The organism is Methanoregula sp., assembly GCF_041645475.1.
Lineage (GTDB): Archaea > Halobacteriota > Methanomicrobia > Methanomicrobiales > Methanospirillaceae > Methanoregula.
This window is the reverse complement of record NZ_JBAZQA010000001.1, coordinates 1-57,671: the sequence shown is the minus strand read 5'-3', so window position 1 is coordinate 57,671 and position 57,671 is coordinate 1. Positions and strand designations below refer to the sequence as shown.

The window sequence follows — 57,671 nt, the reverse complement described above, 5'->3', positions numbered from 1 at the left end:
AACTGTGTTTCACTCTCGGGAAGCCGGTTCAAATTCTCATACCGTTGGGGTGTAAATTCGAGATGCGGGGAGAAGTCCCGGCAGAGTACGTGATAACGCCGGTCCCCATTCCGGAAATCACCTGGAGACTGATCAAACCCGGCTGGATCAATATCATCAGTATGAGGAATTACTACCTGGATGAAAAGAACCTGAAGTCAGATGTCAGGGCGATGTTCAAGAATTTCCTTCTCCGACTCCGGCTGGATGAATTTAAGAACTGGCTCCCGGCCGTATTCGATGCAGATGAAGCACATGTTATCCTGGGCAATCTCCGAATCGATGCATCAGCCGATGGCAAGCAGACCGGGCAGGATGTAGCTAACATCCTGAAGGAATGCAGATCAAAGGGTCTCCGCTGGCTGATCATCTCTCAGGGATATTACGATATCCAGGGAACCGCCCGGGAAAATACCCCGTGTTATGTGGTGAGCCGGGGGACTGTGGTAGACCGGCGGGACAATCCGAAACTCAATTACCTGTCAGGATTCGCCCGGTCGTGTGAATCAAAACACGGCTGGATTGTTTTACCGAATGGTGATCATTACGGGAAGACCAGCCCGATCCCATTCCCCTATTTTGAACCGATGAAAACCCGGATCATCTACCGGGGGTTTGTAGATGAAGAGAAAGACATGGCAGACGATTCAGAAATGTTAAGAGGCGATCCGGGTGTGTTCGCCTCGCAGATGTTTGAACCTGAGCACTCCCCGGCGATACCCTCACGGTATGCAGTTTATGATGGGGTGAATCAATGAAGACCAGAATACAGGTATCAATATTCGTTCTGATCATCGCCCTTATTTTACCCGTATCGGCAGCATTTACTGTCAATGGTGCACCGTTAGGGGATGGAGATTATATTTATAATGGCGATTGGGTTAGTTATTCTAATCCACCGAGAGAAACCGTTATATTATTTAACCCTGTATCACTCCCTAAACAGCATTATTGGGGCGGCAATGTATATCGCGGTGATACACATTACGACGGCTGGCAAGTATCCCCAATGGGAGAAGAACCGTATAATATTCAGGCTATTATTGCTACAAACGATACGGTTTTCGATGAGGTAGTAGTTAATTATACGTATTCCGGAGTTAGACCGATTAATCCTCCGCAAGCCCTTTTCACCGTCGATCCGGGTTTTGAGGGACACCCTCCATTTTATATCAGATTTTTCGACATTTCACAAAATATTGAGAGCGCAACGTTTGCATGGGATTTTGGCAATGGGCAATTATACAGCGGGAATTATCCAAACCCGAATGAATATTTGGAAATGACTTATCCTAACGAAGGGAATTATACAGTATCGCTTTCGCTCAGTGCAACGAACGGGACATCGACATACAGCGAAAAAATATCGGTTTATAATGCATCCGTGATCCTGCCGAATGATGTTCCGAATTCTTCTGCAGGCCCTGCCGTTAATGGCGTAACGGTAAATCTTGATATTAAAGATGCGATCACCGGCGCATTAATCCAAAATGCCGGATGCGGGATCTATAATAGCACCTCGCATATGTGGAGGAATACCACAGCACCAACCGGCTTGGTCTATTACGATTCAACGGACAACATGTTCATAAATTTAAGCAAAGGTCAAACAATCACCCTTGCTGCATGGGATACCGGGCATAAACCGGATTCAGTGACGTTCAAAATCCCGTACGATAATTACCGAGCGATCCTTAATCTCGTGCCCAATACCCTTGTATCTGCCAATGGGACCGGTGCAATAGTAGTAACAACCGTCAGGAATAAGGACGGCCTTCCGATCTCCGGCGCTTCGGTCTCCCTGGAAAATGGACAGATGGGATCAACCAATACGGCCGGGGCGATCACGTTCCAAAATGTGACGGCGGGAGATCATACGGTATCAGTCTCCACACCCTATTATTCCTATTCGTCTACATCACAATCGGTGAGTCTGTCCGCCGGTGAAACGAAAATGGTTATGGTGCAATTGGTAGAGATTGGCCAGACTCCGGTCCCTACGTATATAGCCCCGACAACGACAAGCGGTGGGGCTGGGACAGGGACTTATGCCGGGAACTATTCGGCGGGTGCGCTGAATGCACAGGGGGGCCAGGGACTTTTAGAAATGATGGGGATGTTAATCAAGCTCTGGCCATTGGCTTTGATAATGTTGTTCCTGTACTTCCTGAAGAAGGTGACACAGTGACATGAAACCCGTTTTCTTTTTTCTCTGCCTTCTCGGTCTCATCCTGGTAAGTCCGGCAATGGCGATCAACAGTACCGCCTCTGCCATGTCCGTTTCTCAATACTCGATTCAAGCGCCGGACAACTATGTAATTTATCAAATCATTGTGGACCCGGTCCCAATGGGAACAAATCAAAGCCACGTGCTTAATTATAACGGCGCAACTTTTCTCCTGACCATAGGAAGTGCTCAATCATACGGTATTTTCAACGAGTTTGATATTGCCCTCACCTATCCTAACGGATCATTATCATCAAAGCATGTCAGTACCACGAGGATCAGTTTGGGGAATTACAAAACAACCATCCAACCGGTATTTTCCCAAGCCCAAAGCCTCAATAATGCATATCTGACGATCGATCTTCAGGTAGGATTAACTCCTGTATCCGCTGAATTCAACACCCAGCCGGCCGGCTGGCTGGCTTCAAGTGCGATCCCCTTCAGTTCTGCATCTGGCAACCTTGGAGTATCGACCAATGTATTTTGCGAGATGATGACCCTTGATGATTTCCAGAATAACGTCGTCAATTATAATTCATTATGGGGATTGAAGAACCTCGGATCAACGGTATTCCAATGGACATATGAAATGGTATTAGGGTTCATCAGCAATATCCCGGTGATAGGTCCACTGTTCATTCAGCTTCTCACGCTCCTGGGAATTGTTCTTACCGAGATGTCCTTTTGGGCGGTCTTTATCGTAACCAATGCCCCGGCGATCATTCTCTCCCTGGAAACCCTTATCATAATTCTTTCTGTCGTCAATACCGGAAAGAATGCCCCACTTAGGAAAGTGCTATCCAACATCTATCAGTATAATGTGGCCTGCATCAACGGATTCTTTACCTTGATCGAACTGTTGAGAGGGTGGATCATCAGTCTGATAGAAGTGATTACCTCGATTGTTCAGGCGATGAAACTGACATGAGACACCTCATTTTTACACTGGTTCTTCTATTGTCGGTCCTGATCCTGCCGGTGATGGCAAGTGAGGAGATCCCGTTTAATTCGACAATTTCCGGTGATCGGAATATTGAACAGGTGTATACATGGCAGGTACAAAACGTGTCCGGCCTTGCCGACATCGGCTATCATTTTGAGGTTTATGATTATCGCGATCTCGGGTCGAATTATACGTACTGGTCCAAGGCGTGGGGGAAATGGGAAAAGCATTATGCCACACCTGGAACGCGATTCATTGCCGTATGGGTTAATGGGTGGACGGAAGGGACCACATGGATTGGGTGGGGTCCTGATCGGTTCAACATGTGGATATGGGGAAACACCACGATCAAACCTTTGCCAACCCATTTACAGGATATGCCGATAACATATGGGAGTGAGCGGTATCGTCCGGTAGTGATCGCGGAACTTGAAAACCGGACCCGTCAGGATGGATCATGGCTCCCGTCGGAATGGTACGGGTTTAAGGATGGTCAGGAATTAGACCGGGCAGAACCCGGGCTTTCAAATTCCGTTAATGGGTTTATCCTGTATGAAGTACCGGTGATTGCAAAGATCCCGGATCTCCGGGTTGCCGGGTGGTTCGGGTATTATGGGACTGCAATCTGGTATCTCACCCCACAAAAAATTATCCAGAATAGTTTTGAGAGAATCCAAGCGGACGATATCAAATTAATTCAGGTTCAGAAGGAAATCGGCCTAAGGGTATCGGATAGTATCACTAGGGGGAAAGGATGATCCTTGAATGGATCGCGGCCGGGGGGTCCGTGTGTCTCATTGTCTGGATCATGATTCAATGTGATCGGGCGGTACAGAAGCAACCGCGCAGGGGTGATAAAAGGGTTCGATAAGGCGTTGTAAACAAAATTATACTTACTTGTAATGCGTTGCTGAAAACGAACTAAAAGAAGGGCATGCGAGAGGTGGGATTCGAACCCATGAACTCCTACAAGACTAGGCCCTGAACCTAGCGCCGTTGACCTGGCTTGGCTACTCTCGCCCACACTATTTTTCACGCTGGAAATAACCCTACCAGATGCCAAGTTCCGTCATGAGACCCTGAACCTGGCGCCGTTGACCTGGCTTGGCTACCCTCGCGCCTGTATAGATTATCTGCCCGGTTTAATAAAGGTAAGGTAAAAGGGAGTGGATTACGCCCTCTTAGCGTTGCCGTTTTCGGTCTGGATCTTTTTCATCTCGCGTTCGCGAAGCTCTTTTCTCCGGATCTTGCCTGAGATAGTTTTTGGCAGAGACTCGACAAACTCGATGCGCCGGGGATACTTGTAGGGCGCCGTCACGTTCTTGACATGGGTCTGGATCTCCCGCACGAGCGTGTCTGAGGGCTTGATCCCGGGTTTTAAGATGATGAATGCCTTGACAATCAGGCCCCGTATATCATCCGGGGAACCAACAACCGCTGCTTCCTGCACCGCAGGGTGCTCAATCAAAGCGCTCTCGACTTCGAACGGGCCGATGCGGTAACCGGACGCCTTGATCACATCGTCGTCCCGGCCAATGAACCAGAGGTAGCCGTCCTCATCCTTGTAGGCCTTGTCACCGGTATAATACCAGTCGCCGATAAAGGATTTCTTGTTCTCCTCTTCGTTGTTGAGGTAATCGCGGAACATCCCGACCGGCCTGGGTTTCATATGAATCGCTATCCGGCCCTCTTCGTGGAGGCCAACCGGTTTCCCGTGGTCATCGTGGAGCTCGATATGCCAGCCCGGCGATGGCCTGCCCATGGACCCGAACTTCGGCTGCATGCCCGGGAACGTGCCAATACAGAGAACCGTCTCGGTCTGGCCATACCCTTCGTAGATCGTGAGGTTGGTCGCATCCTTCCAGGCCTTGATGACTTCAGGATTGAGCGGTTCCCCGGCACTCACACAGTGACGCAGTTCGGTAAAATCAAACTTGTCCAGGTCAGCAAGGATGAGCATCCGGTAGATGGTCGGGGGGCAGCAGAACGTAGTGACCCCGTACTTCTCGATGAGCGGGAGAATTTCCGTGGCATTGAATTTGGACCGGATATCGTAGACGAATATCGCAGCCCCCTCAATCCACTGGCCGTAGAACTTACCCCACGCGCTCTTGGCCCAGCCGGTATCCGAGAGGGTGAAATGAATATCGTTTGTGCGCAGGTCGTGCCAGAACCGGGCCGTAACAATGTGGCCGAGAGGATAACTCTGCTCATGTACCACCATCTTGGGCTCACCCGTTGTACCGGAAGTGAAGAAGATCACGAGTGGATCAGTACTCTTGGTCTTTTTCATACCGGGCAGGTTGACCAGTTTTGCCGAGACCGGTGCCGGGTAGTCGAGTTCAACCGGGTAGCTGATCCAGCCGGGCCGCTTGCCGTCAATGAGCATACGGCAGGTGAGCGATGGGCACTCCTTGGCGATCTCGTCGATCTTGTCGGCATGCTCCTGCATGGTGATGACCATTTTGATCTCCGCGAGGTTGATCCGGTACTTGATATCCTTGGGAGTGAGCATGGTAGGTGCCGGGCAGTACACTGCACCGCGCTTGATGAGCCCGAGCGTAAAAGTCCACCATTCCGGAACGCGGGGGAGCATGATCAGGACACGGTCGCCCTTGTTGATCCCGTACTTGATCATCATGTTCACAATCTGGTTGGAGAGGCGCATCATCTCCCAGAACGTAAACTTCTTTTCAACGCCTTCCTGGTTTACCCAGATCATGGCGAGTTTGTTGCGGTCCTTCTTTGCCCATGCATCAATCACATCGAACCCGAAGTTGAAGTATTCAGGAACCTCGATCCTGAAATTCTTGTACATCTCGTCGTAGTCCGGAATATTGTGGTGATCAGCGGCAATCACGGAACCGGCGGATGGCAGGGTTGCTGACCCGATAATTGATGTTCCTGCATTCTGGCTCAGCTGGGAGGTACAGGCCTCGCCGATCCAATCCGAGCGGGATACTTTTCTTTTTTCACAGGATTTGTCAATGGACTGTGTAAGATTGTCGTCCATTGTTATGGAGTAACGCACCATACAGATCCATTTAGTGGTGCAATTATTACATGTTTCGATTCGTTTGTGCACCAAAACAAATTCTGATTCGGCTGATCTGATTCCCAAGACCGGGACGCATGAACGCAGCCTAAGCGTACGGGATTAAAAAAAAAAAAGAGGAAATTATTGACGGTCCTGATATTTTTTCATCTCGGATGCCCGAAGTTCGTTTCGTTTGATCTTTCCGGAAATGGTCTTTGGAAGCTCCTTGACAAACTCAATCTCCCTCGGGTATTTGTACGGTGCCGTAGTTCTCTTGACGTAGTTCTTGAGCTCCCGAACCAGGGACTCTGAGGGTTCGGATCCGGCATTGAGTACAACAAATGCTTTGACAATGAGGCCACGGATCCGGTCCGGGGCTCCGACAATCGCGGCTTCCTGCACGGCCGGGTGTTCAATCAAGGCACTCTCGACTTCGAACGGGCCGATCCGGTAGCCGGAACTCTTGATCACATCATCGTCCCGGCCGACAAACCAGAAGTACCCGTCCTTGTCCTTGTACACTTTGTCCCCGGTATAATACCAACCGTTCACAAACGATTTCTTGTTCTCGTCAGGATTCTCCAGATATTCTACAATGAGTCCCGGCGGACGGGGATCGCACCGGATCGCAAGCCGGCCCTCTTCGCCCCGGGGTACCGGCTTGCCGTCATCATCATGGATCTCGATAGTCCATCCGGGTGAAGGTTTACCCATTGAACCCGGACGCGGCTCGATACAGGGGAACTGCGCAACACAGCAGACCGTCTCGCTCTGGCCGTATCCTTCGTGAATGGTCAGGCCGGTTCCTTCCTTCCAGACCCGGATTACTTCGGGATTTAGGGGTTCGCCGGCACTGCAGCAATGGCGCAGAGAGGAGAGATCGAACCGGTCGAGATCGGCGAGAATGAGCATCCGGTAGATGGTCGGGGGACAGCAGAAGGTAGTAATCTGGTACTTGTCCAGCAGCGGAAGTACCTCGGTTGCCTGGAACTTGCCGGTGAAGTTGCACACAAAGATACAGGCTCCCTCAATCCACTGCCCGAAGATCTTACCCCAGGCCGCCTTTGCCCAGCCGGTATCGGAAACCGTGAAGTGCAGGTCATTGTGCCGGAGATCCTGCCAGAGCCGGGCGGTTATGATATGCCCGAGCGGATAGCCGTGATTGTGCAGCACCATCTTGGGCTCGCCCGTTGTCCCGGAAGTGAAATAGATCAGCATCGGATCCGTACTCTTGGTTTTCTGGGAGTCGGGGATGCTTACAGAACGGTGCGAGACCGGTGCCGGGTAGAGGAGCTCGTAAGGCCAGCTTGCCCAGCCCTGGCGTTCACCATCAACCACGAACCGTGAGGTGAGGGTCGGGCACTCGTTACAGATCTCCTCAACCTTGCCCGCATTCTCAAGATCGGTGATGATCATGCGGAATTTTCCCTTGTTGACCCGGTACTTGAGATCGCGGGCTGTGAGCATGGTGGGGCAGGGGGCAAATACAGCCCCGAGTTTGATGAGCGCTATGGCAAAGATCCACCATTCAGGGATACGCGGGAGCATCATGAGGACGCGATCGCCCTTATTGATCCCGTATTTCAGGAGAACATTTGCCGCCTGGTTGGACTGGTTTGCCAGATCGAGGAAACTGAATTTCTTCTCATCGCCTTTCTGATTTACCCAGATCATAGCAAGCTTGTTGCGGTCTTTCTTGGCCCAGGCATCAATAACATCGAATCCAAAGTTATAATATTCCGGGACATCGATAGCGAATGACTCGCACATCTTCTCGTAACTTCCGGTGCTGCTCCCGCTCTTCTTCATGCAATCAGCAACAATGTTTTGTTCCGGTCCACTTCAATCTGTCTTTTTATCGGGTCTAAAAAAAGGTCATGAGGCTGGGCGAGGTTCGGTTTTTTTTATGAACGATACATTTATAGCTCCCGATCGTCTGAAACAGCAGGTCCATTTTGAACATAAAGGTTGTGCATTAGTATTATGATTGAGAGCACTCCACAGTATAGTGGATGGCTGATAAAAAGTACGCGTCATTAAAGATTGAGAACATCGTAGCTTCGGGGGTCATCGCCGAATCTATTGATCTTGCAATGGTTTCTGGCAAGATCAAGAACTGCGAACTCAATACGAAACGATTCCCGGGTGCGGTCTACCGCATCGAGAATCCAAAAATTGCGTCCCTGATCTTCTCGTCGGGGAAAGTTGTGCTTACCGGTATCCGGGACAACAAAGCCCTGACAGACGGTCTCGCGATTATCATGAAGTCCTTAAAAGAGGCCGGTGTCGACACCCTGGACGTTCCCCGGGTTGCAGTCACCAACATTGTCTGTTCCTATGATATCGGGAAGTACATCAATCTCAACAAGGTGGTTATCACCCTCAATCTCGAAAACATCGAGTATGAACCCGAGCAGTTCCCCGGCCTTGTCTACCGGATCAAGGACCCCAAGATCGTTGCGCTCCTCTTTTCGAGTGGCAAGATCATCTTAACCGGCGGCAAGAACCTTGACGACATCAAGAAAGGTCTTGACTTCCTCGAGCAAAAACTCGAGAGCATAATGTAAGATAAAAAATAATTCTTTTTTGCTTTTATCCTTCACGACCAGTACCGGTGGGTCTGGATGAAATTCCTCTCCGCTTTGAGAATCTCACGGTAGAAAGCATCCTCTTCAGCAAGGGTACCAAGAATCCGGGAGGCGATCTCCGGCCCGACCCCGCGTGCCGAGAGTGCAATGACCGCTTTTTTCCCGCTGGAGAGGACGATATTTGCATTCTTTAAAAGTCGCTGCTCGACAACCCGGTCTTCGGATGATTTTTTTGATTTCTGTACCGTTATATACTGATCTTCCTCGTACGGTTTGAGGGCCGCGATAAGGCGTGCCCCGCATTTCGGGCACTGGGGGTGATCGGGTACCCGCGATACAACCGTCCGGCTTTTATAATCCCGGCAGTTCATGCAGCAGAGCAGGACATCATCCTGATCGAGCCTCCGTTTCAGGGTTGCAAGCACGGCCTGGTCGGCTGTTGGCGGGGGAATCTGGTCGCGGGAAGAGAGCAGCCCCCCGGCACCTATCAGGGAGTGCGGACCCAGAGATACCCTGATCTGCCCCTGACGGATCAGGTCTACAATCGATGCTGCGGTCCCGACATCCATGTATTCCAGGAGCAGTTCGCGGTATGCCTCCTGCTGCACAACCGTATTATCAAAAAATTCGAGCAGGCGCTGGATACTGATCTTCTCGTAATCCGCATCGGGATCGATGGCACCGAATTTCTTTGCGATCTGCACCAGTTTCCACTTGAAGAGTGCGGTGCGCTTCAGGGCAAGCCGGAGGACCCCGGGCATATGGGCGGGGTCGAGGCCCAGAAGGAGATCGCGGACATCCGCGGCCCGGATAGACGAGGGGAGGCGCAGGAGCATGCGATATGCATCCAGCTCCAGGCCAACTGTTGTTCCGTACCGGGCGGAGATGAGGATGGAGATGACCCGGCCAAATGCTTCGTTGGCTTTGTGGCCGGCACAGAGATTGCAGACAACCCCGTCATCGGTGTTCTCCAGCGTGATGAGCTGGTCGGTCGGGATCAGGGAGCGGTTTTTGTCCATCTCGGTTAAGAATTTCGAGGCAAACAGGGTGCTGTCATGGTCGCCCGTATATTCCGCGATACCACGGGTCCTCCGCATGGCCCCGACTTCCTGCGCAACCGGGAACGGGACCGGGATCTGTTCACCCTCCCATGAGGGCAGTTCTCCCTGGACTTTCCGGGCCGGCTCGACCACGAGCCGGCCATCCGCGATCTCGAGCACCCGCCAGAGCTGCCCCTTGGTGATGAAGACCGCGCCGGTATGCACCCATCCGACAACGAACGACTCATCGAGCGTACCGACAGTCCTCCGCGTGACCATGTCGAAGATCGGGACTTTGCGTTCATCATGGATCATGGAGAGGTTTCCGGAGAGGTAACGTCGCGCCCGAGCAGTTGTGATGATACGGCTTCCGTCAATCCTTATCAGCCGGTGCTCCTCCATCTGCTGGCAGACGTCATGGAGGAGCGCAGTGCAATCGGGGAAGAGGTAGGTCCGCTCTACGATCTCAAGGATTCGTGCCTGCTCAATCTCCCCGTACTCCACGGCAATCGCGGCAACCTGGTTGGCCAGCACATCCGCAGCCATACGCTGGGGAGTGATCGCCTCGATCTCATTTGATTTGGCTTTCTTTGCAATCACAAGGGATTCCAGCAGGTCGTCAAATCCCGTGGCAAAGATCGTGCCTTTCGAGATGGTGTTCAGCTGGTGGCCGGCACGGCCAACCCGCTGCACCAGCCGGGCAACTTCCCGGGGGGAACCAAACTGGATCACGTGGTCAACCCGCCCGATATCGATGCCGAGCTCCATGGACGAGGTGCAGATGAGGGTCCGGATCTCCCCGCGCTTGAACCGCTCTTCTGCATCGATCCGCACCTCTTTTGAGAGCGAGCCGTGATGGACTTCAACATCCCCATGTTCGAAGAGGGCATGCCCCAGCGCTTCAGCGGTCACCCGGGTGTTAACGAAAACGAGCGTGGATCCCTCGCGTTTCAAGGCTTTTGAGAGGATTTCGGCCTGGCGGTCGAAGTTGTCGCCAACATATTTCACAGAAATGTCAAGCTGTTTTGCCACGGGCACCTGGACAACGGAATACGGCCTGCTGCCGCAGAGGAAGCGGGCAATGTCCTCAGGGTTTCCCACAGTTGCCGAAAGGCCGATGCGCTGGAACTCGCCCGCGTACACGTGCAGACGCTCAAGGGCAACTGCCAGCTGGGCACCACGTTTGCTTCCCGCGAGCTCGTGGATCTCATCGATGATAACATATCGTACATTTTTAAGATGGGTGCGGAGCCGCTTTCCCATGAAGAGGGCCTGGACGGTTTCCGGAGTCGTGATCAGGAGGTCGGGGGGAGATAATGCCTGTTTCCTGCGCTCGGTAAGAGGGGTGTCCCCGTGACGGACGCCCACGGTCAGGCCAAGTTCCCCGCACCACCACTGCATGCGGGAGAGGATATCCCGGTTGAGTGAGCGAAGGGGTGTAATATACAGGGCTTTGAATCCGCCACCGGCCGGGAGCGAGAGCAGGCCATTGAACACCGGGAACATCGCGCTCTCGGTCTTTCCGGTTCCCGTGGGGGCTACAAGTACCAGATGGCTGCCCCGGGCGAGAAGGGGAATTGCCTGTTTCTGGGCATCGGACAGGACAGAAAAACCGCGTTTTCTGATGCAGGCCCGGACCCGGGGGTCAAGGATTTCAAGCGTCTTCATGGGGCTGGATCGATTTCAGGGAGCCGATGTATGTCCCGTCGGCAAGGATGATCTCTGTCTCCTCGTGAAGCATGCACCGCGAGATGGGGGAGAACGGGTTTTTTGCGATCTGGAGGATGTCGTAGCCGGCAATTTCATTGAATGCAGGCACGAACAGGGCCCGGGCCGGGGTAGCGGTGCCCGTAGTATTTTCCAGACCCAGTTTTTCCGGATCGAGACCGGCCCGGATATAGGCCGGGGCCTGGAGTGCACATCCCACCTCATCCCGTATCGAGAGAAGGGGATGATGGTGACCAACCACAATCAGGTGTCCGCCCAGATCCGGTGAAGGGTACATGTGCCCGTGAAGATACGCAACGCCATCGAGGACTGCACCTTCCCGGGGCATGATCTCATCCGTTTTCAGGAATCGCTCAATACCGATATCGTGGTTGCCCGGGAAGATCCGGAGGGGGATCTGGTCCCGGAGATCGCTGAGGATGCCGGGCAGCTCATCATACTCCTGCCGGGTCAGGGCCGGGATACTGTGCTTGACGTCGCCGAGAAGGACAAGTTTGTCCGGTTTTGCCCGGTCAATGGTTTTATTTAAGCGTTCGAGCCTCCCTGAGCTCCTGCTCCGGAAATGCAGGCCATGAGCTGCGAGATCCGCTTCGATCCCAAAATGCGTGTCTGCGATGATGAGGAGTCGTTCTTCACCTTCGACCACCAGTGCCGGGCCGTCCCGGATAAATTCCATGTTCATAACAGCCTGACAAATCCCTTCTGCGGCTGGTAGCATTCGTCGTCCACGATCAGCGACTCGATTGCGGCAAGTACGTTCTCCTGTGAGATCCCTTTTCCGGTAATCGCCGCAATGATCTCCTCAACTGCCATTCCCCGCGGACCTTTAGCGGCTGCAAGAAGTTCGAGCACGAGATTCTTTGCATCCGATTTTTCCTTTTCATCGCTCCCCGGGGGCCGGACACTCTGCACCGCATTTTCCACCATCATAACAAGATCCTCAAGATCCGGGTCACTGAGGTGATAATGACGAATCGCGGCGCAGATCCGGTCATCGGTACCCTGGTTCCTAAGAACAAGCAGGGCATCTTCAAGCCGCCGGAGCGTTAAATCTGCGGTTCCAAGTACCCACTGGTCACGGGTTGCCCGATCAATCACCGCCACATGGTCCGGACGCACCGAGAGAGTAGTATTCCCATTCCTGCGATAGAGCTGGGCGCGGCCAAGAACGGAAACAAACGTGGGCAGAGACTGGTTTCGTATGAGGGATGTGAGTTCAGGATTTTTCCCGCCGCTCACGAGATCAAAACCCCCGGTGGGATCCGCAACCCTCGCGCGGATAAAGTCTCCCCGCTCATCCACTTCCGTCATGGCGCCGGCAATGAACACAAGCCGGCAGTACGCGCCCCCGGGCGTAACGACAAACGCCGGGCTCCCGTCATCCTCCCCGGGAACCGAGAGTGTTGATCGGTTAAATTCCCCCGCAAATACGCGAACTGCCCCTTCCATAATCCTGTACAAATGTACGCCGCAGCGGTATTCAAGATATAGTCCGTGCCAAAAAAACGGTTACGGATTTCATGGAATTCTGCGTTACCGTTGATATAAATCCGATACTGGATTTCCCAAGTAATGGTTTCCTAAAACGGGAAAAGAACTATCAGGACATCATCAAAGATGTAATGGTTTCTCCAGCACAACCGATTCCCATCAGGGTCTGCCTGAAATTTTTTCATCACAGTCTGCTGAAAAATTTTCAATCAAAGTGCGATTGAAAAATAAAAATCAAAGTCTGGTTGATCCGGATCCGGTTTTCGATCTCGATCGTGATCACGCTGAAAATTTTAAAATCAAACCATGATGAAAAAATTTCAACCAGAGTCTGGCAAAAAAATTTCAATCAAGGTGCGGTTGTGAAAAGTTAACCACTTATGTCTCAAACCGGCCCGTCAGTCTCCGGCGTGAACGCGTCCGTTGGTCTCATTTTTCAGCCAGGGTGCGATCAAAAAAAATCAATCAAAGTCTGCTGAAAATTTTTCAATCAAAGTGCGATTGAAAAATAAAAATCAAAGTCTGATTGATCCGGATCCGGTTTTCGATCTCGATCGTGATCACGCTGAAAATTTTAAAATCAAACCATGATGAAAAAATTTCAACCAAAGTCTGGCAAAAAAATTTCAATCAAGGTGCGGTTGTGAAAAGTTAACCACTTATGTCTCAAACCGGCCCGTCAGTCTCCGGCGTGAACGCGTCCGTTGGTCTCATTTTTCAGCCAGGGTGCGATCAAAAAAAATCAATCAAAGTCTGCTGAAAATTTTTCAATCAAAGTGCGATTGAAAAATAAAAATCAAAGTCTGATTGATCCGGATCCGGTTTTCGATCTCGATCGTGATCACGCTGAAAATTTTAAAATCAAACCATGATGAAAAAATTTCAACCAAAGTCTGGCAAAAAAATTTCAATCAAGGTGCGGTTAATAAAAGTTAATCACCTATGCCTCAACCGGAACGTGGGTCTTTGGCGTGAACGCATCTGTTAGTCTCATTTTTCAGCCAGGGTGCGCTCAAAAAAAATCAATCAAAGTCTGGCGAAAATTTTTCAATCAGAGTCTGGTTGAAAAATAAAAATCAGGGTTTGATTGATCTGCAAACAGTTTTCGATCTCGATCGTGATCGCGAGGATTTTTTGAAAATAGGATTTGGAAAAAGGCGCTCTGTTGAGATTCAAAAATGAAACATGCATCCGGTCACGAACGGCCGGACTCCCAATTGGGTAATGAATCCTGGATGAACAAAAAAAGAATAATCAAATGGGGGTGACAAGGGTTGGATCGAGCTCGTGCGCTTTGGCATACGCAGCTTTTGCTTCGTCAGTCCGCCCGAGGTTCTTAAGGGCATTGCCCTTGTTGAAGTAAGCCACCGAGAAGGTTGTGGTCAGGTTCTCGTGGGACGCGAGCGCAGTATCGGCAGCAGTTATCGCGTCCGTGTTCTTCCCCAGCATGACAAGGATCCCGGCCCGGTTCGACTGGATAAGGGGCATCAGCTGGGGTGTATTGAGGGCCAGCGCATCGTCTGCAGCTTTGAGTGCCTCTGTGTATTTCCCCTCATTTGCTAGATCCACACTCTTCGTATACAATGCACCGGCCTGCTGGAATTTCACCGCAGGATCTGGAGACATTGATGGCAGGATGACAAGAAGGGCAATGGCAATAATCAGAACAGCGATTACGGCTCCGGCAATCAGAATAATCTTTGATCTCATAACATGCTCACAATTACACTATACTCATTGGATCTATTAAAACGGGGGTGGGATCAGGCCTTTTTCCTGATCATGAAGATACCTGCAATGACAAGGCCGATGATTCCAATCCATTCCGGCAGGGGCGAATATGTTGTCTTTTTGGGAATCGGTGTGGCTGTGGGAAGAGTGGTAACCTGCCCGGCAGTGGAGGTCAGAGTTGGGATTGCAGGAGAGAGCGTTTCAGCAGTTGTTACCGGCTTGGTAACTTCAGTAACCGTTGCAACAAACGGTTCTTTTTCAAACGCCACAAGAACGGTTTTTGTTGTTTTCTCATTCCGGTCAGCCACGGAAGCCGAGGCATAACTCTCCTGCATGTGGTTGAGGTTCTGGCTTACGACAAAGGTGTATGTCCCGTCAGGATAAACAGGATCTCCCTGCACGTTTTTGGCTTTGTGGTCCCAGTAAATACCATTATTCCAGTAATAGGGCGATTCAGAAATGTATGGTTTGCTTTCAAATGCAAGGATCGAGGTTTTTACCAGTCCTGCATTCCCGGTATAAATAGAGGGAACTGAATTCCCACGGGGGTCCAACAGTTTGACCGCAAAGGGGGAATCATCGGGATTTTTGTTGGGGCGGTTTTTTGTGCTGAGGACCGGGTAAAGATTCGTGTCGATCCTGTACGTGATGTTTGTTGTTTTGGGAATTGATTTGCCGGAAACATCGACATTGTGATCAAGATCCCAAACCTTGATATCGATCCGGGGTTCTTCCACTACGAATACCGGGTAGTATGGCGCTTTGTCCGCACAGTACCAGGTGCCGGCAGCCCCCCCAAAAAAACCCGGGCTGATATTGTAATGGAAGATAAGATTGGACGCAGTGTTAATGGGATAAATCTCTGTTTTTTTATCGGGTGTCACAGAATTAATATCCGAATCGTTTTTCCACCACGCGATCGAGTGGCAGCCGTTTAAGGCCGCGGATATGTCAACATCACTCTCCCCGACAAAGATGGGAGAACCTGAGGAAATTTTGTTCAGGTTTGCCGAGACGGGTGAAACCATGAGAAAGAGCACGATAAAAACAGTTAGAATATATGGTATTTGCATGAAAAGTAATTTCAAAGCCCAAGTGATAAACATTATGACAGCCATCACGAAGAGTGTACCGTTTTTGCCGCGTTCTGAGGTTCATACCATCACGCCGCTCACCAGCTGAATAAGTACCAGGATACGATAAGAACAGAGAGGATCGTCATGGAGGAAAGCCACACTATCTGGATTGAGAAATACCGGCCAGCCAGACTTGCCGATATCGTAGGACAGGATGAGATCGTGGAGCGGTTATCATCCTATGTAAAGAGCGGGAACCTTCCCCACCTCCTCTTTACCGGCAATGCCGGTGTTGGCAAGACTACCGCGGCAGTGACGCTTGCAAAGGAGTTTTTCAAGGATACCTGGCAGAGAAACTTCCGTGAACTCAATGCCTCGGATGAACGGGGCATCGATGTTGTCCGGAACCAGATCAAGGAGTTTGCCCGGACCATGCCGGATGGGGGGGCAGCCTTCAAGATCCTGTTCCTGGATGAGGCCGATGCTCTCACTACCGATGCGCAGTCTGCTCTGCGCCGGACCATGGAAACCTATGCGCAGACCTGCCGGTTTATCCTTTCCTGCAACTACTCCTCAAAGATAATTGATCCAATCCAGAGCAGATGCGCCATTTACCGGTTCAAACCGCTTGGCCCGGAAGCCGTAAAGGAAGAAGTGCACCGTATCGCCGGACGGGAAGGACTCACTATCACCGACAGCGCAATGGATGCGATTGTTTACATAGCCCAGGGGGATATGCGTAAAGCTATCAACGCCGTCCAGGGAGCTGCTATCATCAGTCCCTCGATAGATGCGAAGATGATCTATGCCATAACCTCGACAGCGCGCCCGGATGAGATCGACGAACTCATCGGTCTCTCCCTCAAAGGGGACTTTGAAGGCGCGGAGTATCTTCTCGCCCAGCTCCTTCACGAACGGGGCATTGCCCCGAATGAGCTCATCAACCAGGTTTACCGGGCGCTCATCAAAAAAGATCTCGACCGCAGTCTCAAAGTCCAGCTTATCGATCATCTCGGCGAAGCTGACTTCCGCTTATCGGAAGGGGCCAGCAGCGATATCCAGATGGAAGCTCTCCTGGCACGGTTTGTCCTGTCAGCCCAGAACTCTGCAGAGAAAATGCGGTGATGCCAGATTATGGACAATACCCCCGGTCTCAATGAAACAGACAAAACCGGTGACTGGAGCCGGCTTCTCAAACAGAAATATAAGAGAGAGCTCGGCGAGATATCGAGGGAATATCCCCACAAGCGGTCCCTCTACATAGATTACCGGGACATCGAGAGGTTCGGGAAAGTCGGTATCAGCCTTGCAGACGAGCTTCTTGAAAACCCCGGCAAGGTGATCGAAGATGTTCTGGAAGCGATCAAGGCCAACCAGCTCATCCGTACAAAGGACGGCAATGAACCAAAAGGGATCAATATCCGGTTCACGAATCTCCCGAAGAAAACCGCGATCCGGAATATCCGGTCCGAGGATATCAACACGTTTGTTTCTGTAGATGGTATCCTGCGGAAGACAACCGAGGTCCGGCCCCGCATTGTCGAGGCAGTTTTCCGCTGCCCAGCTGGCCACTTTACCAAAAAGGAACAGAAATACGGGAAATTCATTGACCCGGACGGGTGCGCAACGGATGGGTGTGCCCTGAAAAAGATTGAACTCATCCCCAAACGGTCGAAGTTTGTCGATTCCCAGAAACTTCGGATCCAGGAGTCACCTGAAGGATTGCGGGGCGGGGAACAGCCCCAGACACTTGATGTTGATGTCACTGACGACCTTTCGGGAACAGTATCACCGGGCGACCGGGTCATCATCAACGGCATCCTCCGGTCAATGCAGCGGGTGATCAAGGGGGAGAAGAGCACCGTCTTCGATATCTTCCTTGAATGCAATTCCATCGAAGTCGCCGAGAAGGAGTTCGAGGAAGTTGAGATCGACGAGAAAGCCGAAGATGAAATTCAGCGCCTCAGCCAGGACCCGATGATCTACCGGATGATTACCCACTCCATCGCCCCGACCATTTATGGCGGAGAGGATGTCAAGCAGGCCATTGCCCTTCAACTCTTCGGCGGCATTGCAAAAGAGATGCCGGACGGGAGCCGGCTCCGGGGCGATATCCACGTCCTGCTCATCGGGGACCCGGGTATTGCCAAGAGTCAGCTGCTCCGGTACGTGGTGAAACTCTCCCCGAGAGCGATCTATACAAGCGGCCAGTCCTCCACGGCGGCAGGTCTCACGGCAACTGCGGTAAAGGATGAATTTGGCGAAGGACGCTGGACGCTCGAAGCAGGAGCGCTCGTGCTCGCCGACATGGGTGTTGCGGCGGTCGATGAGATGGACAAGATGGAGAAAGGCGACAGGTCCGCCCTCCACGAGGCAATGGAGCAGCAGTCGATCAGCGTTGCCAAGGCCGGGATCACGGCAACGCTCAAGTCGCGGTGTGCGCTTCTCGGGGCGGCAAACCCGAAGTATGGCAGGTTCGACATGTTCGGCGATATCTCCGACCAGATCAACATGCCCCCCTCCCTCCTCTCCCGGTTCGACCTCATCTTCATCATGACCGACCAGCCGGAGCAGAAGCGGGATCTTGCGATTGCCGAACACATCCTCAAGGCCCACAGCACCGGGGAACTGATCGCCCAGCACAAGAAAACACCCATCCCCGGGGTTACGGACGAGTACATTGCACAACAGCTCAAACCGGTCATGCCGGATATCGACCCGACATTGTTCCGTAAGTACGTAGCCTATGCCAAGCGCTCGTGCTTCCCGATGCTCTCTGCGGAGGCAAAAGAGGCCATTGTCAGCTATTACCTCAAACTCAGGGGGATTGCTGAGCCCAACAAACCCGTGCCCGTGACTGCACGGCAGCTCGAGGCACTCGTGCGTCTGGCAGAGGCCAGTGCCCGGATCCGCCTTTCCAACAAGATCGATCTGAGCGACGCAGACCGGGTCATCCATATTGTGGACGCGTGCCTGCGCCAGATCGCCTACGATGCCAAGACCGGGACATTCGATATCGACAAAGTCGTAACCGGTATATCAAAAGAGAAGCGCGATATTGTCCGGGTCATAAAAGATGCCATCCGGGACATTGGCGGTGAAAACCGGCGGGCCGGCATCGACCAGGTGATCGATGCCGTGAGTTCCAAGGGGTTTGCGCGGGATAAAGTAAAGGAAGGGATCGATATGCTGCTCCGGCACGGCGAGGCCATGGAACCGAAATCCGGTATCATCCAATTGATCTGAATGGAGAAAACATCATGCTGACAGACCGGGAAACGGCGATATTTGAAGCAGGGATAAAACTTGGCGCACTCTACCACCAGTGGGTAGGAACACCAATCTCACGAAAATCCGCTGCGAGTGTTGAGACCGCGATCGAACAGGCAGTTATTCTCCAGCCGTTCGTTGAAGAGATTACGGTAAGGTTAAACCGGGATCTGATGACCGAGAACACGTTCGGGTACAGCGAACTCTCCGGCCTGATGTTCGAGGTTGAAATTGTTACCCGGGTCGGGTTTGCCTATTGCCGGGCCTGCCTCTCCCCCTGTGAGACATACCCGCTCATGAAAGTCGTGGAGTGCCATGAAATCCCCCCGGTTTCCCGTAACTGATGACCATATCCACATCGACCCGGTCAACGGGCGGGGAATAGAAGCGGCAAAGGATTTTCTGCGGGCCGGTGGAACGCACATGTTCCTCGTCTCAAAACCTTCCTGGTCACTGTCCGTTCACCCAGATGCCGGTCCCGATTATGCCCGAGTCTTTGACGAGACCCTTCGGGTTGCAGATCTGATTGCAGAGACCGGGATAACGGTCTTTCCCGTGCTGGGAGTCCACCCGGCCGAGATAACCCGGCTTACAGAACGGATGACTCTTGACGAGGCCGTTGAGGTCATGAAAGGCGGACTCACCTGTGCGGCAGGGTACGTTTCGGAGGGAAAAGCGGTAGCGCTCAAGAGCGGACGACCGCACTACGAAGTTGCACCGGATATTCTTGCTGCATCAAACCAGGTCCTTACGCATGCGCTTGAGCTTGCCGCGGACTGCAGCTGTGCACTCCAGATCCATGCGGAGACCGGCCCATGTACCGACATTGTCGGGCTGGCAGGGGAGGCCCGCGTCCCCATTGAGCGGGTGGTGAAACATTACGGGTCTCCGGATACCCCGCTCCACCCGTCCCTCATCGCAAAGCACGAGGGGATAGAGCAGCTGGTCCGGGAGCACCGCAGGTTTACCATGGAGAGCGACTACATGGACGAGAACTCGCGTCCCGGTGCGGTCATAGGACCCAAATCCGTTCCCCGGTACACCAACAAGCTCCTGGAACAGGAAAAGATCACAGTAGACGACTGTTTTTTCATTCATGCCGAGACCGTGGAAAAAGTCTATGGCGTTCCCATCCGGCTTAGTTGATCCAACTCACCTTTTTTATCCCGCCCCGCCAATGAATGATCAATGTTTCTGAAGGTTCACCAGTCACCGGGAACGGCGGATGTCGTGGCGGTGTGTGATCGCGAGCTCATCAACACCACGATCCGGCACAACGATCTCACCGTTACCATCACTGAGGCATTCTACGGGAACTACCCTGTAACCGAAAACGAAGTCAGGGATGCATTACGAAAAGCCGGAAACATCAATCTCATGGGAGAGCGGTCGGTGAGTCTTGCCATCGAGATGGGACTTCTCACGCGATCCGGCTGTATTATGATAGGGACCGTGCCTCACGCACAGATATTCTGATTATGAATGCAACAATAAAAGATAATTTCTGCCCTAAATGCGGAAAGCCAAGCCAAGCCCCGGGGCTCTGCACCGAGTGCAGGATCGGCAGTACCCCGTGGTTCACCTGCGACCACCGGGTCAAGAACATCCAGTGCCCCAGCTGCGGGGCAACGAAACAGGTGAACACCTGGACCGATTCCACCCTGGACCGGTCGGAGATTGGACCGGACCTGGCAAGGTCGGGAGTCCATTTTCACCCGGAAGTCAAGAAACCAACCATTGACGTCCGTATTGAGGATATCAGTGTCAACCGGTCCCGTGCAATCCTGACCCTCCACGGAACCATGTACAAAAAACCGGTTGAGGCAACCTGCACAACTGAGATCATCTGGCACAAGGAACAGTGCGACCGGTGCAACCGTATCAGCGGGAGTTACTATGAGGGGGTTATCCAGGTCAGGGCGGAGGGACGGATCCCGAGTACCTTCGAGACCCAGATGGCGGCATCCATTGCCCAGCAGGTTGAAGATTCGCTCCAGTCCGGCGGCGAACGCCTCTCGTTCATCTCCGATATGACCGCGACCCGTGACGGCATCGATATTATTGTCGGGTCACAGCACATCGGAGCAAAGATCTCCCAGGGTATTATTGCCCAGCTGGGAGGCAGGTATACCACGCATCCCAAACTGGTCGGGGAGAAGAACGGCCGCCAGCTCTTCCGGATAACATACTCGGTCAGGCTCCCACGGTTCCAGAAATTCGATGTGGTTGTAATAAAAAACCGGTATTACGAGATCGACCGGATTGAATCCCACCATGTCAAAACGTTCGACCTGGCGGACGGATCCTCCAAGTCCTTACGTGAAGACGATATCGAGCGTATTCTCGGAAATGCCCGTAATTCAGAATCCGCCTTTGTGGCATTTGCAGAGAATGCAACGATCGGTATCATGGATCCGGTAACCTGCCAGACGCAGGAGTACCGGAAACCGGGCTGGCTGGAGGCGAAAGCCGGGGATCATGTGGCGGTCCTGCGGGACGCTGACCACCTGGTTATTGTCAGGTAACGGATGCGGGTCAGACAGGTACCCAAAAAAAACCTTGGCAATCTCATTACTGCTGAGTGGGTGGACCGGAAACGGCGACCCTGCATAGACGGGGATATCGCATGGGTCCCGGTAAAAGATGGTGAGCAGTTCGATCGTGATATTCCCGAGCGTTCCCGGTACAAGGGACGCGGGTATTATATGATCGGCGATATCGCTGTTATTCACGGCACCAGGCCGGGTCCGTCTGAGATCGAAGAAATTGTTGCGTTCCGGCATCCCGGGGGCATTCTTTGGATCGAGTCCCTGAACGATGTGACAAGGACACCGCACACCCACCTTGTCTGGGGTGACGGTGGAGAGGTATCCCACAAAGAGAGCGGATATACCTACATCCTCGACCCGGCGAAAGTGATGTTTTCCCAGGGAAACCGGGAAGAGAAGATGCGGATGGCATCCCTTATACAAAACAGCGGGCATGCAGAACGGGTAGCAGATATGTTTGCCGGGATCGGCTATTTCACGATCCCCATGGCCGGTGCGGGAGCCTCGGTCCATGCCATGGAGATCAATCCCGTGTCCTTTGGTTACCTTCAGAGAAATATCCAGAAGAACAATCTTTCTGACAGGATTCATCCAAGCCTCGGGGATTGCCGAACCTTGCTCAAAGGAACCTACGACCGGATAGTCATGGGTCATTTCGATGCGATCAGTATGCTCCCCGCAGTTTTCCCGCATGTGACTTCCGGCAGCATCATTCATCTCCACAGCATCGGCCTAGTTGAAGATGCGATACATGCAATCATGGAAGGGGCAGGTTTTTCTGTATCCATCGATGTACATAAAATCAAGAAATACCGCCCGCATGCATGGCATGTTGTGCAGGACGTGACCATCGGATGACACCCCTCCAGACCCTTGCCGGGAAAGAGATCGTTGTTGCAGTTACCGGCAGCATCGCGGCTGTTGAGACCGTGAAACTGATCCATGCCTTGCGTAGGTGCGGGGCCGTAGTGCAGACGGTCATGAGCACTGCGGCAGAAGGCATCATCTCTGCAGATGCCCTCACGTACGCGAGCGGAAGGGATGCAATAACACGGTTGTCAGGGCGGGTGGAACATGTCACATTCTGCGGGGATGGCGGCAGTGCGGACCTCCTGCTCATTGCGCCCTGTACGGCAAATACCCTCAGTAAAATCGCCTGCGGGATCGATGATACTCCGGTCACGACCTTTGCGACAACAGCTCTTGGCAGCGGTAAACCCGTACTCCTCGTCCCCGCCATGCACCACAGCATGTACCGCCATCCGGCACTGGGTGAGAATATCCGGAAACTCAAAACCTGGGGGGTCGGGATCATTGAGCCCCGGATTGAGGAGGGGAAAGCGAAGATTGCGGAAACCGAAGAGATTGTCCTCCGGTGCGAACGGGCGATTCTCGGAACCGTTCTGACCGGCAGGCACGTCCTCATCACGAGTGGCCCCTGTCGCGAACCGGTGGATGATGTCCGCATTCTCACAACACGATCGAGCGGCCAGATGGGCCGGGCCCTTGCCCTCCAGGCATTCCGGCTCGGCGCTGAGGTGACCGTAGTTCACCGCGACACGTTTCCCTGTGTAAACAACCTGAACGCGGACTGTGCAGCGGATATGCGCACTGCGGTTCTTTCCCATCTCAAAGAGAACAAGGGAACGGACATTTACATCAGCGCTGCGGCAATCTCGGATTTTGCCCCGGAAAAGACCGATACCAAGATCCCAAGCGGAAAAACCGTAACTATCCGGCTTGATCCCCTCCCGAAACTTCTCGATGACGTGCAAGTGATGTACTCCCCGCTGGTTGTGGCGTTCAAACTCGAACGGGAACCGGAGAAGAAGGCAAAAGCCATGATAGAAAATGGTGTCTCGCTCGTCCTCATGAACCCTCCCGAGACGATGGGGAGCTCACACGGGGATTATATCCAGCTCAGTGCACAGGGGCGGATTCCCTGCAGCGGATCAAAAGAAGAGGTTGCGGCTGCCATCTGGGAGACGCTCCTCCGCGACCACCTCCAATGTGCGTAAGAATTGTTTAAAGAGAAAAACCACCCAATTTATCCGGTAGTTTTGTTCATGAGCGAGACCCCTGTTACTGCCTTTTGCCCGGGCCATATCTCCGGCTATTTCAAGCGGGTAGCCGGAGCGGACCTTGCAACAACGGGCAGTATCGGGGCCGGCATCGTGATCAGTGAAGGTGTCACGGCAACGGTTTCTCCTTCAGATACAACATCGATCTGCATCCGCGACTTCTCAAAGGGCCGGAACAACCCGGTAATCCGGAATTCCTCGCCCCCGCTATCATTCGTCCTGGAACGTCTCGGCGTGAGCGCAACGGTTGTCACGGAATGTAATCTCCCGATAGGAGCCGGCTTTGGCCTCTCTGCGGCCGCACTCCTTTCCACGCTTACGGCAGTCAACCGGCTTCTCGGGCTGGACCTCAGCGTCCATGACATCGCACTCATTGCCCACGAAGCCGAGGTTGTCCACAGGACCGGTCTTGGCGATGTTTCTGCATGCCAGGCCGGAGGGCGTGTGCTCCGGAAAGGACCGGGTATCGATGCTGAAATCGAAAGGAGATTTGATATCCGGGATCCGCTGTATGCAGTATGTTTCGGACCCATCCATACGCCCTCGGTTCTCGGATCATCGGAACAGATGGAACGGGTCTCGGCCGCATTTCCCCGCACACATCCTGAAAGTCCTGACCGTTTTTTTAACCTGTCCCGGCAGTTCACAAGGGACAGCGGTCTCATGACGGATCGGGTGAAAAAAGTACTGGACATATGCGAGGAAGAAGGGGTCCTTTCGAGTATGACGATGCTGGGAAACGGGGTGTTTGCCTGCGGGAGAAAGGCAAACGAAGTGCTCGGCCGGTTCGGGAGTGTTTACGAGTTCAGAATGGCGGAAACCGGTGCCCGCATCCCTGGAGAAAGACCATGATACCCAGAAGCCACCCCCGCTACCGTTCCCTCGTCACCCGCGAGCTGCTTGCAGGTTGTGCAAAAAGCGGGATTGTTTCATGGGAAGGTCTCACGGCACATGGAAGGGGAGAGGCATTCGATTATCTTCTTGGGGAAAAGACGACTGACAGTGCCCGTCTTGCGGAGAGGATTGCCGCAGCGTTACTCATGTCCGCCCATCACCCTGTCATTTCCGTGAACGGTAATACGGCAGCTCTTGCTGCACCGGAGATTGCTGCCCTGCAGAAAACCAGCGGTGCACTCGTTGAAGTCAACCTTTTCCACCGGACGGAAGCCCGGGTGCAGCAGATCGAAGACCTGCTGCGATCTGCCGGTGCGGATGTCTTCTCCGGCAAGGCCGAACGCCTGCTCCCCCTCGATCACGACCGGGCATGGTGCCGGCGCGAGGGCATGTATTCTGCCGATGTCATTCTTGTTCCTCTTGAAGACGGGGACCGCGCCGAAGCCCTGGTGGGCATGGGAAAGACGGTGATCGCAGTTGACCTCAACCCCCTTTCCCGCACTGCCCGGAAAGCAACCCTCACCATTGTCGATGAACTCACCCGCGCACTACCGGAAATTTCCCGGGCCTGCCACGACCTGACAGAAGAAGAAAGCAGACAGATTATTGCGTCCCTGGACAACAAGTATCTTTTATCCGAGGCGATCCGTGCAATGACCGGGAGGCTCAACCATGCTCTGGACTGAACAGTACCGGCCGGCAACCCTGGATGAGATCCTCGGGCAGGACCAGGTCATTCACCACCTCTCGCGGTTCGCTGCTTCAAAAACCGTGCCGCACCTCATTCTCACCGGCCCTCACGGGACAGGCAAAAGTGTTGCCATCGAGAACTTCGCAAAAGCCCTCTACGGGGAGGACTGGCAGCAGAATACGTCAGTCTTTCCCACGGCGGACGTATTTCTGCAGGGCAAGGCATTCCTTGAACAGGATGACCGGTTTTCACACCTGTACCAGAAAAGCCAGTCCCTCATCACCAACTTCAAGTACGTCATCAAGTGGTATGCTTCCCTGCGCCCCCTTGATGCCGAATTCAAACTGATGGTGTTTGAAGATGCACACACCCTGACCCGGGACGCACAGCAGGGGCTGAGAAGGATCATGGAGCGGACAAGCGGTACCTGCCGGTTCGTTTTCACCACAACCAACCAGAGCGCGCTCATCCCGGCCATCACGTCCCGCTGCCTGCCGTTGTTCTTCGCCCCGCTCGGCCAGGATCTTGTTCTCCGGAAACTCCGTTCCATAACCGAACACCACCCTCAAAACAGCCATCCCTGCTCCGGAGACGACCTGGAACTCATAGCCCAGGCTGCACAGGGGGATCTCAGGCGGGCCATCCTGCTGATTCAGGTTGCCCTTGAGACGGGCCGGTGCAGCGACCTGTTTACTGTTGCCCAGTCCGAGACAGCAACGGTAGCAGACTCTGCGATTGCCACGCTCAAGTCCGGGGATGCAAAAGGAGCAATCCGTAAACTGGAATCGCTCATGATCGATTACGGCCTCTCGGGCAGTGAAGTCTTCTCCGAGATCAGGAGCACCATACGGCGTGAATATAATGACCCGAGTCTTGTCATAGCCCTTGCCGATGCAGAACACCGGACCCGGCACGCGAACAATGAATTCATCCAGGTCTCCGCCTTTGCAGCAGGAATACAGGAGGTATTCCTGTGAGTTCCATTAAGCAGGACAAGATCCAGGAACATTACGATACCGTTGCCGATACGTATGACGATCATTACGATCAATACCGCGGGAGGAACTATCACAATCATATCAGCAGCTATCTCATCCATGCTCTCCCAGCGGAAGGAAATCTCCTGGATATCGGATGCGGAACCGGTCTCTTTATTGAGAAATATATTCAGAACGGGGGCTCTGCCATAGGTCTCGATATCAGCAGTCGGATGCTTACCCTGGCAAGAAACCGTTGTTCGGGTAGCGAGTTCACCCTTGCTTCAGGGGATACACTTCCCTTCTGCAACAACTCGTTTGATGCGGTCTCAAGCCTCCTGGTTTTCAGTTATGTAAAAGACCCGCAGGAGATGCTTAATGAAGTGTACCGGGTGCTGCGGCCCGGGGGATCGATTGCCATCTGCACACTCGGGAAAAAACTGATCACGAAGGGAATCCCGGCACTCTACTACATCAGTGAAAAAATGAACGTCAACCATATCCTGATGAAGGATTTTGGGGAGCATTATTTTGACGAGAGCGAGATGAACCTGTTGTTTGGCAATGCCGGGTTCTCCAACATTTCAGTGAAATGGTGCTCGTTTGCCCATATCGACATGATAAACCCACTCTTCCATCTGGCAAAAAAGATGGAGCCTTTTGTGGAGAAGCGCATTCCCCAGCTGGCCTACAATATTTTCGTCAGCGCAAAAAAACCAGAAGACTAAGAACTCGGATAAAGTGCCAATCCAGCCCCTAACATCTATCTTTTACAATAGTCCGCCCCCCCTTTGCGCCAGCCCTGCCCCCATTGGGGGCGGGGGCGCATGCGATTCCTCGGTATTACCAAAATCCCGATTCTGGTAATACAGCACTATCGCAACCGGGGCGCCATAGCGGCGGGGCGAAGCCCCTGGAGCGTCAGTATTTCCGCTCCAAAACGAATTTACTTTTTTTTATTAAAATTTTAGGCATGTATTTTTTACCTTTTTTCACTCAGTAAATCCTTCCTGGATTTAAGGGGCTGGAATAGTACATTACCCAGACTACTTCCTTTTTTGTTTCCGGAGCAGGTTTGCAAGCACTCGCTGCTTTTTCTGTATCGCTGCTTCCGAAGCCCGCAATACGTTTGCTTTCATCTCATCGAAATTGCGGACATCTGTATCGGCTACCTTTTTAACCGGTGTGTATGCGGATTCCCGGAACCGGGGGGAAAAGTCCTGTTCTTTCCCGTCAACCAGGAGAACCGATTCAGGTTTTCCTTTCTCAACGTACCCGATAGTCTGCATATTCACGCCAGAGGATCTCACAACCCTGCTGATCTCATCCGCGGCATCGGCAGGAGCAACGATCAGGAGCGCGTCAATAGATACACCAAGGTAATCGATCTCCAGTTTCTCGAGCATCTGGCGGACATGGGGTTCAACCAGGCCGGCCATCGCGGATTCGTCGATTATGATCCTGCACCCGGCGGTCTCGGCCATCTCGAAGGCATCGCCCCTCAGCCCGCCATTGGTCACATCGGTCATGGCATGGACGCGGTAAAATACGTCGCTCTTCATGAGGGTTTCGCAGGCCATGAGGAAGTTGAGATTGATGGTCTGCTCGACAACTTCGGGAAACCCGGAATAAATTGCTGCCGTCGCAATCGTTCCTCCGCCGGCTCCTTCGGTCATCAGCAGGACATCTCCGGGGGCGGTGGATTTGCGGGCGGTGAGATGATCTGCAACCCCGACAGCCCCAACGCAACCGGTAAGACGGTTCCCCAGCACCATATCCCCGCCAATGCGGAGCGTTGACCCGGTTACGAGGGGAACATTCATCGCCTCCCCCACAGTAGTGATTCCGGCAGTATAATCGAAGATCTTTGCAACATCTCCGTCATCGGCAACGTGAATGTCCGAGAAGAGCATAACCGGTTTTGCACCCATCACATAGGTGTCCCGCAGGGTTGCACGGGTGACATGAAACCCGGCAAGGTACGGGAAATCCGAGAGCCGGGAGTGCATGCCATCCACCGTACAGATGATATAGTTCCCCCCGGCAGAAACAGCCCCTGCATCATCCATCTCGTCAACACCTACCGAGGCCGAGGTTTTTCCAATGATCCGGGCTATCTGGCGGTGGGCAAAGAAGTCCCCCTTCCCCCGGGAACCAACCCCGAATTCACCCATTTTTACACCGGCTTGTTCGAACGAGAAGAAATCCCCGGTTAAATCCTGGCTGTTCTTCACTTCCTGAATGACAGCATGGGCAAATGCCGATGCATACGAGAAATTTGTCTTTTTCATCCCGATGATGTGGTCGGTAAGACTCTTATGAATAACCGGTTCCTCTTCACCGTCTGCAAATTTCCTGCGGACAAATTCCTCAACATCCATACCCATCTGTACGTGAAATAGGCATAAAAAAGGGAGGGATTTGACGAGTCCTGGTCTGGAAATTATCGGAGAAGAATCCCAAAGACATCCGAAAAACTGCGGAGTGCCTCATCGAATTTGCCATTCTTCAGGAGTGACAGTCCTTTCACGAGACGAATCCTGACATCCTTTGCATCAATATAATACGCTTTGTCAAAGGCCCGGGCCGACTCTTCGAGTCTTCCGAGCATGAAACAGGAGTTGCTCATGACAACCCAGGCATCCGCATTTTGCGGGTCGATTGCAAGGGATTTATCGAGGGCCTGGATCGCATCAACATGCCTGCCCAGCAGACTTAAGGCAAGCCCTTTCCGGTACAGGGTTTTTGCATCGTTCGGGGAAATTGCGAGCGCACGGTCAAGCATCTCAAGTGCTTCGCCATAGCGTTTCAGGTTTATCAGTGCTGCACCTTTTTTTGCAAGGGCAGAAAGGTAGAACGGATAAATTTTCAGGGCACGATCATAGCAGGCAATCTCTTCATCGTACCGCTTCAGTTTTCCATATGCAAACCCTTTGTTTGCCCATGCAGAAAGGTAACGGGGGCGTATTTCCAGCGCACGCTCACAACAATGAATCTCAGATTCAAATCTTCCAAGCATGCCGAGAGCCACCCCTTTGTTGTTCCACGCAGTTGCATTTTCGGGATCTATCTGCAGGGCTCTCCTGCAACATTCAACCTTATCATGAAAACGGTCGAGCATTCCGCAGGCAAAACCTTTGTTGTTCCAGGCTTCAATGCAGTTCGGATCCAGTTCAATGGCTTTATCGCAGCAGGCAATTTCCTCCTCAAAGCGCCCCTGTTTCCCCAGGGCAAAACCCCGGCCAACCCATGCAAGAGAGAAGGTTGGATCGATAGCAAGCGCAAGCGAAAAGGAGGTGAGCGCCTCTTCATGATTTCCCTCGCGCCCGAACGACATGCCCTCCAGGTACAAATCCCTTGCAGTCTTGTGAGAACGCACATTTTCCGATACTTCCGGGGCTGATTCCATAGAGAATAATCCTGGATAGGGCAATTTATTTCAAAACTTCTTAGTTGACGTCGTATTTATGTTAGCGGATATTCCGACTATAAAATGCATGGACCGGACTGGAACCGCTCCGCAGCCGAAGAAATATTTTTTTAGTATATTATTCAACAATGAATATAACTATTAAAAATCAAGTGAGTTTATGTGCCCGGGTTTTCATTCCGAAGAGGCTGCCTCTGTTGCACTTGGCGTGATTCTCCTTGTTGCGATCACATGTATCCTTGCAATTCTTGTCCTGTTGCTGTTCCATTTACCCAGTTTTGTAATGGAAGAGAAAACTGTTCCGGCAATTTTTAAAATTACACAGATTCAGCATGTCTACAAATATGGAAAGGGAAATTTTGACAGCTATATGGTTGTCATGAATACGGCAACCATCAGTTATGACAACCAGAACCTGTATGCCAAAACCTACAGAAACGGGGTACTACTGAATTGTGCAATCCCTACCCTGAACGGGCACGATTTCATTGACGGGTCACACCATTTCGATGTCAAGAATTTAAAATCAGAGGGAAAAACGTGGTATGCCGGTGCAACGGTCGGGATCGATTACGAGGATAAAACATTTCATCCCGGAGATTCAGTAACTTTTGAAGTGTATGATCTTAAAACAAAAGAGATCCTGTCCCGCCATACATTCCGGGCATGAGGAAAAAGGAATGAATCAGTCATCCAGACGCTTAAAAACCCCTTTCTTGGCTTTCAGGATTTTACATTCAGGACAGCGCCATGTGTCCGGAACATCTTCCCATGCGGTTCCGGCAGGGATACCATTCTTTGGATCCCCCTTTATTGGATCATAAATGTAATGGCATTCAAGACAGACCCAGCGGGACATTTTTGCAACGTTTGACATGGTATCTTCAACTCCGTAACCAACGAGATTTCCCATTTTTATGTCTCGTTTATTTATAAGAATCCTTCTTTCCAGGCAACTGGTGGGGGTAAACACGAAATTTTTGTAAGACCTGCGATCAATTACATGGTTTTTGCCTCTTCACGAAAAAGAACATGCGATTAGTACTCATCATTCACGTCATTCATGGGGCTGCTTGCCCCTTTCACCTTCATACAAGATGCCGCCATCCCCGGTCGGTGGGAACGCCATAACGCCGTTTCAATTATCTGTGCAAAAATGAAATTTTACTCTCGCATACCCTGGAGAGACCTGATGGGAAGAACTCACGCTATCTATCCACCATTTCAACGATTTTCGTAATATGATCCCGGATCCATTTGGATCATTTCTGATAATTTTCCAGAGCAAAACCTCCATTTCTGTTTTTGTACAAAAAAATCCGCAATCCATCTCCGGCATTTTTTTTAATCACCCCCTCAGCCCCTGCTCAAAAATTTTCAATCGCACCTTGATTGCATTTTCCGGGCCATCACTTCGGAGAATCAAAATTTTTGTCGCATGTACCTGCCGATTGTCGGATAATTATCCGATTATCGCCTCATCAACTGACACCCCATGATCGCGATTGAAAATTTTCACGCAGGGTCTGCCATAAAAAAATGACTTGGAACCTTGCACAAACAATGTGATACCAGGTCCTGTCCAGATATTTTTCATCATTGGGTAGATGAGGGTATTATTGATCAGACCTCCTGAATTGTTGAGCAGCGTATCTCCACGTTCGTCCGTACATGTTGTTGACCCTCACCACGAGTGTGATAAAACCCCCTCGTATCTATAACGGGAGACAGGGAAGATGGCGGGCGCACAGGCGGGCTACCCGTAACGGTTCCGGAATTTTACCCTCATGTGTAAAATCCCTGCACAGTCGAGCTGCATCCTCATTTCCAATCCCCCACGACCGCAGGAAACTGACATGACCCTTTGTCAGTTCAACCGGATAACGATCCCCCAGTTTCAGGTAGGCATCAATCCGCCCCTGATCACCGGGAAAATGATAACGGATATCGTCCAGGAGGCCCGGGGACTCCTCATATGTAACACCGATGACCGGTATTCCGGTTGTTTCGGTTATGCGGGCGGGGTCAAGGATGTTAAACCACGCAATCACACACCCGGACAGGAGAATAGCATTGATGTCGGTCCGGTCTAAATCCTGAATCATTTTCAGGACGGTATCCGTTGCATCCGTTCCTCCTACGGTCACCTGACCAAATGAGAAGCCATCGATCCGGAGATCTTTGCGCATAACAACCCCTGCGAGGTTGGAATGGACCCGGCCGGAATAACTTTCCGCTATCCCGAATGCCCGAAGCCCTTTTTTGGGGAGGTGCATAGAAGCACTTATGACAACCGATTAAAAATACTATAGCAATGAAATTCAACAAAGATGAGGTCTGCATCTTAATCCCAACACTCAATGAAGGGCCGACAATCGGGGGCGTTGTCAGGGAATTCAAGAGCCTTGGATATAATCATATTCTTGTTATTGACGGTAAGAGTACGGATGCTACCGTAAAAAACGCCCGGGAAGCCGGGGCAAATGTCCGGTCCCAGTCCGGTAAAGGCAAGGGGAATGCAATTATCGAGGCATTCGAGGTTATCGAGGAGCCATATATCCTCATGCTGGATGGGGATGGCACCTATTCCGCCAAAGATGCAGAGAAGATGCTGACACCCTTATTCTTGGGATTTGACCAGGTGATCGGTGACCGCCTCATCAATGCAGAGGAAGGATCATTCTCCCGGCTCAATCTTTTTGGAAACCACATGCTGAACCTGCTGTTCAAGGTAGCCCACAGCAGGGATCTCCATGATATCCTGTCGGGATACCGGGCCTTCACAAAACTTGCCATCCACCAGATGCACCTTAAAGAGAAAGGGTTTGAGATTGAGACTGAGATCTCGGTGGAATCCGTCAGGAACGGCCAGAGGGTCATGGTCGTGCCGATCCGGTACCTGCGGCGCCCGGGAACCGCTACAAAACTCTCACCGTTCCATGACGGGATTAAAATCGTGAGCACAATTTACCGCCTTGCCCGGGTTAACAACCCCATGTTTTATTTCGGCATGATGGGGTTATTCACTACCCTTCTCGGTATGCTGGTTGGAGTATACGTTCTCCTGGAGTGGCTCCGCCATATCGAACATATCCCCCTCACGATCCTTACCGTGCTCCTTATCGTTGTTGGCATTGAAATTTTCATGTTTGGTATGATCAGCGATATGCTGCTCGTATTCCACCGCGAGATCATACGGGAAATCCAGTTGCAGCAGCCTCCCAGACCCCCCAAGTGATCCAGTAACGTACTGTAAGCAAGTATAACAGAACCTTTTTTGGTGCGGGCTGGCAGGATTCAGCGGGTTTGTATTGATTTCCCGAGAGTAAAGCAGATCTTCATGCTTTTTTATACGAAATAACGCCGGGACAAATCCACAAAAAACAGATTCACATCAAAAATGTGCAATCAGCTGAACCCTTTTTTCAGCGCAAGCACTCTGCACGAGTGTTCAGCGAGAGAGGTATAGAGGTATGCTTCGTCAAGGGTTTTTCCTGCTGCGAAACTCCCATGTCCGCGAACCATGACCAGCTTCGAGTGGACGAGAACAGATGCAACATTATCAGCGATCTCCTGTGAACCCGGAGCGCCGGTCACAACCGGAATCACAGGACAGAGCATCTGGCCTTCGCTGTCTTCAGGAATGATCTCATCGAGAACCAGCGATGCAGCAATAGCTGCAGGGGGGTGGGCATGGACAATTGCCCGGCAAGAGGGGCTCATCGTGTATACTTCCCGGTGAACGCGGTATTCGCTTGATGCTTCTTTTGGAACCTCTCCGACAAAGGGAACAAAAACCAGTTCTCCTGCAACATCGAGATATGCACCCGTCCGTTTAATCAGGAATCCTGCGTCTTCACGGCGGATACTGATGTTCCCGAAATTTCCCCCGACAAGGTGTTCGGCAAAAAGCCGTTTTCCGATCCGTTCAAATTCTGCTGAAGACATTCATTCCACCATTATCCTGCGATCTTTTCCGGGAGGTTCAGCGATCGTGTACAGGGCGTGATCCGATACCGAAATCACGGCACAGAGAAAACCCCTAATCAGTTTTCAGGATTCAAAAGGATCATACCTGGAAAATCCGCATGTAACCGTGTGTGATCTCTGTTGTGGAACAGGATACAATAATTCCGGATTTCTGTATACCGCCACCATTTGCAGATAGTTTCCGCCGCCCCTGGAAATCCGAAATTTCCTTATCCAACCAACGGCACCAGGATTTTTTCCAGGGTGGCAGCATCCGTGACACCTTCCATCGACTGGACAATCTTCCCGTCTTTCTCAATGATCAGGGTCGGGACAACACGGATCCCATATTTTTCCGCGAGATCCATGTGCTGGTCTACATCCACTTTCCGGATTTCTATGGATGCACCCATTTTCTTCTCCAGTTCCTCAAGTATCGGTGTCTGTAATCTGCAGGGGCCACACCAGGTGGCGAAAAAGTCGAATAATACCGGTTTGCTCATCAGATATACCCGGTAAAGTAGTCGATTAAAAAAATGATAAATCTATGGATTGTTACTTGGAGAGGATCTCCATGATGATCTTCCCGTACGCCGGACGGGTGACAATGACCCCCACAAGGACACCAAGGATGGTGATCAGGGCGAATCCCTGCAGCGTTGTGAGGGGGAACAACATCAGGGGCACCATGGCAATAATCACCGTGGCTGCGGCAATGATGATGATCATCAGGGCTCGTCCAAGCCTCTTAAGGTAGAGGTTGGGGGACGGGACACGACCTTCATGAAGGATCTCATCGGTGATGACGACCATCTGGTCGATACCTGTACCTACGACAGCGACAAGACCTGCTATCGTTGGCAGATCGATCTGGAATTTGATTGCACTGATGAATCCCAGGAGGATGATGACCTCAGATGCATTGATCAGCACCATCGGAAGGACAATGCTTGGTTCACGATACCGGTAGTAGATGACTATACCAACGGTGATGAGGGCAAGAATACCGGCAATAACCGAGACCATCTTGTTCTTTGCACCCTGCTCGGCAGGAACTGCACCGCTGCCAACAATTGTTGTTTCTACCGGCAATGCACCGGCACGGAGGTGGATGTTGAGGGTTTGTGCAGCATTCTCCCCGGCATTTCCGGATCCTGTTGTTGCAGACCACTGGCGGTTGGGACTGCTTCTGAGTTTTGCTGCAGCATCCGCAACCATCGGGGCGTTGAAGACGGTTTTATTATCAAGGATCATGATAAGGTAATGATCCTCGGGATTTGTGGTGAGACCGTACTTGATTGCAGCCTGCTGGAGTGCAGTTGCACCGGCTTCATTCAGGGTAAAGGGAACTCCCCATGAGCCTCCCCGCTGGAGATCCTTTTCCGGATTCCCTACACTGGAGATCGAATCGCCATACAGGACGTGTTCGCTCTCATTTCCAGAGGTCTGGATTCGGATCTCGAATTTACCCTGCTTCCCGACAAGAGCTTTTGCCTGGTTCATATCCACACCGGCCAGTTCAACCCGGACGTACTGTGCGACATTTCCCATGCCGGTCATGATGTTGATCTTTGTGTCCTTTGTTCCAAGGGAGTTGAGTTTATTCTCAAGGATCTTCTTGACCAGTTCACCGGTCTCCTTTGATACCCCCTGCTGGTAGGACGTTACCTTGCCACCTGCACTCTCGAAGATCTTCTCCAAATCCGCACGTGAATAATATTTCCGGATTTCGAGATGGGTCGGGTTGGCTGTGTCAACAATGATCACATCCGTATCCATTGTCTTGGAGAGATTGGATACGAATTCGCTGATGGGCTGATCCGTGGTGAAACCAACAACTTCGGCCTTGAATTCCATCTGGAGCCACGCACCATTCTGGAGATCAAGTCCATACTGCAGGTTTGTGGTAAAATTTCCCTTATCGTCGAAATGCGGGTAGATGGCCACGACCGATAGTACAACAAGGATCAGGAGGGCTGCTACCCGCCAGTCCGCAACAATTCTCTTGATTTCCTTTGCGTTCATTTGCCACCTCCTTTCAGGACATACCATTTGAGTATACCGGCATTGGTCAGCCAGGTATTCAGGACATCCGCCACGAGTCCGATGAGGAGTACTGCGGATATCTCCCACAGGATCTCGACGCCACCCAGCCAGGACACAATAAACATGGCCACGGCGGCAGCAAATGTCGTAGAGGTCATAATGATACCGGTCCGGAATGCCCCGGTCAGTTTTTCATTGAGTTTTCCCTGCCGTTTAAGCACTCGCGTTGTCAGCAGGATGTCGCTGTCCACAGAATAACCGATGAGCATCAGGAGTGCCGCCGTTGTTCCCAGGGTTAACGTCAGACCGAGGACACTCATCGCGGCCGCAGTCATTGCTATATCAGCAAATGCTGAAAGGACTACTGCACAGGATGGGATAAATGTCCTGAATGATATGAAAACCACAATTGACATCCCAATGAATGAGAGAATCAACGCAAGGACTGCCATTGACTGATTGCTCTTCCCAAATGTTGGATCAATCGATGCCATGGATTCATGTTGCGGATAATTCTTTTCCACTACCACCTGGAGGGCGTCGAGTTTTGCCTGCTCCATAGGGCCAAACTGTAACAGTTTCCCGTTGATACCTTCCTTGATACTCACCAGGGGATATTCAGTAAAGACAGCATGAATCTGGTCATCTGTTTGAGAGGTAGTTACCGAATACGAATATCCTCCGGCATATTCCATACCGGGTGTCACGGGCATGCCCGTGGTCACCAGGTTGAAGCCAAGTATTGCAAGGGAGATTACCAAAAGCACGAGGGGTAATATCACCAGTTGTTTTGGCGAATATTTCTCGATATTGTAGTTGATCAATCCCATGACTTAATCATCTGTTCACTTCGATTAAATAGTTACCAGATTGGGAGAGTACAGGCAATACATTGCCATAATCACGATACCTCCCGAAAAATTTCGCAGAAAAATAATGTCTCTCCAAAAAATGGTCAGTTTTACAATCAGGAATTGGATATCGCGCAAAATCAAAAAATATATATATTGTGACCTGCGAGAGTAAATGTATGAGATCTCCATCAGAGATCAAGCGGATAATTGAGAGCCGGCTCAGGTCTTACCTTTCCAAGGATAAGACCGGGATACGACGCGAAGTGCTCCGGCTCTTTCTTCGATCACAATCCATCACTATTGCAGAGCTCGTAGCTGAGCTCCAGAAACAGTTTTCAGTCACATTCCATGCTATTGCGTCGATGGTGGGAATAATCGCCTCACGGATCGGTATCCTGAGGGCGACAAGGAACGATGACGGGCAAAATACGTACGAACTCAAACCAAAATATTTTGATATTGTCATACGGATTGTCGGGGTAAACTGAAATACCCCCATCCATAACGGTTTTTAGAGCCAAGGGCTTATAGTATGAGCATTATGTATACGAATCCCCATGACAACGCAGGTATACGCGATGTCACGATTGTTCCTGAAGTCATTGAATATATCAATAAAAGAGACTGTGATTTCCGGATCTGCACTTCCTGCGGAGGTCCGATATTACTCCCGGTTCAGGTAAAACCCCCCAAGAAATCAGATCTCCTTTTACAGGCCGGGGATCACACGGTATATGTTTCCATTCACCAGGCTCGCTTTCTTCACAGCATACGGATGGACATGATTCCGTTTTTTGATGAATCTGAAATGACCGGGCACGAGTACGGATGAGTTACGAAGAGATTTCCCATACAGCAGACGTCAAAATACGCGCACGGGCAAAAACGCTCGAATCACTTTTTTCCGATGCCTTTGATGCTCTCATGCACGTTGTGTACGGAAAGAACCGCTCCGGCAAACAACAAATGATAATTGAGGTTCATGCATCAGATCCAGAATCGCTTCTTGCCGATTTCCTGAGTGAAGTTCTCTTTGTATCCGAAGTTGAGGGACGGGTTTTTGCCCATGCTGACATCACGATTGAGGGTACGGATCTATCTGCGGTTCTTTTTTGGGAACCATTTGACCCGGCACGCCATGCTGAAGGTACCGAAGTAAAGGGGATTTCTTATTCGGGCCTCTCGATACGGGAGGACACGAATGGATATATACTGGACATCCTATTTGATGTATAAAACGAGTCTTGAGACCCTGCCATGATTGAAGGAGTGAAACAAACCGGAAAACTGGAATGGGAAGTGCCCGTAGGTTTTGTACCTGGCATGCGTGTACCGGGCAGGTTCTTCCTTTCAGAATCCCTGGGAAAGACCCTCGAAGAGGGAGCCGTCCAGCAGCTTGCAAATGTTGCTACACTGCCCGGCATTATTAAAAATTCCCTTGCCATGCCCGATATCCACTGGGGATATGGTTTTCCGATTGGGGGTGTTGGAGCATTCTCTCTTGAGGATGGCATAATCTCCCCCGGGGGCGTTGGTTTCGATATAAACTGCGGGGTCCGGTTACTCACCACGCCACTGGAATACAAGGATGTGACCGGCCGTCGTGACCTTATTGACGAACTTTTCCGGGGGGTTCCTACCGGGGTTGGTGCCAAAAGTCCCCAGAAGGGATCCGCGAAGTCCCTTGATGGGATGATGAACAAGGGAGCCCGCTGGGCGGTTGAGGCCGGGTATGGTGTCGAGAGAGACTTGGCCCGGTGCGAAGAGAAGGGCTGCATGAAAGAGGCGGATGCGGGGGCCGTCTCTGAAAAAGCAAAGCAGCGGGGGGTTCCCCAGGGCGGGACGCTCGGTTCAGGGAACCATTTCCTGGAAATTCAGGTAGTATCAGAGATCTATAATCCTGAGGTTGCAAAAGCATTCGGGATCAGCACCGGCCAGGTCTGCTGCATGATCCATTGCGGTTCACGGGGACTGGGTCACCAGACCTGTACTGATCACCTGAAAGTTCTGGAATCCGCAACAAAACGATACAACATCTCCCTTCCCGACCGGCAGCTAGCCTGTGCCCCCCTTGCCTCCCCGGAGGGTAAAGCGTATTTCGGCGCTATGGCCGCCGCAGCAAATTATGCCTGGGCAAACCGTCAGATAATTACCCACACAACCCGCCAGATCCTTGCAAAGATGTTCAGGATAGACTATGAGGAAATGGCTCTTGTATACGATGTCGCGCATAACGTTGCGAAGATCGAAGAGCATGTAATTGACGCAAAGAGACAGAGCGTCTGTGTCCATCGAAAGGGAGCTACCCGCGCATTTGGCCCGGGATCCCCCGATCTTCCCGGTGACCTCTCGAACCTTGGACAGCCGGTGATCATCCCCGGTAGTATGGGAACGTCGTCTTTTGTTCTCTGCGGTACGGAAACTGCCATGGAAAAAACGTTCGGCAGTACCTGTCATGGGGCGGGAAGGGTCATGAGCCGGACTCAGGCAAAAAAAAGGATGAGCGGGAAAGAGGTGACCGATCTGCTGGCAGAAAAAGGAATTATCGTCAAAGCTCCAAACGATAATGCAATAGCGGATGAAGCTCCGGATGTCTATAAACCCAGTGATGAGGTTGTACAGGTTGTTCACGACCTCGATATCTCCCGGCTCGTTGCAAGGCTTACTCCCATAGGTGTGATCAAAGGATGAACTGTCGGGTGGGATTCGTCTGGGAAACAAAACAGCATTTCAACCGGTATATCGAAGATTCCGGCCTCACCAGCGATCTGATCACGCCATACATGCTTGCAGCCCCTTATTTCAGGGGGACATATAATTGCATCATCATTCCCACGGGATTTGCCAATCCTGCGTACTCGAACCTCCTTCCGGCACTCCGTGCATCCTCGTCACGCCTGCAAAAATTTGTTGAAACAGGGGGAAACCTGGTGGTTTTTGGTGCCGCTATGGATAAGCCGGACTCGTATGACTGGCTTCCATTTCCCTTGACGTACCAGCATGAATGCCGGCAACGAAGTATCGCTTGTGTTCCCGGATCCCGGGCGGGATCCATCATTGAGGATTATGATGCCGCGCATATCGAATGTGACGGAACCTTTCCCGTTCATGGAGCAGACTGCATAGGGCGTGCCGACAGGGATGATGTCATTATTGAAAAGCAATACGGAAAAGGGAACATTATTGTCACTACGGTCCATGAATACCCGTCACGGGCGTTTTTAATCAATTTCTGCCAATCCGGGATCCCCACGCTATTCTGATCCAGAAAAAGGTTATACTCCCAATAAATGGAGAGAAGAACCGGAGATTAAGAATTTATCCGGGACACAATCTTCATCTAGATAGAGGATGACCAGACTATGAGGTAAACCAATGCACCGTTATACATTATCCTGCAGTGCAGAGGCAGGCGACCTTGAACCCATAGTCCTTGCAGTTCACGAGCTGATCCACCGGCTTCCCGTCACAGCAAAATCCCGGGACCGTGATGGGATCCGGGTTGAGGATGGACAGGTCATTGACCGGCATTATAACGGCCCGATACTGCTGGAAGCAATAGCAAAAAACCAGCTCATCCAGACCACTCCCACAAGCGGCCCGTATAAAGGAGTCCCGGTGACAGTCACCCCTTTGCGGGATTGTGATGGAAGCGCAATCGGGGCATTCGGGATTGTTGACATTACCGGAATTTTTGATCTCGCTACCCTCATGGAACACCAGTCGGCAATCCTCAAGCAGGTATGTGGCAAAGATCCCTGCCCGCTCCCCTCAGAAAAAATAGAGTCCAAACGGTGATACCCTTGCCAGATTCTGCATTTAAAGTCCTTGAAATCCTCGAGCGTTCCAAAATACCCATCTCCGGAGAAACAATCAGCACCGAACTTGGTGTCACAAGGTCCGCAGTCTGGAAACAGATCAATGAGCTGCGAACAATGGGATATGATATTACCTCGTCCCAGAAGGAGGGTTACACGCTGACTCATGCAAGTAACAAACTGCTTCCCTATGAGGTCCATAAAAAACTCCGGACACAGTTCATTGGGAAAAAGATGCGGTACCTCGACAGCACACCTTCAACAATTGGCGTTGGAAAACAACTGTGCTCTGAAGGGAATATTGACAAGATACATGGAACAGTGATAATCGCTGAGGAGCAGACCGGCGGGGTTGGCCGGATGGGCAGGGCTTGGGTTTCTCCCAGGGGTGGCATCTGGATCACCATTGTTCTGAAACCTCATATCCCCGTTGATCATATCTTTATGATCACGATGGCGGGATCTATCGCTGTTGCCCGGGCCATCCGGAAGGAGCTTGATGTTGGTGCCCTCATAAAGTGGCCGAACGACATATTCATCGGGAATAAGAAAGTTGCGGGGCTCTCGCTCGAGCTTGCCGCAGAGGCAGATGCGGTCCACTACTGTCTCCTGAGTTTTGGCATTGATGCCAATGTGCCTGTCAGCAATTTTTCCCCGCAACTCCAGAAAGACATTACATCACTTCAGGCTGAACTTGGCCACGATGTTGACCGGGCCTCGCTCCTTGCGCGTATCTTAAAAGAATTTGAAAGCCGGTACCTCCTGATTGAAAGCGGGGAGTACAACACGATCATCCAGGAATGGAAGAGTATATCCTGTACACTCGAAAACCAGGTCCAGATCCGGACGCTCAAAAATACTTTTGAAGGGGAAGCTGTTGATATTGATGAATTCGGGGCCTTAATCATCAAAAAACCCAATGGCAATCTCGAACGTGTAATTGCCGGAGACTGTCACCACCAGTGAGAAAAGATATATTTTTATCGTCAACCATCATTTTTTTTATGGTTGACGATGTTTGGTGACCTCCAAAAATCCCGGGTTATTGCCTATTCAGCGGCATTTCTTGGACTCATTACTCTGGGAAGCTGGATCTCCATCCCGTTTTTCCCGGTACCTTTTACCCTCCAGACATTGTTTATTCTCCTCTCCGGGGCAGTTTTGCGGCGGTATGCCGTCATACCGGTAACGCTTTATATCGGTCTCGGCCTTCTGGGCCTTCCGGTCTTCCACAACGGTATGGCGGGTCTCGGTGTTCTCCTCGGTCCAACAGGGGGATACCTCATCGGGTTCATCTTTGCAGCAATTATCGCCGGCCTTGCATACGAAAGTCCGAACAAGTACGTCAGAATCAGTGGACTGACCGCGGCCACAGCAGCGATCTATGTCGCGGGTATTGCATGGCTGATGTATTCCCTTGGGTGCAGTTTCCCTGTTGCATTTTTTACCGGAGTACTGCCGTTTATCCTTGGGGACATCATCAAAGCATCAGCAGCATACCTGATAGCGGAACGAATCTCATGATAACGTTCGATAACATTCGCTGTAAAAACCTCTCGATAGATTCCCTTGCAATTCCCAAAGGGGTAACTTCCGTTATCGGACCAAACGGAAGCGGTAAAACAACTCTCCTGAAAATGTGCACGGGTATTCACCTGCCGGATGCCGGGACCATACAGATCGATGGTGCTTTTCCAAGGGATACGGAAACCGGCTGGGTCAATGAATTTCCCGATCGGAACATCCTTTTCAATCATGTTTCGGATGAGATATCTTCAGCACTCCGGTTCCGGCATGTCCCGTGCAATGAAATGGATGCACGGGTTACTGCCCAGATGGAGGTTATGGGAATACTGCCGCTGAAGAATCGGCTCATGCGCGAACTTTCCGGGGGAGAAAAAATACTTGTTGCCATTGGAGCAGCGCTGATTCATCATCCCCGGGTGCTTGTTCTGGACGAATATGATTCCCACCTGGACGCAAAAAAAGTAGGGGAACTGGAGAATGTTATCCGGAAGAGCAGCGTGCCGTATGTTATACGGTGCACCCAGCAGATGGAAACGGCTGCGCTTGGGGATTATATTGTGTTTGTCGAAGACGGCTGCATCAGATATTTCGGTACACCGGAGTCTGTCTTTTCCGTGTTGAAAAATACCCCGTTTTACCCATTCTCCTGGAAGATCCCGCAATGAAAATCATTCTTGACGACATAGAACTGACACGGGACACCTGGTCTCTTTCAGCAGCAGGAGAAATCGGTCCGGGAATTCACCTTCTCACTGGTGGAGTGGGTTGTGGGAAGTCCACGCTTGCCCTGATGTTGGCCGGGTATTTTTCTCCTTCATCGGGAACGATCGTAAAAGAGGGAATTACTTCTACGATGATTTCGTTCCAGTTTCCCGAATACCACATCACCGGAAACACCCTTGCTGATGAGTGCCACTCATGGGGTCTCGATCCTCGGGTGATCCTCTCCCGGGAACATATTTCCCGGATGCAGGATGCAAGTCCGCTCACTCTGAGCCGTGGCGAACTGAAACGGTTCCACCTGGCATGTCTTCTCGAAAAAAACTACGATCTGCTTATACTCGATGAGCCGTTCAGTTCCCTGGATTGTTGCGAGAAAGAGCGGTTTTGCCGTATTTTATCAGGGCGAAATCAGGGTATTACTTTCATCCTGACTCATGAACAGTCATTCTTTCCCCGCGTCGATTTTCTCTGGGAGATACGCGGGGGTTGCCTTATCTGCCTTGGCAGGACACCGGGCGCAATAACGCGGTGGGAGCATGCGCCCCCGGTCATAAAAAAACTCGTGGGATCCGGGCGGGCACCGGTCAATCTCTCATCAGAAGATCTTTTGGAGGCCGCATGCAGGACGTGAGGATTCGGATCGGGGCAGCAGCAGTTCTTTCGATCATTGCATTTTTCAGTGTTTTTGGTGCTCTTGCAGTAATGATCTGGTGGCTCATTTTTACCCCGCGTCTTACCCTCATAAAAAAAATCCGGACCACGTATCCGGTTTTTTGCCTGATTGTGTTCTTCAGTCTTGTTCTCGAGATTACGGGGGGAGAGGGAGTCTCCTATTTTGTACGGATGAGTGTCATTGTTCTTATCGGGATGTGGATACTCTATGAACAACAGCCGGGAGAGATCCTGAATCTGTGTGTCTGGCTTTTTGGGAACAGGGCCGGATTTGAAATCGGACTGATGGCAGAGATGGGCATGCAGTCAACGGAACTTCTTCTCTCCGATCTCGATCGCATTCGCATTGCAGGAAAACTCAAGGGAATAACATGGAATTATAAAAGCCTCGTTCCCACAGGTTTACTCCTTGTTCATGGAGCAATGAACCGGGCAGAGGATACTTCCGAACTCCTTGCCGTGAGGGGTTTTTCCAAAGGGGGGACGCTCTGCCCGGTATTTGTAACCCCGCTGCGCGACATCATAACCGGAATAAGTGTTGTCAGCCTGGGGATTCTTGTACTTGTTCACGTTAGTGAATTTTTTATACTTTACCGATGAAGTTTTGAGAGGCTTATTGTGATCCTACGGAAGCCCCGAGGTTTCCATTATGCGCACTGCCTCTCCTCATAAAGTTCAGATTACCGATACAACACTCCGGGATGCCCATCAATCCCTTATCGCAACACGGCTGCGAACTGAGGATATGATCCCTCTCGCACGGGAAATAGACCATTGTGGTTTCTTTTCTGTTGAAGCATGGGGCGGTGCTACCTTTGACACCTGCATACGTTTTCTCAATGACGATCCCTGGGATCGGCTTCGTGCACTCAAGGGAGAACTGAAACATACCCCTATCCAGATGCTGCTCCGCGGTCAGAACCTTGTAGGGTACCGGCACTATCCGGATGATGTTGTCGATAAATTTATCGAAGCATCCTGCCGGAACGGTGTTGATATTTTCCGGGTTTTCGATGCCCTGAACGATATCCGGAACATGAAACGATCCATGGAGCAGGTCAAAGCTGCCGGGGCCCATCTCCAGAGTACTATCTCCTACACCACGAGCCCGGTCCACAGCACCGGGTTATTTATCGAAATGGCAAAGGAGCTCTATAGCCTTGACTGCGATTCGATCTGCATCAAGGATATGGCTGGCCTGATCATGCCTGAGGCAACACGGGAACTTATCACCGGCATCAAAGATGCCGTCGATGTCAAGGTCTGTCTCCACAGCCACTCCACGAGCGGGATTGCTCCCATGAGTTACCAGGCTGCAATCGAAGCGGGTGTCGATATTCTTGATACCGCCATGTCGCCATTCTCCATGGGGACTTCCCAACCCCCTACAGAAAGCATTGTTGCATCCCTTATCGGGACGCCGCGGGATACCGGTATTGATCTTCTCCGGCTGAGGGCCGTTCGAAATGCCTGCATGCAGATCCGGGAAAAATATGCAGGACTGGTGAGCTCGATTTCCGAGCGTGTGGACAGCGATGTTCTCATTTACCAGCTCCCGGGGGGAATGATCTCCAATACGGTTTCGCAGCTGCAGGAGCAGGATGCCCTGAACCGGTGGGATGACGTTCTCGCGGAGATTCCGCGGGTCCGCAAAGATCTCGGGTATCCCCCCCTGGTCACACCCACCAGCCAGATTGTCGGGACGCAGGCCGTTCTCAACGTGCTGGTGAAAGGTGAGCGCTACTGTAATGTCACAAAAGAAGTCAAAGATTATGTCCGTGGCCTGTACGGGAAATCACCGGCACCGGTAAGTGACGAGATCCGTCATCTCATCATCGGCGACGAGAAGGTCATTACGGTTCGCCCGGCCGACCTGCTTGAACCTTCCTATGACCGGATGAAAAGCGAGGCACTCGCAGCCGGCCTCATAAAGAAGGAGGAAGATGTCCTCACGTACATCATTTACCCGGCAATTGCCCCTTCATTCCTCAAAGGAGAGCGGATCACAGAAGAGATCCCAAAGAAGCAGTCCCTGGTAAAAACTCCGGCAGATGTCCCCAGCCAGATGGAAGTAGAAGTGGATGGGGATGTCTTTTCCGTCAGGATCGTGTCCGTGGGCGGAAGTCAGGTTGGTGCAAACAGTGTTCCAGTACCCCAGAAGGCACCCCGGGGAGAAGTTGCGGGGGGAATCAAGAGCAACATGCAGGGTATGGTACTCCAGGTACTGGTAAACAGGGGTGCATCCGTCAAGAAAGGGGATACGCTGGTTGTCCTTGAAGCCATGAAGATGGAGAACCCGATCCATTGTCCGGCTGATGGCAAAGTCTCGGAGATCTTTGTTGATGCCGGCGATGTTGTCCAGAACGGCGATGTCCTGCTGGTGGTGCAATGAAATATTTTGAAAAACTCTTGATCGCAAACCGCGGAGAGATTGCTATCCGTATCATGCGGGCCTGCCGCGAACTGGATATCGAAACGGTAGCAATCTTTTCCGATGCGGATAAAAATGCTCTCCATGTCAAATATGCTGATGAAGCCTTCCATGTCGGAGAATCCCACCCCTCCAAAAGTTATCTCAATATGGAGCGTATTCTCGATATCGTGCGGAAAAGCGGAGCTGAAGCGGTTCACCCGGGGTATGGGTTTCTGGCAGAAAACTACCGGTTTGCGAAGAGGTGCCTTGACGAGAACGTTATCTTTGTCGGACCCCAGTGGAAGACCATCCAAGCCATGGGATCCAAGATTGGCAGCAAACAGATGATGAATGAAGCCGGCGTCCCGGTTCTTCCGGGAACGGACGGGGGAATCAAAAGCATTGATGATGCAAAAAAAGTGGCCGATCAGATTGGCTACCCGGTTATTGTCAAAGCGAGTGCCGGCGGGGGAGGAATCGGCATGCAGATCGTCAATGATGAGGCCGCCCTCGAAGAGGCGATCACGGCCAGTATGCGCATCGCACAGTCTGCATTTGGCGACGCTACCGTTTTTATTGAAAAATACCTGGTGAAACCCCGTCATATCGAGTTTCAGGTTCTTGCCGATGAACATGGTAATGCAGTACACCTGTATGACCGGGAATGTTCCATCCAGCGGCGTCACCAGAAACTTATTGAAGAGGCCCCGTCGCCAATCATGACGGAGGAGCTGCGCGATCGGATGTCGGCATCCGCCCTCAAAGTCGCTGAAGCCTCGCATTACAGCAATGCCGGTTCCGTGGAATTCCTGTACAGCCAGGGGAATTATTATTTCATGGAAATGAATACCCGGCTCCAGGTTGAACATACCATAACGGAAATTATTACGGGTGTAGATCTTGTCAAACAACAGATCGCCATTGCTGCCGGTGAGACCCTTCCTTTTGAACAGAAAGATCTTACGATCCGGGGTCATGCAATAGAATGCCGGATTAATGCTGAAGATCCCCAGAATAATTTTGCTGCTGACCCCGGGAAGATCACCCGGTACCGGTCGCCGGGAGGGCCGGGCATCCGGGTGGACAGCGGTATCCATATGGGATACACCATTCCCCCCAATTACGATTCCATGATCGCAAAACTCTGCGCATGGGACAGTAACCGGGAGGAAGCAATCAAACGGATGAGACGTGCGATATCCGAATACATCATCCTTGGGATCAAGACAACCCTGCCGCTGCATTATGCTATCATGAATAACCAGCAGTATGTCGAGGGCAATACCCATACCCACTTCCTGCAGGAAGAGCACATTTTAAGCACGCTCGACCGGTACAAACGAGATGAAGAGACTCGTATGCAGACGCTTGCCGGATCTTTTGATCAGGGAAAAAAAGTGGCCGCAATAACCGTCGCGGTCAACCAATATCTGCAACAGAAAAAGGTGTAAAATCATCCGGTAAAAAACGCCGCATGAGAACCTTTAATAGTTTTTACGGCGTTTCTATTATGCACTTTTGTGCTGCGGTGGCCTAGCTGGTTAGGGCGCCAGACTCATAGGGTTCGTTGAACACATCTGAATGTTCAGACTTTGAGACATCTGGAGATCGGGGGATCGTAACCCTCTCGCAGCATTCATCTCTTCAATTCCAGTTTTGTTCTTTTCAGATTCGCAATTTTATGCGCTCCAAATTCCATTCAGGGCACAATTCGCTCAAATTTTTTGGATTTTACATAAAATTTAAGTGAGGCATGATCAAAAACAGATACTGAAATTTGGTGATTGTATGCTGTTAGTAAATGCAGTAATCGGAATTGTACAGTTAGTTATTGCAGTTGTATTTGCTGTGATTGCACTGTATATTGGTTTCTCGGTATTTGGAAAAGTAACCGGAAAAATTGATGAACAGAAAGAACTTGCAAAGGGTAACACTGCATTCGGGATTGTCGTTGCGGCAATTTTCATAGCAATTGCATTAATCGTCCAGTCCGGTGTCTCCGGCATCTCCGTTGGTATCGGCAAGGCCGCATCCGTAGGGCTTACGTCTGTGGACGGAATGACTGCAATCGCTGTTGCAGTCATCCAGCTTATCCTTGGTATCCTTCTTGCAGTCGGGGCGATCTATCTTGCACTCAACATTCTCGACAAACTCACCAAGGGTATTGACGAGTTCGAAGAGCTCAAGAAAGGAAATGTAGCCGTTGCCCTTGAAATGGCCGGCGTAATCATAGCCGTATCATTGATCATCCAGTCAGGTATCGGTGGTATCACCGCTGCCTTAATCTGAAACCTTTTTTTTATTCTCTATCGTAGGGTTGCCCAAACCGGTTTATGGTTTGTATCAGTTCCGCAAAGCCATCCATTTCCATGGCTAGTACTTCATCCCGGGTCATTCCCATACTGGTTTCCGCATCCGCAGTCAGCATCTCCGGCCCCCGGATCCCGATTCGGTGCGTTCCATCCTTGGAGACTAATTCCTGCAATTCGGATTCGTGAACAAATGCCCGCCCGGGAATAATGATCGTTTCGTTTACGAGATTCAAATCCAGGTTGCGGATATCGTCAGCGGTGATCAGACAGGCAATCTCTTTGTGCACAGGAATAACCGAATCTCGTGAGCCACATGCATGAAGTACTCGTTCAATGAAGGGTGCAGCAACACTGCCACTGATAATGGATGCCCGACATTCAACGCGGGGGAGCTTTTTCATCAGGTCTGGTTTCTGCAGGATTGCAAACGGCGATCCTATTTCCGGATCCCACAACGGGGTTCCGGAAATTTTCATCGCGAATTTTCCCTGAATATCGGATATGAGTTTTTTAAAGGATTCCACAGACTGGACCGATTGACCCGGGATGATCGGCCCGTTTCCAAGGATCAAACCCTGTTCCTGTGCATTTGCAAACCGCATCAGGATAATTCCCTTCGCACCACATTCATCGAGCCATGCACAGGTATTCTCCAGAATAATCCCGTCATTAATCCCGGGAAGGACAACCGCTGCTGCATAGACATCAACCGATTCACACAGGCGCTCGATTATTTTCAACGAGACCTCTGGTGTCGGATCATGCATGTACCGTTTTCGGAGTTCAGGGTCGGTGGCAAAGACTGTGAAGGAAATTTCCGAGAGCCCATTATCGATGAGCAGATCGGCAATGGCGGGATCATCCCACCCTTTCCCGCTCGTATATCCAATGTGGAGGGGAGCTTCCATGCTCCCAAGAAGTTCGATGAGTTCGGTAAAACGCGGATAGCAGCTCGGATCGCCGCCACCGCTGATCGTGATGCGATCAAGATTTCCGGTCCGGGACTGGAGATTTGCCAGCGTCTCATCTGCTATTGATTTTAAATCTTTGAATCCGGCATATTCTTCCTTTACTCCCCGGGTGCAGTAGTCACACCCTTTCTTGAACGGAAGACAATACCGGCACCCGAGCGGCTGGACTCCTTTCACATGCTTAAAATAACAGTATTCACAGAAACCGCGGCAGTTGATGCCCGGGCTCCCTCCGATATCCACGGTCAGCTGTGACATTGTTAGTAGTAGGTCTTTTTTTTAGCGTATAAGATATTGCAATTATGGTGCCCCAAAGGTTTTTTGAGAGGATTCATCCACGGATAAAATGGGGGAGAGTTACTCACGTTTAAAAAAGAGATTCGCAAATAATTCCGGAAAAACCGGGGACCTCTGAATCGAAAACGTGGTCGCACAGATCTCAAGAACACCTGATAATGAATAAAATCCATAATCCCCGACGTAAAATTCAGTTCTGGCAATGGATTGCATTCATGGGCAATTTACCCACCTCCATCCCTTAAAGTATGTGGCTGAAACGAGCGGATTGGAACACCACTAAAGGGAAAATTTTCCCCCTCATTTATGAGGCATTTCGAACAATAACTAAAAAATCACGTGATTTATTTGTCCGGTGGACAACAATATCAGAAAAACCGTACCACCAATCCGGCTTCAGATGATCCGGGCTGAAAATGAGCCCGGAGTAACGTATCTTTTTTACCCTGATGGGAAAGACTCTTTTTCCCGAACATCCGACCGACATTTACAGGATTATTGGCTCCGATTGATTGATGGGATGGGATAACATCCCCGCAGGTAGTGTACTCTATTCAACACCACCTTTTTTATCATAAAAATTCTATTGTATATGGCGCCTCAGTGGCTTAGTTGGCAGAGCGGCTGACTTGTAATCAGCAGGTCCCGTGTTCAAATCACGGCTGAGGCTTACCTCTTTTGGTTTCAGGGATCTTTTCTGTGTATCCTTTTCAATTGTACCCGCAGTGATCACCTCCGCAATCTAACAGAGATGCATAATATTCTCGCGAATGGCATGTGAAGGGGAAGCGCATCATTGATTCTACGTTATAGAATTAAACCAGGTCTAATCAAGAGAATGACCAGTACAATTTTTGTCATTATGTGAAGATCCAATATCCAACCGATCAAAAGTGAAAAGAACCCGGATTCATCGTTAGTATCACGGAGGTTCGCCACAACCGGCGAATTCGGGAAATGGGTTGTAGGGATCGGATATCTCCCGGTTTTAGATATGATTAATACTTATCTGACCGTACATTTGGTACCTAATCCGGTTATCTTTTTGGGGTAAAATATGGAACTATCTGAATTAAAATTGATTGGGAAATACACTTTTAAATATAAAAGAATTGTTTTTTTCGTAACCGTTCTAGCAATCATTTGTACTTTTTTTGAGACGATCAATATCGGATTACTTGTCCCCCTGTTGCAATTAATCAATAGTACGGGCACTCCCACGGGAAATCTGTGGGATATCTTAGAGCAATTGTTTTCTCTCCTGCAGATTGAACTGAACTTTGTCAATTTATTGATTTTTCTGGTCATTTTGTTTATTTTTGGTCAGATATTACTTTTTTATAAGAAGAAACTGCAGGTGATGATACGATTCAGGTTTATTGCAGACATTAAAAACAATATTTTTTCAAATGTCCTCAGAGCCGACATATTATACCATGCTTCCCAGAAAGGTGGACAATATATCAATATACTCAATGCTGAATCTGAATCTGCAGGCACTTCGATCTTCCAACTTACAGAACTACTGACAAATACCCTCCTCATTCTCGCGTATGTTGTCATGCTGGTATATATCTCCCCGGAGCTTACGGCCATTTGTTTTGTAATCGGATTGATCAGCTTTATTCTGCTCAACCTGATTCTGGCAAAATCAAAAACTATTGCAGTTGAGGTTGTTGAAGTAAATACCCGGATGAATGAATTCACTTCTGAACGTTTTCATCTGTTAAAACTGATTAAGATTTTTTCAACTGAAAATAATGAAATACAATCTTTTTTCAAGATCACAGATGCCTATGCAAAACAGGGGCGCATATTTCAGACCAACGGGATATTGATAGAATCTGTGTTTCAGGTGATTATGTTCACCCTTGCCGTGGTCATTTTGATAATGGCATCGATGGTATTGAACCTGTCACTTCCCATGATTCTGGTATACATCTTCATTCTCATCCGATTATCCGATCCACTCCGTCAGATAAACCAGAAACGCCATGAACTGGAGGGAAACCTCGCAAGTCTCAAAAAAATTGATCAGATTCTGACGGAATCCCAGGAATCAACAACAATAAAAAGTGGGGAAATCATTTTTCCCGGAATCAAAGAAGAAATCATTCTCGACCAGGTCAGCTTTTCCTATCAGGAGGGCATGAAGACATTACATGCAATTTCTTTGAAAATTAGGAAAAACGAGATGGTGGCACTGGTTGGTGCTTCGGGAGGCGGGAAATCAACCCTCATCAATGTCATCATACGGCTTATTGAACCGAATGAAGGGTCGATAAAAATCGACTCGGTGGATATCAGCAGGTTTGACCTGGCAAGTTATCGCAGGAAAATCGGTTTTGTCAGTCAGGACAGTTACCTGATAAATGAATCAATACTTATGAACATCGCCTATGGTTGTGACAGGATTTCAAGGGACCGGGCGATGGAAGTTGCGAAAATGGTTAATGCACACGAATTTATCACTCAGCTTCCCAGGGGATATGACACAGAAATAGGTGATAACGGGGTCAAACTATCCGGTGGACAAAAACAGAGGCTCTCTCTCGCGAGAGCACTTTACCGGGAACCGGAATTATTAATTCTCGATGAAGCAACCAGTGCTCTTGATTCTGAATCAGAACGGGTTATTCAGGAATCAATCTCTCTGCTCAAACACAGATATACGATTGTTGCAATCGCTCACCGTCTTTCCACGATACGGAATTCAGACAAAATCGTAGTTATTGAAAAAGGATCAATCACTGAATCAGGCTCCCATAATGACCTGTTAAAATTAAATGGAAATTATGCAAAATATTATGCTCTGCAACATGAGAATTCAACTGAAGATAGTCCTTAACAATCGCAGAACAACGAACTGCGGGAGATAACCTAAAGATAAGAAATGAATATAAATTATTCTGTAAAAAGAGAAAAAACTCTTAAAAACCAATATTTATTCAGGAATGCTCAGATACGATCCTTTTGATGCTGACTGGATGATCGATGAATAACATACAAACGAGAATGACAATGAATGCCAAAAAAAACCTTCATGTGCGGATATACAGCGATTCCCTTGCTCTTCCACGGCAGGGATCGGTTGCATTCAGCGAGAGATATATAACGATTTTAAAACAGTGGTGGATACGCCAAAAGGAATATGAGGATATTGAACTCGTGGATCGTTCGATGGGGGGTCAATCGATTGTCACACTTTATGATATGTACCGGCAGGACATTACCTATTTTGGTTCAGAGGGTGATATCCTGATTATTCATACCGGGATTGTCGATTGTGCTCCACGACCGGTTCCCACCAGGATCAGGAATATTATCTCGGGTTTACCAAAATTTCTCAAAGATCCTGCAATACGGTTTTTACATAACCATCGTTCAAAAATCCAGAAATCCGGATTGATGTGGAAGCACGTGAATCCGGAAGAATTTTCTGCGTATTACTCAGCGTTCCTGAAAAATGCGGCGGATAACTTTTCAAGGATTTATTGTATCAGTATTGCCCCTACGAACCCTGCAACTGAATTGCACTCCCCCGGATATTCTGCAAGCGTGGCGGAGTACAATACTATTATAAAAAACTGTATCCTCAATGCAGACAACAAAAATGTGAATTATATCGATATTCACATGGTAATAGTGAATGAGTATTTAAAAATCGATTCATATATTCTTCCCGAGGATGGACATCACTTAACGCCCCTTACGCATCGCCTGATTGCGGATAACATAATCCAGGTGGAACTATCTCACCATTCACAATTGCATCCATAACACCTGCATCAGGTCCAGGGAAAATTCAATGTGCACTTTTTTAACCGGTCAGGTGAATGATAGGAATTCACCTGCCTCTTATCCGGATTATTAAAATAATCACAGTACTTACCTATATGATGGCTGAAAAGGAAACGATCATAACTCAGAGGCAGTAATTATATTTTTGATTGGTTACGGAGGGTAATAATGATGAAGGCAGTGGTAATCGGGGTGGGACGTATGGGAAGGCGTCATGTCCAAGTGGTAATGGACATGGGTATATCTATCGCCGGTGTATGCGATCAGGCCCAGGAATCACTCAATGAGTGCAGGAAGGAGTTCAATCTGTCTCCGGATCAGCTTTTTTGCGATGCCGCAGAAATGCTGAAGGCAACAAAACCGGAATGCGTTATCATTGCTACAACCTCACCCACCCACTGTGAGTATACATGCCTTGCAGCCGAACTCGGTGCAAAATTTATCCTCTGCGAAAAACCCATGGCCGTATCTCTTGAACAATGTGACCGGATGATTGAAACCTGTAAAAAAAATAATGCCACTCTGGCAATTAACCATCAGATGCGATTTATGGAGCAGTATACTGAGCCGAAACAGATGATGCAATCCGAGTCGTATGGGGGATTATCCAGTATTACCGTTGTTGCAGGAAATTTTGGTCTGGCAATGAATGGGACACACTATTTTGAGATGTTTCATTTCATGACAGATGAAGACCCCTTTGAGGTTACGGCATGGTTCTCCAGCGAAAAAGTTCCAAATCCACGAGGGGCTCATTTCGAGGACCGGGCTGGTTCCGTCCGAGTAACAACGCGATCCGGCAAAAGATTTTACCTTGAGGTCAGTGCAGAACAGGGTCATGGAGTAACTGCGATTTATGCCGGGAGAAACGGGCAGGTTTTCATTGATGAACTTCACGGGATCATGCACGCTTGTGTCCGGAAGGCAGAAGACCGGAATCTTCCCACAACCCGTTATGGAACGCTGTCTGACCTGCAGGAAAAGAGTATTCAGCCTGCCGATGCGATATCCCCGACGAAATCCGTATTGAACGCTTTGATTACGAAAAATAACTATCCCTCAGGTGATGATGGACGTCTCGCGGTAGCTACACTTGTTGCTGCATATCACTCACACGAACACGGGCACATTCCGGTAACCGTGGATGATCCAGTGTTGCCATTGGAACAGGTATTCCCATGGGCATAAGGGTGTGAAATAATGTCAGATCATGAGTGCAATGTTGCAATTATTGGTGCAGGGAATATGGCACGGGAACATATCCGTGCGTTCCAGGACATCCCCGGTGTAAATATTACTGGGATCCACAGCAGGACACAATCGAGAGCAAAAGCTCTTGCGGATGAATTTCATATTGATGGGGTCTACGATTCCATCCCGGAGCTCTATAAGAAGACGCACGCGGACCTTGCTGTTGTCACCGTCTTTGAACTGGCAATGAAATCCGTAAGTGTTGCCTGTTTTGAATATCCCTGGACAACACTCCTCGAAAAACCTGCTGGATATACCGTAAAAGACGCAGAAGAAATTCGTACATCCGCACATAAGAATCAGAATAATGCAATAATCGCGTTAAACCGTCGTTTCATGTCCAGCACCCGATCGGTCCAGGATGCTCTTGCCCGTCAGTCCGATATGCGGTTTATAAAAATTCAGGACCAGGAAGACCAGAGCCGGGCAAGAGATGCCGGCCAGCCTTCAGCGGTTGTGGATAACTGGATGTATGCCAACTCGATTCATATTATCGATTATTTCCAGATATTTGGCAGATCGAACGTGACTTGTGTAAAACCGATCGTGCCATGGAATCCCATTCAACCCGGGGTTGTCATTGCATCTCTGGAATATGAGAATGGAGATATTGGATTGTATGAAGGTATCTGGAATGGACCCTCCCCGTGGGGAGTCTGTGTCTCTACCCCAAAAAACCGGTGGGAGCTCCGACCTTTGGAAAAGGCTTCTGTACAGGAAAGAAATTTGCGTGTTGCTGAGATGCTTCCAGTTCACCCATGGGACGAGACATATAAACCCGGGTTCAGGCTGCAGGCAGAACATGCCGTATTACAAGCACTGGGAAAACCATCAGAATCCCCGACACTTGATGATGCCATGATCACGATGAAAATTATTGAAGCAATTTTTACGACCGGGAAAAAGGAAATTGTTCTTTCCTGATTTTCCCAATACCGTTGGATTATCCACTGCCGTACCCTGCAAATGAAGGTTTTGACTAATACCCGTCATTATTAAAAATTTTTGATCCTCCCAACCATTCAGGTTTTTATTCCCCCAAGACAGTAAATATACTATACACTGTGATCTCTGATGGTCAAGCGAAATACAATCCTTTTTGTGGAAAAAGTAAATCTAATAAACCTGTTGTACATCTTCTTTTTTGGCAGATCTTTTCAAAAAATTTTGTTTGTATCACAGAACCGTCTTATTGAAAAAATCCAGCCGGGCATCAACCGGATACTGAATATTCAAAAACTTCAGATGAACAAGGTGCGATATGGGGATATCCCCGGATCTGATTTTGATGTCCGTGAAGAGACGTATCTTCGTTCAGATGATTTTTTTGATCGTTACCAGAATAACATTTTTACAACCATGTGTGTGGATTTTTGTAAAAATCCCCTTTTTGAAGTTGCCGTACGCAAGGAATTCCTTCTCCGGTACACGACTCTGCGAATGAAAACACATGTATTTCTGTTCTATCTATCCGAGCAATGTGATGAGATCACGTTTATTCCCGTTGATAATGAAAATTTTTTCAGCATCCTCTCACAAAAATACCGGCCAAACAAGCCATATTTCATTCCTGTTTTTTTCCAGGTAAAAAACAGCATCTGCAAAACAGTTTCAGATATCCTCTCCTTCATTGCCATACCCCTTGTTGTGAGCGTCCTCGGCCTCTATGTCTTAAAACGGGGAATCACAGTATCCAAACCAGAAAAAAAAATATCTGATTTTGGACTTGATGTCCAGAGTTCCGGTTTGATGAACGACCGTGGGTTACATAGTGATGGGACATTTTTCCTTTATGATGCACATGAATTTCACCCCTCGAAAATACTCCATGTGATTGATGGTCGGATCACGGATAATAATGCCAGGGCAAGTCTGGAAAAATTCGGATCCCCCTATATCGAACTTGGAACATTAAAGGTTCCATTATCCTATGCAGGGAGAAGAATCGGTATCGATTTTATTGTAAAAAATTCATTTTTTGCATTACGATGGATATTTTCCAGAAATAAAAGATCGTCATTCCTTGTTCCTTCATTTATTGTGATGAAAATGACCATGGATGCTGAAATTAACAGTGAATATCTTGATATCCATGTATTCATATCGCGGGATGATTATTCAACCGTACATATTGTCCGGACACTGGTTGCCCGCAAAAACGGTAACCGCACCGTAGGATTCCAGTTTGCAGACTATTCTGATCACGATTTACTCAGCCATATCGTATATGATAAATATGCACTGTGGGGAGAATTCCACAGGGAATTTCACGAAAAAGCCCTGCAATACAGCGAAACGGAAATTATCGGGGCAAATCTCTATGGATCTGATGAGTTGTTCCGCCTAATCAAAACCGGGTACATCCCCCATAAATACGAGGACCTGAAAAAGAACCACAGGATTGTGGCCATTCTTAGTTCCGGTTATCATCCGGAATTATTCCTGACAAAAGAAATTACAATGGAATTTTACAAAACGATACTTGAAAAAACCAGTTCCTATCCGGATGTTATCCGGGTCATCAAAACCAAACGATCCGAATACGTAACACAGGAACTGCGCGATCTCATCAAGGGGTATCAAAATGTTCTGATTGAGGAGGAGTTATCAACGTATAACTTCCTGCCTGTAGCTGATCTCGTGGTATGCATCTGGTCATCATCTATCGGGCTTGAATCTATTATGGCAGGGAAAAAAGTGGTGTATTATGACCGGACAGACAACTGGCGACATCCCTATGCACACTATAATCCCTATCTTGTGGCATTCACTCCGGAAGACATTGACAAAAACCTGGAACGAATTCTGCAGGACCACGAATATCTCAATCCTGCGATCATTGAAAAAATACAAGAATATCATGGGTACAGATTTGACGGAAAGGTCACGGAACGATTCAAGGCAATGTGTCTCCGGGTATTGGAAATAAGAGATATGAATAATAATTAATTTCCACCCCGTTTTTTATTGCGGTATCATGAGGATCCCACGTGACGTTATTGTACGTAAGGAATGTTTGGATAATCTGCATGAACCCTGTCGTATCCACACTCACGGCTCCGGGATTTTTTTTAACCTACATTTCGCAGGACTCCCTCACGAAATAATAATTCCTAAAAGCGGGACCCATGATGTTGAGGATGTCCAGAGTTTCGTCCTCCAGATTCACGATAAACCGTTTGCTTTGAGAATTCACAGATAGAATAACTTCGGCCGGTCTCATAA

At 50.1% G+C, this 57,671-nt stretch carries 53 protein-coding genes and 3 tRNA genes (1 of these 56 running past the window's edge); 39 read left to right on the top strand and 17 right to left on the bottom strand.

Annotated elements, in window-relative coordinates; genetic code table 11:
* The 4 genes in view from WC598_RS00280 to WC598_RS00265 are tightly spaced (at most 1 nt apart) and all read left to right on the top strand, a layout consistent with a single transcriptional unit that may run on beyond the window.
* Window positions 1-797 carry the 3' portion of a hypothetical protein gene (locus WC598_RS00280; protein ID WP_372959459.1) on the top strand. Its footprint begins 187 nt before the window's first position, so the window shows 797 of its 984 coding nt (coding positions 188-984); its start codon lies beyond the left edge, outside the window; the stop codon is at window positions 795-797.
* Window positions 794-2,227 (top strand): carboxypeptidase regulatory-like domain-containing protein, encoded by a 1,434-nt coding sequence (locus tag WC598_RS00275; protein WP_372959458.1) that lies wholly within the window; start codon window positions 794-796, stop codon window positions 2,225-2,227. Before WC598_RS00280 ends, WC598_RS00275 begins: the two co-directional genes overlap by 4 nt.
* Before the next feature lies 1 nt (window position 2,228).
* The gene (locus WC598_RS00270) at window positions 2,229-3,194 is read left to right on the top strand and encodes a hypothetical protein (protein ID WP_372959457.1); all 966 of its coding nucleotides are present in this window, start codon (window positions 2,229-2,231) and stop codon (window positions 3,192-3,194) included.
* The gene (locus tag WC598_RS00265) at window positions 3,191-3,967 is read left to right on the top strand and encodes a hypothetical protein (RefSeq protein WP_372959456.1); all 777 of its coding nucleotides are present in this window, start codon (window positions 3,191-3,193) and stop codon (window positions 3,965-3,967) included. Before WC598_RS00270 ends, WC598_RS00265 begins: the two co-directional genes overlap by 4 nt.
* A gap of 177 nt (window positions 3,968-4,144) precedes the next feature.
* Here WC598_RS00265 and WC598_RS00260 read toward each other — a convergent pair.
* From WC598_RS00260 to WC598_RS00250, 3 genes are all read right to left on the bottom strand, one after another.
* Window positions 4,145-4,229, bottom strand: a tRNA-Leu gene (locus WC598_RS00260).
* A 151-nt stretch (window positions 4,230-4,380) separates the two neighbouring features.
* Window positions 4,381-6,243, bottom strand: a complete 1,863-nt coding sequence (locus WC598_RS00255) for an AMP-binding protein (RefSeq protein WP_372959455.1) — start codon at window positions 6,241-6,243, stop codon at window positions 4,381-4,383.
* A gap of 144 nt (window positions 6,244-6,387) precedes the next feature.
* On the bottom strand, window positions 6,388-8,055 hold the full coding sequence (locus WC598_RS00250) for an AMP-binding protein (RefSeq protein WP_372959454.1): 1,668 nt from the start codon (window positions 8,053-8,055) through the stop codon (window positions 6,388-6,390).
* Window positions 8,056-8,258: 203 nt separating this feature from the next.
* On the opposite strand from WC598_RS00250, the gene WC598_RS00245 reads away from it, so the two are divergent.
* Window positions 8,259-8,813 carry a TATA-box-binding protein gene (locus WC598_RS00245; protein ID WP_372959453.1) on the top strand — a complete coding sequence of 185 codons (555 nt, stop codon included), beginning with the start codon at window positions 8,259-8,261 and terminating at the stop codon, window positions 8,811-8,813.
* Window positions 8,814-8,845: 32 nt separating this feature from the next.
* On the opposite strand, the gene WC598_RS00240 is transcribed toward WC598_RS00245, so the two are convergent.
* The 5 genes from WC598_RS00240 to WC598_RS00220 all read right to left on the bottom strand — a co-directional run bounded on the left by WC598_RS00240 (window position 8,846) and on the right by WC598_RS00220 (window position 15,897).
* Entirely contained in the window at window positions 8,846-11,542 is a 2,697-nt protein-coding gene (locus tag WC598_RS00240; protein ID WP_372959452.1) for a DEAD/DEAH box helicase, read from the bottom strand.
* The gene (locus tag WC598_RS00235; RefSeq protein ID WP_372959451.1) at window positions 11,529-12,278 is read right to left on the bottom strand and encodes a metallophosphoesterase; all 750 of its coding nucleotides are present in this window, start codon (window positions 12,276-12,278) and stop codon (window positions 11,529-11,531) included. Before WC598_RS00235 ends, WC598_RS00240 begins: the two co-directional genes overlap by 14 nt.
* 2 nt (window positions 12,279-12,280) lie before the next feature.
* On the bottom strand, window positions 12,281-13,051 hold the full coding sequence (locus tag WC598_RS00230) for a hypothetical protein (protein WP_372959450.1): 771 nt from the start codon (window positions 13,049-13,051) through the stop codon (window positions 12,281-12,283).
* A gap of 1,296 nt (window positions 13,052-14,347) precedes the next feature.
* Window positions 14,348-14,803: a tetratricopeptide repeat protein gene (locus WC598_RS00225; protein ID WP_372959449.1), complete on the bottom strand. Its 456-nt coding sequence runs from the start codon at window positions 14,801-14,803 to the stop codon at window positions 14,348-14,350.
* A gap of 53 nt (window positions 14,804-14,856) precedes the next feature.
* Entirely contained in the window at window positions 14,857-15,897 is a 1,041-nt protein-coding gene (locus tag WC598_RS00220; RefSeq protein ID WP_372959448.1) for a DUF3821 domain-containing protein, read from the bottom strand.
* Window positions 15,898-16,044: 147 nt separating this feature from the next.
* Here WC598_RS00220 and WC598_RS00215 point away from each other — a divergent pair, with 147 nt between their 5' ends.
* Genes WC598_RS00215 through WC598_RS00160 form a run of 12 tightly spaced genes read left to right on the top strand, consistent with a single transcriptional unit; the run spans window position 16,045 to window position 27,090 of the window.
* Entirely contained in the window at window positions 16,045-17,025 is a 981-nt protein-coding gene (locus tag WC598_RS00215; RefSeq protein ID WP_372959447.1) for a replication factor C small subunit, read from the top strand.
* Between the two features lie 9 nt (window positions 17,026-17,034).
* A complete protein-coding gene (locus WC598_RS00210) occupies window positions 17,035-19,146 on the top strand; it encodes a minichromosome maintenance protein MCM (RefSeq protein ID WP_372959446.1) in 2,112 nt (703 codons plus the stop codon).
* Window positions 19,147-19,160: 14 nt separating this feature from the next.
* Window positions 19,161-19,514 carry a dihydroneopterin aldolase family protein gene (locus tag WC598_RS00205; RefSeq protein ID WP_372959445.1) on the top strand — a complete coding sequence of 118 codons (354 nt, stop codon included), beginning with the start codon at window positions 19,161-19,163 and terminating at the stop codon, window positions 19,512-19,514.
* Entirely contained in the window at window positions 19,486-20,316 is an 831-nt protein-coding gene (locus tag WC598_RS00200; protein WP_372959444.1) for a TatD family hydrolase, read from the top strand. The genes WC598_RS00205 and WC598_RS00200 overlap by 29 nt, the downstream gene beginning before the upstream one ends.
* Before the next feature lie 42 nt (window positions 20,317-20,358).
* The gene (locus WC598_RS00195; protein ID WP_372959443.1) at window positions 20,359-20,646 is read left to right on the top strand and encodes a DUF424 domain-containing protein; all 288 of its coding nucleotides are present in this window, start codon (window positions 20,359-20,361) and stop codon (window positions 20,644-20,646) included.
* 2 nt (window positions 20,647-20,648) lie between these two features.
* The gene (locus WC598_RS00190) at window positions 20,649-21,695 is read left to right on the top strand and encodes a 60S ribosomal export protein NMD3 (RefSeq protein WP_372959442.1); all 1,047 of its coding nucleotides are present in this window, start codon (window positions 20,649-20,651) and stop codon (window positions 21,693-21,695) included.
* A gap of 3 nt (window positions 21,696-21,698) precedes the next feature.
* Window positions 21,699-22,577, top strand: a complete 879-nt coding sequence (locus WC598_RS00185; RefSeq protein ID WP_372959441.1) for a class I SAM-dependent methyltransferase family protein — start codon at window positions 21,699-21,701, stop codon at window positions 22,575-22,577.
* Window positions 22,574-23,737, top strand: coding sequence for a bifunctional phosphopantothenoylcysteine decarboxylase/phosphopantothenate--cysteine ligase CoaBC (coaBC, locus tag WC598_RS00180; protein WP_372959440.1), 1,164 nt, complete (start codon window positions 22,574-22,576; stop codon window positions 23,735-23,737). Before WC598_RS00185 ends, coaBC begins: the two co-directional genes overlap by 4 nt.
* A gap of 48 nt (window positions 23,738-23,785) precedes the next feature.
* Window positions 23,786-24,652, top strand: coding sequence for a pantoate kinase (locus WC598_RS00175; RefSeq protein ID WP_372959439.1), 867 nt, complete (start codon window positions 23,786-23,788; stop codon window positions 24,650-24,652).
* Complete coding sequence (locus WC598_RS00170) at window positions 24,649-25,380, top strand: 4-phosphopantoate--beta-alanine ligase (RefSeq protein WP_372959438.1); 732 nt, start codon at window positions 24,649-24,651, stop codon at window positions 25,378-25,380. The genes WC598_RS00175 and WC598_RS00170 overlap by 4 nt, the downstream gene beginning before the upstream one ends.
* The gene (locus WC598_RS00165) at window positions 25,367-26,362 is read left to right on the top strand and encodes an AAA family ATPase (RefSeq protein WP_372959437.1); all 996 of its coding nucleotides are present in this window, start codon (window positions 25,367-25,369) and stop codon (window positions 26,360-26,362) included. The genes WC598_RS00170 and WC598_RS00165 overlap by 14 nt, the downstream gene beginning before the upstream one ends.
* Entirely contained in the window at window positions 26,359-27,090 is a 732-nt protein-coding gene (locus tag WC598_RS00160) for a class I SAM-dependent methyltransferase (protein ID WP_372959436.1), read from the top strand. The genes WC598_RS00165 and WC598_RS00160 overlap by 4 nt, the downstream gene beginning before the upstream one ends.
* A gap of 318 nt (window positions 27,091-27,408) precedes the next feature.
* Here WC598_RS00160 and WC598_RS00155 read toward each other — a convergent pair whose 3' ends face one another.
* Both WC598_RS00155 and WC598_RS00150 read right to left on the bottom strand, forming a co-directional pair.
* Window positions 27,409-28,743: an AIR synthase-related protein gene (locus tag WC598_RS00155; protein ID WP_372959435.1), complete on the bottom strand. Its 1,335-nt coding sequence runs from the start codon at window positions 28,741-28,743 to the stop codon at window positions 27,409-27,411.
* Between the two features lie 62 nt (window positions 28,744-28,805).
* Window positions 28,806-29,771 (bottom strand): tetratricopeptide repeat protein, encoded by a 966-nt coding sequence (locus WC598_RS00150; RefSeq protein WP_372959434.1) that lies wholly within the window; start codon window positions 29,769-29,771, stop codon window positions 28,806-28,808.
* A 181-nt stretch (window positions 29,772-29,952) separates the two neighbouring features.
* Here WC598_RS00150 and WC598_RS00145 point away from each other — a divergent pair, with 181 nt between their 5' ends.
* Window positions 29,953-30,462: a type IV pilin gene (locus WC598_RS00145; protein WP_372959433.1), complete on the top strand. Its 510-nt coding sequence runs from the start codon at window positions 29,953-29,955 to the stop codon at window positions 30,460-30,462.
* Between the two features lie 15 nt (window positions 30,463-30,477).
* On the opposite strand, the gene WC598_RS00140 is transcribed toward WC598_RS00145, so the two are convergent.
* Window positions 30,478-30,765 (bottom strand): rubredoxin, encoded by a 288-nt coding sequence (locus WC598_RS00140; RefSeq protein ID WP_372959432.1) that lies wholly within the window; start codon window positions 30,763-30,765, stop codon window positions 30,478-30,480.
* A gap of 742 nt (window positions 30,766-31,507) precedes the next feature.
* Complete coding sequence (locus tag WC598_RS00135; protein WP_372959431.1) at window positions 31,508-32,068, bottom strand: DUF99 family protein; 561 nt, start codon at window positions 32,066-32,068, stop codon at window positions 31,508-31,510.
* A gap of 38 nt (window positions 32,069-32,106) precedes the next feature.
* Between WC598_RS00135 and aglJ the strand changes: the two genes are divergently transcribed.
* Window positions 32,107-33,030, top strand: coding sequence for an S-layer glycoprotein N-glycosyltransferase AglJ (aglJ, locus tag WC598_RS00130; RefSeq protein WP_372959430.1), 924 nt, complete (start codon window positions 32,107-32,109; stop codon window positions 33,028-33,030).
* 170 nt (window positions 33,031-33,200) lie between these two features.
* Here aglJ and WC598_RS00125 read toward each other — a convergent pair whose 3' ends face one another.
* The 4 genes from WC598_RS00125 to WC598_RS00110 all read right to left on the bottom strand — a co-directional run bounded on the left by WC598_RS00125 (window position 33,201) and on the right by WC598_RS00110 (window position 36,637).
* A complete protein-coding gene (locus tag WC598_RS00125; protein ID WP_372959429.1) occupies window positions 33,201-33,740 on the bottom strand; it encodes an aldolase in 540 nt (179 codons plus the stop codon).
* Between the two features lie 251 nt (window positions 33,741-33,991).
* Window positions 33,992-34,264, bottom strand: coding sequence for a thioredoxin (gene trxA, locus WC598_RS00120; protein WP_372959428.1), 273 nt, complete (start codon window positions 34,262-34,264; stop codon window positions 33,992-33,994).
* 52 nt (window positions 34,265-34,316) lie between these two features.
* Window positions 34,317-35,786, bottom strand: coding sequence for a preprotein translocase subunit SecD (locus tag WC598_RS00115; RefSeq protein ID WP_372959427.1), 1,470 nt, complete (start codon window positions 35,784-35,786; stop codon window positions 34,317-34,319).
* Window positions 35,783-36,637 (bottom strand): protein translocase subunit SecF, encoded by an 855-nt coding sequence (locus tag WC598_RS00110; RefSeq protein WP_372959426.1) that lies wholly within the window; start codon window positions 36,635-36,637, stop codon window positions 35,783-35,785. The genes WC598_RS00115 and WC598_RS00110 overlap by 4 nt, the downstream gene beginning before the upstream one ends.
* A gap of 200 nt (window positions 36,638-36,837) precedes the next feature.
* Between WC598_RS00110 and WC598_RS00105 the strand changes: the two genes are divergently transcribed.
* The 14 genes from WC598_RS00105 to WC598_RS00040 all read left to right on the top strand — a co-directional run bounded on the left by WC598_RS00105 (window position 36,838) and on the right by WC598_RS00040 (window position 48,103).
* A complete protein-coding gene (locus WC598_RS00105; RefSeq protein ID WP_372959425.1) occupies window positions 36,838-37,149 on the top strand; it encodes a DUF2551 domain-containing protein in 312 nt (103 codons plus the stop codon).
* Between the two features lie 340 nt (window positions 37,150-37,489).
* Entirely contained in the window at window positions 37,490-37,897 is a 408-nt protein-coding gene (locus WC598_RS00100; RefSeq protein WP_372959424.1) for an archease, read from the top strand.
* A 21-nt stretch (window positions 37,898-37,918) separates the two neighbouring features.
* Window positions 37,919-39,352, top strand: coding sequence for an RtcB family protein (locus tag WC598_RS00095; protein WP_372959423.1), 1,434 nt, complete (start codon window positions 37,919-37,921; stop codon window positions 39,350-39,352).
* An 8-nt stretch (window positions 39,353-39,360) separates the two neighbouring features.
* Window positions 39,361-39,924, top strand: coding sequence for a hypothetical protein (locus tag WC598_RS00090; protein WP_372959422.1), 564 nt, complete (start codon window positions 39,361-39,363; stop codon window positions 39,922-39,924).
* Between the two features lie 112 nt (window positions 39,925-40,036).
* Entirely contained in the window at window positions 40,037-40,459 is a 423-nt protein-coding gene (locus tag WC598_RS00085) for a DUF2111 domain-containing protein (protein ID WP_372959421.1), read from the top strand.
* 5 nt (window positions 40,460-40,464) lie between these two features.
* Window positions 40,465-41,445 (top strand): biotin--[acetyl-CoA-carboxylase] ligase, encoded by a 981-nt coding sequence (locus tag WC598_RS00080; RefSeq protein ID WP_372959420.1) that lies wholly within the window; start codon window positions 40,465-40,467, stop codon window positions 41,443-41,445.
* Window positions 41,446-41,493: 48 nt separating this feature from the next.
* Window positions 41,494-42,003, top strand: a complete 510-nt coding sequence (locus WC598_RS00075; protein ID WP_372959419.1) for a biotin transporter BioY — start codon at window positions 41,494-41,496, stop codon at window positions 42,001-42,003.
* A complete protein-coding gene (locus tag WC598_RS00070; RefSeq protein ID WP_372959418.1) occupies window positions 42,000-42,671 on the top strand; it encodes an ATP-binding cassette domain-containing protein in 672 nt (223 codons plus the stop codon). Before WC598_RS00075 ends, WC598_RS00070 begins: the two co-directional genes overlap by 4 nt.
* Window positions 42,668-43,360 carry an ATP-binding cassette domain-containing protein gene (locus WC598_RS00065; RefSeq protein ID WP_372959417.1) on the top strand — a complete coding sequence of 231 codons (693 nt, stop codon included), beginning with the start codon at window positions 42,668-42,670 and terminating at the stop codon, window positions 43,358-43,360. The genes WC598_RS00070 and WC598_RS00065 overlap by 4 nt, the downstream gene beginning before the upstream one ends.
* Window positions 43,348-44,001, top strand: a complete 654-nt coding sequence (locus WC598_RS00060) for a hypothetical protein (protein WP_372959416.1) — start codon at window positions 43,348-43,350, stop codon at window positions 43,999-44,001. Before WC598_RS00065 ends, WC598_RS00060 begins: the two co-directional genes overlap by 13 nt.
* Window positions 44,002-44,050: 49 nt before the next feature.
* Window positions 44,051-45,793 (top strand): pyruvate/oxaloacetate carboxyltransferase, encoded by a 1,743-nt coding sequence (locus WC598_RS00055; RefSeq protein WP_372959415.1) that lies wholly within the window; start codon window positions 44,051-44,053, stop codon window positions 45,791-45,793.
* Window positions 45,790-47,265, top strand: coding sequence for an acetyl-CoA carboxylase biotin carboxylase subunit (locus WC598_RS00050; protein ID WP_372959414.1), 1,476 nt, complete (start codon window positions 45,790-45,792; stop codon window positions 47,263-47,265). Before WC598_RS00055 ends, WC598_RS00050 begins: the two co-directional genes overlap by 4 nt.
* Before the next feature lie 71 nt (window positions 47,266-47,336).
* Window positions 47,337-47,449, top strand: a tRNA-Met gene (locus WC598_RS00045).
* A gap of 153 nt (window positions 47,450-47,602) precedes the next feature.
* Complete coding sequence (locus WC598_RS00040) at window positions 47,603-48,103, top strand: DUF350 domain-containing protein (protein ID WP_372959413.1); 501 nt, start codon at window positions 47,603-47,605, stop codon at window positions 48,101-48,103.
* Window positions 48,104-48,113: 10 nt separating this feature from the next.
* Here the strand turns inward: WC598_RS00040 and mmp10 are convergent, their stop codons facing one another.
* Window positions 48,114-49,355: a methyl coenzyme M reductase-arginine methyltransferase Mmp10 gene (gene mmp10, locus WC598_RS00035; RefSeq protein WP_372959412.1), complete on the bottom strand. Its 1,242-nt coding sequence runs from the start codon at window positions 49,353-49,355 to the stop codon at window positions 48,114-48,116.
* A gap of 636 nt (window positions 49,356-49,991) precedes the next feature.
* Between mmp10 and WC598_RS00030 the strand changes: the two genes are divergently transcribed.
* From WC598_RS00030 to WC598_RS00005, 6 genes are all read left to right on the top strand, one after another.
* Window positions 49,992-50,064 (top strand) — tRNA-Thr (locus WC598_RS00030).
* Between the two features lie 387 nt (window positions 50,065-50,451).
* On the top strand, window positions 50,452-52,242 hold the full coding sequence (locus tag WC598_RS00025; protein ID WP_372959411.1) for an ABC transporter ATP-binding protein: 1,791 nt from the start codon (window positions 50,452-50,454) through the stop codon (window positions 52,240-52,242).
* A gap of 167 nt (window positions 52,243-52,409) precedes the next feature.
* A complete protein-coding gene (locus tag WC598_RS00020) occupies window positions 52,410-53,174 on the top strand; it encodes an SGNH/GDSL hydrolase family protein (RefSeq protein WP_372959410.1) in 765 nt (254 codons plus the stop codon).
* 189 nt (window positions 53,175-53,363) lie between these two features.
* Window positions 53,364-54,383 carry a Gfo/Idh/MocA family protein gene (locus tag WC598_RS00015; protein WP_372959409.1) on the top strand — a complete coding sequence of 340 codons (1,020 nt, stop codon included), beginning with the start codon at window positions 53,364-53,366 and terminating at the stop codon, window positions 54,381-54,383.
* Window positions 54,384-54,395: 12 nt separating this feature from the next.
* A complete protein-coding gene (locus WC598_RS00010; protein WP_372959408.1) occupies window positions 54,396-55,370 on the top strand; it encodes a Gfo/Idh/MocA family oxidoreductase in 975 nt (324 codons plus the stop codon).
* Window positions 55,371-55,520: 150 nt separating this feature from the next.
* Window positions 55,521-57,395 carry a hypothetical protein gene (locus WC598_RS00005; RefSeq protein ID WP_372959407.1) on the top strand — a complete coding sequence of 625 codons (1,875 nt, stop codon included), beginning with the start codon at window positions 55,521-55,523 and terminating at the stop codon, window positions 57,393-57,395.
* Window positions 57,396-57,671 lie beyond the last annotated feature (276 nt).

What these genes read in the sequence shown, in the direction of transcription:
- WC598_RS00200 (WP_372959444.1), top strand. Translation starts at nt 19,486, where the DNA reads ATGAAATCCCCCCGGTTTCCCGTAACTGATGACCATATCCACATCGAC.
- WC598_RS00005 (WP_372959407.1), top strand. Translation starts at nt 55,521, where the DNA reads ATGGTCAAGCGAAATACAATCCTTTTTGTGGAAAAAGTAAATCTAATA.
- WC598_RS00185 (WP_372959441.1), top strand. Translation starts at nt 21,699, where the DNA reads ATGCGGGTCAGACAGGTACCCAAAAAAAACCTTGGCAATCTCATTACT.
- WC598_RS00115 (WP_372959427.1), bottom strand. Translation starts at nt 35,786, where the DNA reads ATGAACGCAAAGGAAATCAAGAGAATTGTTGCGGACTGGCGGGTAGCA.
- WC598_RS00230 (WP_372959450.1), bottom strand. Translation starts at nt 13,051, where the DNA reads ATGGAAGGGGCAGTTCGCGTATTTGCGGGGGAATTTAACCGATCAACA.
- WC598_RS00205 (WP_372959445.1), top strand. Translation starts at nt 19,161, where the DNA reads ATGCTGACAGACCGGGAAACGGCGATATTTGAAGCAGGGATAAAACTT.
- WC598_RS00135 (WP_372959431.1), bottom strand. Translation starts at nt 32,068, where the DNA reads ATGCACCTCCCCAAAAAAGGGCTTCGGGCATTCGGGATAGCGGAAAGT.
- WC598_RS00250 (WP_372959454.1), bottom strand. Translation starts at nt 8,055, where the DNA reads ATGAAGAAGAGCGGGAGCAGCACCGGAAGTTACGAGAAGATGTGCGAG.
- WC598_RS00245 (WP_372959453.1), top strand. Translation starts at nt 8,259, where the DNA reads ATGGCTGATAAAAAGTACGCGTCATTAAAGATTGAGAACATCGTAGCT.
- trxA (WP_372959428.1), bottom strand. Translation starts at nt 34,264, where the DNA reads ATGAGCAAACCGGTATTATTCGACTTTTTCGCCACCTGGTGTGGCCCC.
- WC598_RS00265 (WP_372959456.1), top strand. Translation starts at nt 3,191, where the DNA reads ATGAGACACCTCATTTTTACACTGGTTCTTCTATTGTCGGTCCTGATC.
- WC598_RS00085 (WP_372959421.1), top strand. Translation starts at nt 40,037, where the DNA reads ATGCACCGTTATACATTATCCTGCAGTGCAGAGGCAGGCGACCTTGAA.
- WC598_RS00275 (WP_372959458.1), top strand. Translation starts at nt 794, where the DNA reads ATGAAGACCAGAATACAGGTATCAATATTCGTTCTGATCATCGCCCTT.
- WC598_RS00145 (WP_372959433.1), top strand. Translation starts at nt 29,953, where the DNA reads ATGTGCCCGGGTTTTCATTCCGAAGAGGCTGCCTCTGTTGCACTTGGC.
- WC598_RS00105 (WP_372959425.1), top strand. Translation starts at nt 36,838, where the DNA reads ATGAGATCTCCATCAGAGATCAAGCGGATAATTGAGAGCCGGCTCAGG.
- WC598_RS00070 (WP_372959418.1), top strand. Translation starts at nt 42,000, where the DNA reads ATGATAACGTTCGATAACATTCGCTGTAAAAACCTCTCGATAGATTCC.
- WC598_RS00195 (WP_372959443.1), top strand. Translation starts at nt 20,359, where the DNA reads ATGTTTCTGAAGGTTCACCAGTCACCGGGAACGGCGGATGTCGTGGCG.
- WC598_RS00155 (WP_372959435.1), bottom strand. Translation starts at nt 28,743, where the DNA reads ATGGATGTTGAGGAATTTGTCCGCAGGAAATTTGCAGACGGTGAAGAG.
- coaBC (WP_372959440.1), top strand. Translation starts at nt 22,574, where the DNA reads ATGACACCCCTCCAGACCCTTGCCGGGAAAGAGATCGTTGTTGCAGTT.
- WC598_RS00010 (WP_372959408.1), top strand. Translation starts at nt 54,396, where the DNA reads ATGTCAGATCATGAGTGCAATGTTGCAATTATTGGTGCAGGGAATATG.
- WC598_RS00170 (WP_372959438.1), top strand. Translation starts at nt 24,649, where the DNA reads ATGATACCCAGAAGCCACCCCCGCTACCGTTCCCTCGTCACCCGCGAG.
- WC598_RS00060 (WP_372959416.1), top strand. Translation starts at nt 43,348, where the DNA reads ATGCAGGACGTGAGGATTCGGATCGGGGCAGCAGCAGTTCTTTCGATC.
- mmp10 (WP_372959412.1), bottom strand. Translation starts at nt 49,355, where the DNA reads ATGTCACAGCTGACCGTGGATATCGGAGGGAGCCCGGGCATCAACTGC.
- WC598_RS00190 (WP_372959442.1), top strand. Translation starts at nt 20,649, where the DNA reads ATGAATGCAACAATAAAAGATAATTTCTGCCCTAAATGCGGAAAGCCA.
- WC598_RS00255 (WP_372959455.1), bottom strand. Translation starts at nt 6,243, where the DNA reads ATGGTGCGTTACTCCATAACAATGGACGACAATCTTACACAGTCCATT.
- WC598_RS00240 (WP_372959452.1), bottom strand. Translation starts at nt 11,542, where the DNA reads ATGAAGACGCTTGAAATCCTTGACCCCCGGGTCCGGGCCTGCATCAGA.
- WC598_RS00040 (WP_372959413.1), top strand. Translation starts at nt 47,603, where the DNA reads ATGCTGTTAGTAAATGCAGTAATCGGAATTGTACAGTTAGTTATTGCA.
- WC598_RS00165 (WP_372959437.1), top strand. Translation starts at nt 25,367, where the DNA reads ATGCTCTGGACTGAACAGTACCGGCCGGCAACCCTGGATGAGATCCTC.
- WC598_RS00175 (WP_372959439.1), top strand. Translation starts at nt 23,786, where the DNA reads ATGAGCGAGACCCCTGTTACTGCCTTTTGCCCGGGCCATATCTCCGGC.
- WC598_RS00020 (WP_372959410.1), top strand. Translation starts at nt 52,410, where the DNA reads ATGACAATGAATGCCAAAAAAAACCTTCATGTGCGGATATACAGCGAT.
- WC598_RS00220 (WP_372959448.1), bottom strand. Translation starts at nt 15,897, where the DNA reads ATGCAAATACCATATATTCTAACTGTTTTTATCGTGCTCTTTCTCATG.
- aglJ (WP_372959430.1), top strand. Translation starts at nt 32,107, where the DNA reads ATGAAATTCAACAAAGATGAGGTCTGCATCTTAATCCCAACACTCAAT.
- WC598_RS00125 (WP_372959429.1), bottom strand. Translation starts at nt 33,740, where the DNA reads ATGTCTTCAGCAGAATTTGAACGGATCGGAAAACGGCTTTTTGCCGAA.
- WC598_RS00015 (WP_372959409.1), top strand. Translation starts at nt 53,364, where the DNA reads ATGATGAAGGCAGTGGTAATCGGGGTGGGACGTATGGGAAGGCGTCAT.
- WC598_RS00270 (WP_372959457.1), top strand. Translation starts at nt 2,229, where the DNA reads ATGAAACCCGTTTTCTTTTTTCTCTGCCTTCTCGGTCTCATCCTGGTA.
- WC598_RS00225 (WP_372959449.1), bottom strand. Translation starts at nt 14,803, where the DNA reads ATGAGATCAAAGATTATTCTGATTGCCGGAGCCGTAATCGCTGTTCTG.
- WC598_RS00110 (WP_372959426.1), bottom strand. Translation starts at nt 36,637, where the DNA reads ATGGGATTGATCAACTACAATATCGAGAAATATTCGCCAAAACAACTG.
- WC598_RS00075 (WP_372959419.1), top strand. Translation starts at nt 41,494, where the DNA reads ATGTTTGGTGACCTCCAAAAATCCCGGGTTATTGCCTATTCAGCGGCA.
- WC598_RS00150 (WP_372959434.1), bottom strand. Translation starts at nt 29,771, where the DNA reads ATGGAATCAGCCCCGGAAGTATCGGAAAATGTGCGTTCTCACAAGACT.
- WC598_RS00100 (WP_372959424.1), top strand. Translation starts at nt 37,490, where the DNA reads ATGAGTTACGAAGAGATTTCCCATACAGCAGACGTCAAAATACGCGCA.
- WC598_RS00095 (WP_372959423.1), top strand. Translation starts at nt 37,919, where the DNA reads ATGATTGAAGGAGTGAAACAAACCGGAAAACTGGAATGGGAAGTGCCC.
- WC598_RS00025 (WP_372959411.1), top strand. Translation starts at nt 50,452, where the DNA reads ATGGAACTATCTGAATTAAAATTGATTGGGAAATACACTTTTAAATAT.
- WC598_RS00050 (WP_372959414.1), top strand. Translation starts at nt 45,790, where the DNA reads ATGAAATATTTTGAAAAACTCTTGATCGCAAACCGCGGAGAGATTGCT.
- WC598_RS00055 (WP_372959415.1), top strand. Translation starts at nt 44,051, where the DNA reads ATGCGCACTGCCTCTCCTCATAAAGTTCAGATTACCGATACAACACTC.
- WC598_RS00235 (WP_372959451.1), bottom strand. Translation starts at nt 12,278, where the DNA reads ATGGAATTTATCCGGGACGGCCCGGCACTGGTGGTCGAAGGTGAAGAA.
- WC598_RS00210 (WP_372959446.1), top strand. Translation starts at nt 17,035, where the DNA reads ATGGACAATACCCCCGGTCTCAATGAAACAGACAAAACCGGTGACTGG.
- WC598_RS00215 (WP_372959447.1), top strand. Translation starts at nt 16,045, where the DNA reads ATGGAGGAAAGCCACACTATCTGGATTGAGAAATACCGGCCAGCCAGA.
- WC598_RS00065 (WP_372959417.1), top strand. Translation starts at nt 42,668, where the DNA reads ATGAAAATCATTCTTGACGACATAGAACTGACACGGGACACCTGGTCT.